This window comes from Paenibacillus sp. GM1FR (assembly GCF_002803315.1).
Lineage (GTDB): Bacteria > Bacillota > Bacilli > Paenibacillales > Paenibacillaceae > Paenibacillus > Paenibacillus amylolyticus.
On sequence record NZ_MKZL01000015.1, the window covers coordinates 1 to 57,671 of the forward strand.

General features: G+C 43.4%; 50 protein-coding genes and 1 pseudogene (1 of these 51 running past the window's edge). 33 read left to right on the forward strand and 18 right to left on the reverse strand.

Going from position 1 to position 57,671, the window contains the following annotated elements; all coding sequences use genetic code 11:
* Nucleotides 1–383: 383 nt before the first annotated feature.
* Nucleotides 384–1,877: an arabinosylfuranosidase ArfA gene (gene arfA, locus PAEAM_RS13195; protein ID WP_165789913.1), complete on the reverse strand. Its 1,494-nt coding sequence runs from the start codon at nt 1,875–1,877 to the stop codon at nt 384–386.
* A 223-nt stretch (nt 1,878–2,100) separates the two neighbouring features.
* Between arfA and PAEAM_RS13200 the strand changes: the two genes are divergently transcribed.
* Nucleotides 2,101–3,018, forward strand: a complete 918-nt coding sequence (locus PAEAM_RS13200; RefSeq protein ID WP_100527840.1) for an ArsR/SmtB family transcription factor — start codon at nt 2,101–2,103, stop codon at nt 3,016–3,018.
* Between the two features lie 131 nt (nt 3,019–3,149).
* Nucleotides 3,150–4,274: a phosphotransferase enzyme family protein gene (locus PAEAM_RS13205; RefSeq protein ID WP_243391347.1), complete on the forward strand. Its 1,125-nt coding sequence runs from the start codon at nt 3,150–3,152 to the stop codon at nt 4,272–4,274.
* 98 nt (nt 4,275–4,372) lie between these two features.
* Here PAEAM_RS13205 and PAEAM_RS13210 read toward each other — a convergent pair whose 3' ends face one another.
* A complete protein-coding gene (locus PAEAM_RS13210; protein ID WP_243391348.1) occupies nt 4,373–5,203 on the reverse strand; it encodes an AraC family transcriptional regulator in 831 nt (276 codons plus the stop codon).
* 197 nt (nt 5,204–5,400) lie between these two features.
* Between PAEAM_RS13210 and PAEAM_RS13215 the strand changes: the two genes are divergently transcribed.
* Nucleotides 5,401–6,807: a family 4 glycosyl hydrolase gene (locus PAEAM_RS13215; protein WP_100527842.1), complete on the forward strand. Its 1,407-nt coding sequence runs from the start codon at nt 5,401–5,403 to the stop codon at nt 6,805–6,807.
* An 87-nt stretch (nt 6,808–6,894) separates the two neighbouring features.
* On the opposite strand, the gene PAEAM_RS13220 is transcribed toward PAEAM_RS13215, so the two are convergent.
* Nucleotides 6,895–7,782 carry a LysR family transcriptional regulator gene (locus PAEAM_RS13220; RefSeq protein ID WP_100527843.1) on the reverse strand — a complete coding sequence of 296 codons (888 nt, stop codon included), beginning with the start codon at nt 7,780–7,782 and terminating at the stop codon, nt 6,895–6,897.
* 383 nt (nt 7,783–8,165) lie between these two features.
* On the opposite strand from PAEAM_RS13220, the gene PAEAM_RS13225 reads away from it, so the two are divergent.
* The 3 genes from PAEAM_RS13225 (at nt 8,166) to PAEAM_RS13235 (ending at nt 10,634) form a co-directional block, all read left to right on the forward strand.
* Nucleotides 8,166–8,912, forward strand: a complete 747-nt coding sequence (locus PAEAM_RS13225) for an acetoacetate decarboxylase (protein ID WP_100527844.1) — start codon at nt 8,166–8,168, stop codon at nt 8,910–8,912.
* Nucleotides 8,913–8,926: 14 nt separating this feature from the next.
* Nucleotides 8,927–9,958 carry a ketopantoate reductase family protein gene (locus tag PAEAM_RS13230; protein ID WP_100527845.1) on the forward strand — a complete coding sequence of 344 codons (1,032 nt, stop codon included), beginning with the start codon at nt 8,927–8,929 and terminating at the stop codon, nt 9,956–9,958.
* 307 nt (nt 9,959–10,265) lie between these two features.
* The gene (locus PAEAM_RS13235) at nt 10,266–10,634 is read left to right on the forward strand and encodes a hypothetical protein (protein ID WP_165789911.1); all 369 of its coding nucleotides are present in this window, start codon (nt 10,266–10,268) and stop codon (nt 10,632–10,634) included.
* 42 nt (nt 10,635–10,676) lie between these two features.
* Here the strand turns inward: PAEAM_RS13235 and PAEAM_RS13240 are convergent, their stop codons facing one another.
* Nucleotides 10,677–12,395, reverse strand: coding sequence for an AraC family transcriptional regulator (locus PAEAM_RS13240; RefSeq protein ID WP_100527847.1), 1,719 nt, complete (start codon nt 12,393–12,395; stop codon nt 10,677–10,679).
* A 171-nt stretch (nt 12,396–12,566) separates the two neighbouring features.
* Nucleotides 12,567–13,520: an ABC transporter substrate-binding protein gene (locus PAEAM_RS13245; RefSeq protein WP_340030358.1), complete on the reverse strand. Its 954-nt coding sequence runs from the start codon at nt 13,518–13,520 to the stop codon at nt 12,567–12,569.
* A 499-nt stretch (nt 13,521–14,019) separates the two neighbouring features.
* Between PAEAM_RS13245 and codB the strand changes: the two genes are divergently transcribed.
* Nucleotides 14,020–15,297: a cytosine permease gene (gene codB / locus PAEAM_RS13250; RefSeq protein WP_100527848.1), complete on the forward strand. Its 1,278-nt coding sequence runs from the start codon at nt 14,020–14,022 to the stop codon at nt 15,295–15,297.
* Entirely contained in the window at nt 15,266–16,534 is a 1,269-nt protein-coding gene (locus PAEAM_RS13255) for a cytosine deaminase (protein ID WP_076253096.1), read from the forward strand. Before codB ends, PAEAM_RS13255 begins: the two co-directional genes overlap by 32 nt.
* Nucleotides 16,535–16,618: 84 nt before the next feature.
* Here the strand turns inward: PAEAM_RS13255 and PAEAM_RS13260 are convergent, their stop codons facing one another.
* Nucleotides 16,619–17,743, reverse strand: coding sequence for a GerAB/ArcD/ProY family transporter (locus PAEAM_RS13260; protein WP_100527849.1), 1,125 nt, complete (start codon nt 17,741–17,743; stop codon nt 16,619–16,621).
* A gap of 130 nt (nt 17,744–17,873) precedes the next feature.
* Here PAEAM_RS13260 and PAEAM_RS13265 point away from each other — a divergent pair, with 130 nt between their 5' ends.
* The 3 genes and pseudogenes from PAEAM_RS13265 to PAEAM_RS13275 all read left to right on the forward strand — a co-directional run.
* Nucleotides 17,874–18,836 carry a helix-turn-helix transcriptional regulator gene (locus tag PAEAM_RS13265; RefSeq protein ID WP_100527850.1) on the forward strand — a complete coding sequence of 321 codons (963 nt, stop codon included), beginning with the start codon at nt 17,874–17,876 and terminating at the stop codon, nt 18,834–18,836.
* A gap of 85 nt (nt 18,837–18,921) precedes the next feature.
* Nucleotides 18,922–19,449, forward strand: coding sequence for a VOC family protein (locus tag PAEAM_RS13270; protein WP_100527851.1), 528 nt, complete (start codon nt 18,922–18,924; stop codon nt 19,447–19,449).
* Between the two features lie 168 nt (nt 19,450–19,617).
* Nucleotides 19,618–19,824: pseudogene (locus tag PAEAM_RS13275) on the forward strand (thioredoxin family protein); the annotation flags it as partial.
* On the opposite strand, the gene PAEAM_RS13280 reads toward PAEAM_RS13275, so the two are convergent.
* Nucleotides 19,816–20,445: a GNAT family N-acetyltransferase gene (locus PAEAM_RS13280; protein ID WP_100527853.1), complete on the reverse strand. Its 630-nt coding sequence runs from the start codon at nt 20,443–20,445 to the stop codon at nt 19,816–19,818. The pseudogene PAEAM_RS13275 and the gene PAEAM_RS13280 sit on opposite strands and share 9 nt — an antisense overlap.
* 206 nt (nt 20,446–20,651) lie before the next feature.
* Here PAEAM_RS13280 and PAEAM_RS13285 point away from each other — a divergent pair, with 206 nt between their 5' ends.
* From PAEAM_RS13285 to PAEAM_RS13315, 7 genes are all read left to right on the forward strand, one after another.
* Nucleotides 20,652–21,431 (forward strand): helix-turn-helix transcriptional regulator, encoded by a 780-nt coding sequence (locus PAEAM_RS13285; RefSeq protein ID WP_100527854.1) that lies wholly within the window; start codon nt 20,652–20,654, stop codon nt 21,429–21,431.
* Between the two features lie 311 nt (nt 21,432–21,742).
* Nucleotides 21,743–22,483, forward strand: coding sequence for a type I methionyl aminopeptidase (gene map, locus PAEAM_RS13290; RefSeq protein ID WP_100527855.1), 741 nt, complete (start codon nt 21,743–21,745; stop codon nt 22,481–22,483).
* A 164-nt stretch (nt 22,484–22,647) separates the two neighbouring features.
* The gene (locus tag PAEAM_RS13295) at nt 22,648–23,886 is read left to right on the forward strand and encodes a DUF418 domain-containing protein (protein ID WP_100527856.1); all 1,239 of its coding nucleotides are present in this window, start codon (nt 22,648–22,650) and stop codon (nt 23,884–23,886) included.
* 605 nt (nt 23,887–24,491) lie between these two features.
* Nucleotides 24,492–24,959: a DinB family protein gene (locus PAEAM_RS13300; protein WP_100527857.1), complete on the forward strand. Its 468-nt coding sequence runs from the start codon at nt 24,492–24,494 to the stop codon at nt 24,957–24,959.
* A gap of 110 nt (nt 24,960–25,069) precedes the next feature.
* A complete protein-coding gene (locus tag PAEAM_RS13305) occupies nt 25,070–25,936 on the forward strand; it encodes a DNA glycosylase AlkZ-like family protein (RefSeq protein ID WP_279303089.1) in 867 nt (288 codons plus the stop codon).
* A gap of 52 nt (nt 25,937–25,988) precedes the next feature.
* Nucleotides 25,989–26,261, forward strand: coding sequence for a DNA glycosylase AlkZ-like family protein (locus tag PAEAM_RS32485; protein WP_279303090.1), 273 nt, complete (start codon nt 25,989–25,991; stop codon nt 26,259–26,261).
* Between the two features lie 734 nt (nt 26,262–26,995).
* Entirely contained in the window at nt 26,996–27,367 is a 372-nt protein-coding gene (locus PAEAM_RS13315; RefSeq protein WP_076210695.1) for a DUF7674 family protein, read from the forward strand.
* Between the two features lie 395 nt (nt 27,368–27,762).
* On the opposite strand, the gene PAEAM_RS13320 is transcribed toward PAEAM_RS13315, so the two are convergent.
* Both PAEAM_RS13320 and licT read right to left on the reverse strand, forming a co-directional pair.
* Nucleotides 27,763–29,646 (reverse strand): beta-glucoside-specific PTS transporter subunit IIABC, encoded by a 1,884-nt coding sequence (locus PAEAM_RS13320; RefSeq protein WP_100527858.1) that lies wholly within the window; start codon nt 29,644–29,646, stop codon nt 27,763–27,765.
* Between the two features lie 227 nt (nt 29,647–29,873).
* Nucleotides 29,874–30,716, reverse strand: coding sequence for a BglG family transcription antiterminator LicT (licT, locus tag PAEAM_RS13325; protein ID WP_036671246.1), 843 nt, complete (start codon nt 30,714–30,716; stop codon nt 29,874–29,876).
* 272 nt (nt 30,717–30,988) lie between these two features.
* Here licT and PAEAM_RS13330 point away from each other — a divergent pair, with 272 nt between their 5' ends.
* Nucleotides 30,989–32,311, forward strand: coding sequence for a 6-phospho-beta-glucosidase (locus tag PAEAM_RS13330; RefSeq protein WP_076253107.1), 1,323 nt, complete (start codon nt 30,989–30,991; stop codon nt 32,309–32,311).
* Nucleotides 32,312–32,461: 150 nt separating this feature from the next.
* On the opposite strand, the gene PAEAM_RS13335 is transcribed toward PAEAM_RS13330, so the two are convergent.
* Both PAEAM_RS13335 and PAEAM_RS13340 read right to left on the reverse strand, forming a co-directional pair.
* Nucleotides 32,462–33,427: a LacI family DNA-binding transcriptional regulator gene (locus PAEAM_RS13335; protein WP_100527859.1), complete on the reverse strand. Its 966-nt coding sequence runs from the start codon at nt 33,425–33,427 to the stop codon at nt 32,462–32,464.
* Nucleotides 33,428–33,659: 232 nt separating this feature from the next.
* Nucleotides 33,660–34,103, reverse strand: a complete 444-nt coding sequence (locus PAEAM_RS13340; RefSeq protein WP_076253214.1) for a MarR family winged helix-turn-helix transcriptional regulator — start codon at nt 34,101–34,103, stop codon at nt 33,660–33,662.
* Nucleotides 34,104–34,219: 116 nt separating this feature from the next.
* Here PAEAM_RS13340 and PAEAM_RS13345 point away from each other — a divergent pair, with 116 nt between their 5' ends.
* The 4 genes from PAEAM_RS13345 (at nt 34,220) to PAEAM_RS13360 (ending at nt 37,307) form a co-directional block, all read left to right on the forward strand.
* On the forward strand, nt 34,220–34,972 hold the full coding sequence (locus PAEAM_RS13345; RefSeq protein ID WP_100527860.1) for an SDR family NAD(P)-dependent oxidoreductase: 753 nt from the start codon (nt 34,220–34,222) through the stop codon (nt 34,970–34,972).
* A 45-nt stretch (nt 34,973–35,017) separates the two neighbouring features.
* Nucleotides 35,018–35,848, forward strand: coding sequence for an SDR family oxidoreductase (locus tag PAEAM_RS13350; protein WP_100527861.1), 831 nt, complete (start codon nt 35,018–35,020; stop codon nt 35,846–35,848).
* 203 nt (nt 35,849–36,051) lie between these two features.
* The gene (locus tag PAEAM_RS13355) at nt 36,052–36,444 is read left to right on the forward strand and encodes an ArsR/SmtB family transcription factor (RefSeq protein ID WP_100527862.1); all 393 of its coding nucleotides are present in this window, start codon (nt 36,052–36,054) and stop codon (nt 36,442–36,444) included.
* On the forward strand, nt 36,441–37,307 hold the full coding sequence (locus PAEAM_RS13360) for an aldo/keto reductase (protein WP_100527863.1): 867 nt from the start codon (nt 36,441–36,443) through the stop codon (nt 37,305–37,307). The genes PAEAM_RS13355 and PAEAM_RS13360 overlap by 4 nt, the downstream gene beginning before the upstream one ends.
* On the opposite strand, the gene PAEAM_RS13365 is transcribed toward PAEAM_RS13360, so the two are convergent.
* Both PAEAM_RS13365 and PAEAM_RS13370 read right to left on the reverse strand, forming a co-directional pair.
* Nucleotides 37,301–38,650 carry a response regulator gene (locus PAEAM_RS13365; RefSeq protein ID WP_100527864.1) on the reverse strand — a complete coding sequence of 450 codons (1,350 nt, stop codon included), beginning with the start codon at nt 38,648–38,650 and terminating at the stop codon, nt 37,301–37,303. The genes PAEAM_RS13360 and PAEAM_RS13365 overlap by 7 nt on opposite strands.
* Nucleotides 38,650–40,278: a sensor histidine kinase gene (locus PAEAM_RS13370; RefSeq protein ID WP_243391349.1), complete on the reverse strand. Its 1,629-nt coding sequence runs from the start codon at nt 40,276–40,278 to the stop codon at nt 38,650–38,652. Before PAEAM_RS13370 ends, PAEAM_RS13365 begins: the two co-directional genes overlap by 1 nt.
* A 398-nt stretch (nt 40,279–40,676) precedes the next feature.
* Here PAEAM_RS13370 and PAEAM_RS13375 point away from each other — a divergent pair, with 398 nt between their 5' ends.
* The 5 genes from PAEAM_RS13375 (at nt 40,677) to PAEAM_RS13395 (ending at nt 47,055) form a co-directional block, all read left to right on the forward strand.
* Complete coding sequence (locus PAEAM_RS13375) at nt 40,677–41,561, forward strand: ABC transporter permease (protein WP_036616097.1); 885 nt, start codon at nt 40,677–40,679, stop codon at nt 41,559–41,561.
* Nucleotides 41,562–41,579: 18 nt separating this feature from the next.
* Nucleotides 41,580–42,449 (forward strand): carbohydrate ABC transporter permease, encoded by an 870-nt coding sequence (locus PAEAM_RS13380; RefSeq protein ID WP_100527866.1) that lies wholly within the window; start codon nt 41,580–41,582, stop codon nt 42,447–42,449.
* 161 nt (nt 42,450–42,610) lie between these two features.
* A complete protein-coding gene (locus PAEAM_RS13385; protein ID WP_100527867.1) occupies nt 42,611–44,296 on the forward strand; it encodes a type 2 periplasmic-binding domain-containing protein in 1,686 nt (561 codons plus the stop codon).
* A 71-nt stretch (nt 44,297–44,367) separates the two neighbouring features.
* Nucleotides 44,368–46,083 carry a discoidin domain-containing protein gene (locus tag PAEAM_RS13390; RefSeq protein ID WP_100527868.1) on the forward strand — a complete coding sequence of 572 codons (1,716 nt, stop codon included), beginning with the start codon at nt 44,368–44,370 and terminating at the stop codon, nt 46,081–46,083.
* Nucleotides 46,084–46,113: 30 nt separating this feature from the next.
* The gene (locus tag PAEAM_RS13395) at nt 46,114–47,055 is read left to right on the forward strand and encodes a family 43 glycosylhydrolase (protein ID WP_100527869.1); all 942 of its coding nucleotides are present in this window, start codon (nt 46,114–46,116) and stop codon (nt 47,053–47,055) included.
* A 78-nt stretch (nt 47,056–47,133) separates the two neighbouring features.
* On the opposite strand, the gene PAEAM_RS13400 is transcribed toward PAEAM_RS13395, so the two are convergent.
* From PAEAM_RS13400 to pdxR, 3 genes are all read right to left on the reverse strand, one after another.
* On the reverse strand, nt 47,134–47,661 hold the full coding sequence (locus PAEAM_RS13400; RefSeq protein WP_100527870.1) for a DinB family protein: 528 nt from the start codon (nt 47,659–47,661) through the stop codon (nt 47,134–47,136).
* A 151-nt stretch (nt 47,662–47,812) separates the two neighbouring features.
* On the reverse strand, nt 47,813–49,807 hold the full coding sequence (locus PAEAM_RS13405) for an ATP-dependent DNA helicase (RefSeq protein ID WP_243391350.1): 1,995 nt from the start codon (nt 49,805–49,807) through the stop codon (nt 47,813–47,815).
* Between the two features lie 86 nt (nt 49,808–49,893).
* Nucleotides 49,894–51,384 carry a MocR-like pyridoxine biosynthesis transcription factor PdxR gene (gene pdxR / locus PAEAM_RS13410; RefSeq protein WP_100527872.1) on the reverse strand — a complete coding sequence of 497 codons (1,491 nt, stop codon included), beginning with the start codon at nt 51,382–51,384 and terminating at the stop codon, nt 49,894–49,896.
* A 147-nt stretch (nt 51,385–51,531) separates the two neighbouring features.
* On the opposite strand from pdxR, the gene pdxS reads away from it, so the two are divergent.
* The 4 genes from pdxS (at nt 51,532) to PAEAM_RS13430 (ending at nt 55,735) form a co-directional block, all read left to right on the forward strand.
* Nucleotides 51,532–52,416: a pyridoxal 5'-phosphate synthase lyase subunit PdxS gene (gene pdxS, locus PAEAM_RS13415; RefSeq protein WP_200869424.1), complete on the forward strand. Its 885-nt coding sequence runs from the start codon at nt 51,532–51,534 to the stop codon at nt 52,414–52,416.
* A gap of 243 nt (nt 52,417–52,659) precedes the next feature.
* The gene (locus PAEAM_RS13420) at nt 52,660–53,730 is read left to right on the forward strand and encodes an ABC transporter substrate-binding protein (RefSeq protein ID WP_100527873.1); all 1,071 of its coding nucleotides are present in this window, start codon (nt 52,660–52,662) and stop codon (nt 53,728–53,730) included.
* A gap of 212 nt (nt 53,731–53,942) precedes the next feature.
* Complete coding sequence (locus tag PAEAM_RS13425; protein WP_100527874.1) at nt 53,943–54,602, forward strand: TetR/AcrR family transcriptional regulator; 660 nt, start codon at nt 53,943–53,945, stop codon at nt 54,600–54,602.
* On the forward strand, nt 54,599–55,735 hold the full coding sequence (locus PAEAM_RS13430) for an alpha/beta hydrolase (RefSeq protein ID WP_100527875.1): 1,137 nt from the start codon (nt 54,599–54,601) through the stop codon (nt 55,733–55,735). The genes PAEAM_RS13425 and PAEAM_RS13430 overlap by 4 nt, the downstream gene beginning before the upstream one ends.
* 131 nt (nt 55,736–55,866) lie before the next feature.
* Here the strand turns inward: PAEAM_RS13430 and PAEAM_RS13435 are convergent, their stop codons facing one another.
* Together PAEAM_RS13435 and PAEAM_RS13440 are read right to left on the reverse strand one after the other, a co-directional pair.
* Nucleotides 55,867–56,205, reverse strand: coding sequence for a cupin domain-containing protein (locus PAEAM_RS13435; protein WP_100527876.1), 339 nt, complete (start codon nt 56,203–56,205; stop codon nt 55,867–55,869).
* 79 nt (nt 56,206–56,284) lie between these two features.
* Nucleotides 56,285–57,112 (reverse strand): helix-turn-helix transcriptional regulator, encoded by an 828-nt coding sequence (locus PAEAM_RS13440; protein ID WP_100527877.1) that lies wholly within the window; start codon nt 57,110–57,112, stop codon nt 56,285–56,287.
* A 203-nt stretch (nt 57,113–57,315) separates the two neighbouring features.
* Between PAEAM_RS13440 and PAEAM_RS13445 the strand changes: the two genes are divergently transcribed.
* A protein-coding gene (locus PAEAM_RS13445) for a sensor histidine kinase (protein ID WP_100527878.1) crosses the window boundary here: on the forward strand, nt 57,316–57,671 show its beginning. Its footprint extends 1,114 nt past the window's final position; 356 of the gene's 1,470 nt are visible here — the first part of the coding sequence; its start codon is at nt 57,316–57,318; the stop codon falls past the right edge of the window.

Sequence of the window (57,671 nt, forward strand, 5' to 3'; positions counted from 1 at the left end):
TACATTGAGTTCTATTACAACCGCAAGCGAATGCATGGCGCGCTAGGGTATCTTTCCCCTGCTCGTTTTGCGATGAAATTTACGGACAAATCCGCAGCGTAGTGTCTACTTTTTTGACATAGGTCCACATAGCTTCTCCTGTGTTCGTTAGAATTAAAATTCGCCCGAAACGGGTTAAATAAGACTCCCTGTGTTCGTTAAATTCGTTCGTTGCGAGGAATAAAAAATGAGGTTTCAAATACGCGCCACACTTCTAACTTTGGAACTATGTAGTTGGGCCGTTTGCCATCATACAGCAAAAAGCACCGCGCGCAGGGAGCTACACGCGGTGCGAAAAACAATGCTGATGTTGCAGAGTAGGAGAAAACTCTATCCCGCTCTTATTAAGCCTGTTTGGTTTTGAGGCGAATCACGTTCCATGATGCTTTGTTCAAGACTGCTTGCACTTTACCTTGGTCAACCGTTGTATATCCGCCGTTGTGAGGAACAACGTTACGTGGGTTTTCTTTGGTATTGGTGGCTTTCAAGTCGTTGTTCTCCAATACGATATGCTCCACAAATGTGGTTTCGCCGAAGGAACGCAGATCCACATTCAGTTCCAACTTCTCATCCAGATGTCTGTTCACCGCAAAGATTGTGATCGTGCCGTTCTCTTCATCATGCACACTGATCGCTTCGAGATAAGGCACATCTGTAAAGTCTTTGGAATCATATTTAGGTGAAGTTGTGATGGATCGCAACACCGTACCACGACCGAAGTTGGATGCGTGCATGAACGGGAAATACGTCGTCTGGAACCAGATTGCTCCGTTATTTTCCGTCATGATTGGTGCAATGGTGTTAATCAACTGAGCAAGGCAAGCCATTTTTACACGGTCGGCGTGCTTGAGTATGGTAATCAGATAACAGCCCACAGCTAGTGCATCTTCATGTGTATACACATCTTCAAACTCTGGAGGCGCAATCTGCCACCGTTCTTCCATACGGCTTGTGCCGATGGATTTCCAGACATTCCATTCATCCAGAGACAGCATTAATTTCTTTTTGCTGCGTTTCTTGGCTTGTACAAAATCACAGATCGAAGCCACACTATCAATAAATTGATCCAGATCAAGCGATGTCGCCAGGAAGTCATACGTGTTGTCTTTATTGTTGTTGTAGTACTGATGCAGGGACAAGTAGTCCACATTTTCATAGGTGAGATCAAGCACGGTTGCTTCCCAATCTGCAAATGTACTCATGTCACGGCTGGAACTTCCGCAAGCCACAAGCTCAATTTCCGGGTCTACCCATTTCATCGCTTTAGCGGTCTCATTGGCAATACGGCCATATTCATATGCAGTCATTGCACCAATCTGCCAAGGGCCGTCCATTTCGTTGCCTAGACACCAGGTTTTGAATTTATGCGGGTCCTTGTAACCGTGAGAGATACGCAGATCACTCCAGTATGTGCCAGATGGGTGGTTGCAGTATTCGATCAGGTTTCTGGCCGCATCAATGCCGCGAGTACCCAGATTTACAGCCATCATGACTTCGGTTCCAACCAGTTTGGCCCAATCTGCAAATTCGTTTGTTCCTACCGCATTTGTTTCAATCGTCCACCAAGCGAGTTCAAGTCTGCGTTTACGCTCCGCTACCGGACCAACGCCGTCCTCCCAATTGTAACCGGATACGAAATTGCCGCCCGGATAACGAACGATGGGTACATTCAAAGCCTTGATCGCTTCAATAGCGTCCTGACGGAAACCTTGAGCATCTGCGGTGGGATGACCTGGATCATATATGCCGCCGTATACGGCCCGTCCCAGATGTTCTATAAATGAACCATAGACACGCGGATCTACTTCCGCAATCTGAAAGTCTTTATCGATAAGCATTTTGGATGTAAGCAATGGGAAAACCTCCATAGAATTAATTTTAGGTGTGTAATAAACTTTATTTCAAGATGAGTTCGCATAAAAGCAAAATCAACTCATTGATTTGTTATCTAATGTGTATCATAATGCTATTATGCTGAGCAAGTTTATTTCGCAGGGTTCGCTAAATAACGAATTCTAAATCAATAATTATGGATTCTATAGAGATAGGGAAGTGAAGTTCATGATGCTTGGCACGGATGCCACATCCTTGATCATATATGAGGCGCTCGCCAGCGAGGCCCGTTTAAATATCGTTCGCTTATTATTGCAAAACAGGGAGATGCATATCAATGCGCTTGCCAAAGAGCTGTATCTGAGCAAAGCCATCGTTAGTACACATGTGAGCAAATTGCAGAAAGCGGGCATCGTAGGCAGCCGCATGAAGCGTGAGAACGGTGGAACGTATAAATACTGCTTTATTCTGCAAGAATTTATGACTATCAATCTCTCCCCTGAACCAGTTGATGCTCCTTATCATGAAGTCTCTATTCCGGTTGGTCAGTATACGGATTACGAAGCCTGGCCCACCTGTGGCATTGCAACAACAACGCAGATGATTGGGCATTATGATACCCCGGCCTGCTTCATGGACCCGGATCGGGTCAATGCAGGTATTCTTTGGTTGGCACGAGGTTTTCTGGAATATAAGATTCCCAATTATCTGAATACAGAACAGCGTCTCCAGGAAATTGAAATTTCACTCGAACTCAGTTCGGAAGCACCCCAAGTTAATGAAAACTGGCCTTCCGACATCCGTTTTTCCCTTAATGGTCATCACCTCGGAACCTGGACAAGCCCAGGGGATTTTGGAGATCGGAAGGGCAAACATACACCGTTATGGTGGAAATTGGACGTCAACCAGTATGGTGTACTGAAGGTGCTACGTATTAACGGAGAAGGGACGTTTATGGATAGCCAGCGCATCTCAGATGTGCGTATCCATGATCTGGAGCTGGATTCATCCACTTACTGGACGTTTGGATTAAGACCGGAAGAAGGGGTGCCCGGTCGAGGTGGACTTACGTTGTTCGGGAAAGGGTTTGGCAACTACGATCAGGACATTTTGATACGGTACTATTACGAGGCTGCTGAGTTATAAATTTGGCTAGTAAAATGTGGAATATTAGGATAAGATGTAACCATCTGAACAAAAAGGAGCGTTTTTAAATGTCTAACAAGGTGATTTTGCTTTAGGTTCACAGAAGGATATTTGCGTTACAGAGATTCCTTTTGTGGACATTGCAGTGCGGGAAACCGTCCAAACAATGTTTACTGGAGGAGATTATTATCAATTTTAACGAAGCTGTTAACATCAGCAATACGCATGTATTGGCATTGGTATCCGAGTTGTTTGACCTGGAGGGTTACAACATTCAGCTTATTCCGCCTCATGAGGGTGGACGGAATGTCGTTTACACCTGTGAGCAAGATGGACGTGAATCGCTAATTCTCCGAGTGTCTTTTTTGCCTGACAGAAAGCGTGAAGATTACATTGCCGAACTGGAGTATGTCCGGTATTTATTTGAGCACGGTGCAAGTGTCTCGAATGTAGTCAGCTCGAAAAAGGGCGATCTGTTAGAAGAGGTCACTTATGGTGAGCATACGTTCTTTATCTGTATGTTTGTGAAGGCCACAGGGAAGTTGCTGGTAGAGAACCATTATCAGTACCGGGAAGGCATTCCACTTAGCGAATACTATTATAATAGCGGTAAAGTTCTGGGCAGGATGCATCAACTATCGAAAGGGTACACTCCCGTCCATCGCCGGCATCATTTGATTGACAATTACAGCGGTGAATATATCGATAATCTGGTACCTGAATCATTCCCTCTGCTTAAGGAGAAGATGGTTGAGCTTCTGAATATCTTACAAGGTTTGGATACAAACCAAGAGACATTCGGCATGATCCATTTTGATTATAATGACGGGAATTACTCGATTGATTTTGATACCGGTCAGATCACCGTGTATGATTTTGATAATTCATGCTTCGGTTGGTATATGTATGATCTGGCAGATCTATGGACACATGGCGTCGGCTGGATTCAATTTGAGCCGAATGAGGATAAACGCAAACAGTTCATGGATGACTATTTCCAAACCGCTCTCGCTGGATATACTTCCGAAACCAAGATCGAAGATTCGATGCTGGAGAAGCTGCCTTTATTTATTCAAGTCACTCTCTTGGAGAATATTCTAGGTCAATTTGAGGAAATGCAGCGTGCTGGCGAAGAACCGGAAGCTAACGAAGAACTGCTGTATCTCATTAAATGTCTGGAAGAGGATATACCGTATAAAGGATTTTTCCATGAGATGTATTCCACTGAAGCTCCTTTTGAGTATGAGGGACGCTGAAGGGACCTGTACGTAAACTAAACCCTGAATAACCAAGGATTCATCAAGTGGGGAGGCAGCCGGATCGACCGGTTGCCTCTTTGTTTGTCTGCGGTATGTTATTCAAATTTGGAAGGGGGCACGTTGTAGAATTTTTTGAATGCTTTGGAGAACGTAAAGGGATCGGGATAACCCAGAAATCCGGCAATTTGCTGGATCGTATATTTTTTCTCGTACAGATAGTCTCTGGCCCGGTTCATTTTGATCTGATTGATATACTGCCCCGGTGTAATACCGAGAATTTTTTTGAACAAAGAAATAAAATATTTCTCAGAGACGCCAGCAATATCTGCAAGTTCGTTAACTCGGATGGCACGATGCAGATTTGCATCCACGTATGGGAAGACATTCTGCAGAACTTCCAGACTTCCTTCGATCTTCCTCGGTTTTCGGTCTTTCAGAAACTCACCCTGATACAGCCCTTGCCTATGTAATTCCAAAATTTTGGCGATGACGAGAAGTAGAGAGGCTTTCAAATAAAGTGGACTGGCGGAAGCGCCGCTACTCTGCTTGAATCTTCGATAGGACGAGGTGAACAGTGTTGATTCCTCATGAATTAGATTGCCAAGTACGATGCCCTGGAGCTGAAACTCGCCGAGAATCCGCTTCTGCTCAGCGATGCTGAAATCAAAGTGCATGTATACGAATCGGCACAACTCTCCGGTCGTGGAAGCCGTGTAGGGCATATCCGGATAAAAAAACACGACGTCGCCCGGGTTCGCCATATGCTCGATTCCATCGATGGTAATTAGCACGGAGCCAGCTGTAATGAACCACAGATCATAATCGGAATGAGACTTGTACTCCGTCCAATTACTGTCGTGTGTTTGTTCCAAATAAGAGCTCATGCGAAGTGTGATATACTCCGAAAGTTCGTCGAGTATACTCATATTTACAGTTCCTGTATGCATCTAATCCAACTCATTCCTCTCTACTTTATGACATCCTTCATTTTTGACTATCATAACAAAGGATTTATCTCTTGTTAACTATCGTACGATATGACATGTTTTGAAAACTATCACACATTCCGATTCCAGCCCACTCACCTATAATGAACTTATATCGTTAAAAGGAGGGGTTATTAATGAATGCTACAAGTACTCAGCATCCAAAGGTAGTTGTTATTGGGGCGGGCAGCCTGTTTTTTGGTCGGCAGTCCATCTGGCAGATGGTACACTCCCCATATTTGAATCAGGGAACGCTGGCTTTGGTGGATACGGACGAGGAACGGCTCTCGAAAATGGTGAAATTAGCGGAAATGGTCGCCAAGGAGAACAACGCATCCCTAAAGATTGAGGGTTCAGTGGACCGAAGACAGGTACTACCGGGAGCCGACTTCGTTGTGCTCAGCTTTGCGGAAGAATCGGTGAAATATCGGGGCATTGACTGCCAGGTTTCTCTAAAGTATGGAATTCGTATGTGTTCCGGCGATACAATTGGCCCTGGTGGAATCTTTCGCGCGATGCGGGAACTACCGGTGATCATGGAGTGCGCCAAAGACATAGAGGAGCTGTGTCCAGATGCGTGGGTGATCAATTATATTAACCCGTCTACCGTTCATGGCATCGCATTACATCGATATGCTCCGAAGCTTAAATCGTTTGCGCTGTGCGATAGTCATCATATGCCGCATAAGAAAGCCTATTATGCCGTACGAGCCGGAATCATCAAAAATACAAGCCAGTTTACCGCAGGAATAGACCAGAAATTCGATTTTCGTATCGCAGGTGTCAATCATTTCACTTGGCTGCTCAGAGCCGAGTATGAAGGAATAAATGTGATGCCCACGATCGCAGAAGCCATGCGCAAGCTGGCAGGTGAGGAGAACAACGGCGGTGATCGCGGCGCAAAAGCTCTTTTTAACGATGCGATTACCTATGAACTGTATGATATTTTCGGAATCATTCCCACTTGTACGGCGCATACAAAGGAATACGTTCGGTATTGGCAAGGTCTTGGCAAAACTGCGGACACGATTCCCCCATTATCGATCTGGGAGACAGAGGACAGATATCAGCGTCACGATGAGATGTGGCAGCAGGTGGATGACTTTCTTGCAGGGAACATCCCGATTGCCGATTATATGAGCACCTTCGGACCAGATCATGCGACCGACATCATTGAGAATATGGTAGGGAACTTGGGCAAAAAATTCTTCATCAATACGCTCAATCAAGGCGCGGTAACCAATATGAATAACGATTCATTCCTGGAACTACTGTGCGATGTAGATATGGATGGGGCGAAACCACTCCATGTAGGCGAGATGCCGCGTGGGATAAGAGGGATGCAAGAACTTGTACTGGATACGCATGAGCTTACGGTTGAAGCTGTTCTGGAACAGAGCTACGAGAAGCTGAGAAGGGCGATGCTCACCGACCCGCTCGTGAATTCCATCAGTGACGCGGACAAGATCATCCATGAATTGTTGGAACTGGAGCGTAAGATGATTCCGGATGTTTGGTATAAGGATAGACTGCAGTATAGCTAAGAACGATAACGAACAAAGACCACGTCGGTCCCTTCCATGGGACTAACGTGGTCTTTGTTTTTATCGTTTGTCATGTATCAAGAAATCCTACTCCACTTTAAACAAGCCAGCATGGTCTTCATAGTACGAAGTAATAAAATCACGGAATTCTCTTACAGCAGGAGATAACCATTTTTGTTTGACCCAGGAGAGGCTAATTGGATATCTCGCTGAATCATCAGCAATTTTTACATAACGTAACCCCAGTGCTCTACACACGGAGATCGGAAGTAATGCAACACCCTGATTAAGCCTGATAATTTCAAGCAGGGTATGAGAATCGACCTCAAATGCATGATTGGGCAGAAAACCTGCTTTTTCACAGAGCATGGTGGTAAATCGGCTGTACTCCTTATTATCGGCAAGGGAAATAAAGGGCTCGTTTGCAACAACACTTAGTGAGACGCTTGTCTCTCCGCCGTATGCATGATTCGTGGGTACAACCAGAACAATGTCCTCCTCAACAAGAACAACACTCTCAATCTCCTCATCCTGAATCGGATGTCCCGTAATGCCCAGATGCATGTCGCCTTTCTTCAAACCTGTAATAATTTCACTGCGTGTCCCAATACCCTGATGAAGCTTAGTTTCGGGGGAACCGTTGATATAGTCACTAATGAGACCTGTGAGGAACCGAGTATTCGTAATCGAGATCCTGATCGTATTGGATATTTGCTGTTCCTCCGCTTTAATCTCCATCTCTGCATTTTCAATTTCAATAAAAATCCGGTTTACATGCTTCAATAAAATCTCACCTGAGGAATTCAATTGAATGTTTCTTCCTCTCCTGTGGAATAAGGGGGTACCCAGTTCATCCTCAAGTCTTTTAATCGTTAAGCTTAGGGAAGGTTGAGCAATATTCAATTGTGCAGCTGCTTTGGAGATATGTTCAGTATAGGCAACGGTTTGAAAGTATTTGAGCTGAAGCAATTCCATTCATTCGCACTCCTTATTTATTCTGATAAATATATATAGTACTTATTATGTATTATATTAAATTTAAATATTGATGTAGAATTTTTTTATGAGATACAGATCAAATTTTAAATAACAAAAATGACTATATAAGTTGAACTACTCATTTACACAATAACGGAGAGGACAGAAAAAACCTGAAAAAGCGAAGCGTTCGCCTACAAGCTTTCTGAAAGAAAGCTGCATCGGAAGCATAAGCTATCAACGGATTTTCACCTTTAGAAAAGGGAATCGAAAAATCTGGGGATAACAGCGATTGGAAGGTTGTTCTGTCATCGTAGTGTCAGTGTAAATAATCTTTAGTTCAACTTATATAGAACCAAAACATAAGGTAGGTGTCTTTGATGAAAATCGATGTGAATAACATAGCTAAAAATCTGAATACACCCCTAACAGCTCCGGCATATCCAATGCCACCGTACAAATTCGTGAATCGTGAATATTTGAATATTATTTACCGGACCGATGAAAAAGCGTTGCGGGCAGCCGTACCAGAACCTCTCGAAATTACTGAACCACTGGTTAAATTCGAAGTGATGTGGATGCCAGATGTTTCTGGACTGGGTGCATATACAGAAGCTGGACAAGTTATCCCTGTACAATTCAATGGGGAGGAAGGCGATTATGTGCATTCGATGTACGTAGACAATTTCCCCGCGATTGCGAGTGGTCGAGAGCTCACCGCCTATCCGAAAAAGCTGGGTGCGCCCAAGCTGTATACCGATTCAGATACACTTGTCGGCACACTAGATTATGGAACGCTGCGTGTAGCCACGGCAACGATGGGATATAAACATGTGGAGATGGATAAAGAGTTCGCCAAACGTGAAATATGCCGACCTAATTTTATGATTAAGATTGCTACCGACTATACCGGGAATTTAAGAATATGTGATCTGATCCGTACTCAAATTACGGACATCGAAGTGAAGGAAGCTTGGACAGGACCTGCCCGACTTCAACTGTTCGAACATGCGTTGGCACCTCTTGCAGATCTGCCTGTGTTGGAAGTGGTGTCAGCTTCTCATATCCTTACCAACCTAACCTTAAACGCTGCACAACCTGTATATAGCTACCTGGAAGAAAAATAAGGAGGAAAAATAAAATGAGAATTGCAATTGTAGGCGCGGGATCTTTGGGAACCATCGTAGGTGCATACCTTGCGGATGGTGGACTGGACGTTGAGTTAATTGATGCATATCAAGAACATGTAGATGCTTTAAATCAGACCGGTGCTAAAGTGACGGGTACCACAGAGTTTCAGGCCAAAGTAAAAGCCATTACTCCTGATCAGAAATCAGGACAATATGACCTCGTGTTACTTTTAACCAAACAACTCTACAACGATTCCATCCTTCAGGAATTAATTCCATTCTTGAATGAAGACAGTATGGTGTGTTCCTTGCAGAACGGGATTCCGGAAGAAAAAGTGGCGTCCATCGTGGGTGAAAAACGTGTTATTGCAGGCTCCGTTGAATTCGGCGCTACGTTCATTGAACCAGGTGTATCAAGTCTGACTACCGAGTACACTCAATTTAAGCAGTATGCTTTTCAGATTGGCGAATTAAATGGTGAAATCACCGAACGAATTCAACGTGTGAAATCGGTGTTGGACCTTGTGGGTGGAACTCATATTTCCGATAACCTGGTTGGAACCAAATGGTCCAAATTGCTGATCAACAATGCATTCAGTGGTTTGTCCGCTGCATTGAATGGGGAATACGGAGACATTATTGATCATGAAGCCGGCATTGTGAGTGCAGCTCATATTGCGGACGAGACGATTAAAGTTGCTCGCGCCAATGGGGTTACCTTGGTTAAAATGAATGGATTCGACATCGCTTCACTCGAACTGAACAGCAAAGAAGATATCCCTGAACGGGTGAAAACATTACGTTACGTGATGGAGCCCTCCAGACTGCTCAAAGCAAGCATGCTTCAAGATCTGGAGAAAAACCGCAAAACGGAGATTGATTACATTAACGGAGTTGTTTCAAGCAGGGCAGAAGGTACGGGAATTGCGACACCTTATAATGATTTAGTTGTAAAACTGGTCAAATCTGCTGAAGAAACTCAAACCGTTCCTGATTTTGACACGAACATAAAAGCTTTTGAAAAACTATTAAGTGCACAATAATAAATTCAATTATTTCAACTGAAAGTCGCTAATATAGCGGCTTTTTTGTTGTATCAGTAAATCTAGTCAGGCTTGATTTTGCGACAGATAGAATATTCTTCGTGATTTTTGTTTCCTAAGATTATACAAAAAGGGGAATTAAATTTGATATAATATAGACTTGCTGGTTATTTTTCTATTAGAAGGAGATTCATTATGAGGTACTCTTGGTGGGAATTCGGGTTTTATTTGGTTGTATGGGACATACATTATTTATGTTCTTGCAAACAGACTTGATGATGAGGTAGAACTAGTTATGGAGCAGATTATGCAGAAATATAAGCGAAGAACAACACAAGCACAGTTCAAGGCAGCTTACGGATTATATCGCAAGGATATGTTTGCCATTCGGCAAGCTGTACCTCATATCGGCTTATCGGACTACCGTACATATTACGAAACCATTCTACTCTTGGAAGACGGGAAAAGTGAAGATGCGCGTGAAAGACTTCAATCCATTAAAAAACAGTGGATGCGATCAACATTGCTCGCGGGTATTGAAATCAAAGCAGAAAACCGCGATACCGCTATTCAGCACGCGCATGAAGCACTTAACTCTTCCAGAGGTGTTAATCGTTATGTCTTGTATAAGGAATACGAAAGAGTATTACCAGAGGTTGTTGGACACATATCGTAAGATGGTGAAAATGTTTTGAAAAAATAAACCGTGCTTCACGGTTTATTTTTTTTCATTTACTAGCAGAGGTGTGAGTCCATCCTTAGCAAAAATAGAGGGTAGAATCGTCAATAACCTCTCACGGGTAAGGGGATCATCGTAGTTCCAGCCAGCTTCTACTATATGTACTTTACTGGGTAACAACATGCCAACCAAACTTTGGAGCGGAGAAGGTATATTTACATTCATCTCCTCCTGAGGTACCATCACGAAGTTTCGGTCTCCACCGTATTGTGTGATTTTATTGTGATCAATTTGTATCCAAGGTCTGCCATTAATGATCAGTTGATTTACGGATACAGTGGGTCGAAAGCCAAGTGATTCATACACGGTAGCGGCAAATCCCGTCTGTCCCATAACATATATGTTCTTGCCCAGCACCAGATAGACAGTTGCTCGTTCTCCTACAATATAATCATCCGCCAATTGTCGCCGTATCCTCCTGACACTCTCCTCATAGCGGTCGATCCACTGTTCAGCCGTTCTGCTTCGACCAAAAAGATCCGCAATATAACGAAGACGCTCAAAAGTGCTGGTTGGTTCGCGATAAACGATGGTAGGGGCAATAGCATCCAATCGAGGTAACTGCTGCTCACTATAGTTGCCTAGCAGGATAAGATCAGGCTTCAGTAGGGAGACTTGTTCCGGTGCTCCTTGCAGGCCAATATCCGGGATGTGATGCAGTTTGTTTCGATATATGACTTGTGATTTCATTGTAGTTATACCCGCACCGACTGGACGGATACCGATAGCAAGCAACTCACCAAGGGTATTGGTACCTGTGGCCACGATTCGTATAGCCACATCAGGGAGGGAAATCTGCCTGCCGAGGGAATCGGTGATCGTTCTTTGCCTGGTACGTCTTAGTATATTGGCGTATTCCCGGGGAGGGTGTCCTGTGAGCTGATGAAAGCGTCGACTGAAATAATACTCATCCTTAAAACCGACTTGTCGGGATATTTCACGTAAGGTCTCGGTAGAACTGGACAGTAGTCTTTTAGCGTGTTGGACCCTAAGCTCTGTTAGGTAGTCCGTCGGCTTCTTGCCAGTAATCACTTTAAACAATTTGCTATATTGCCATCGAACCATGCCGGCCATTTCCGCCAAAAGCTCTACGGTCAGATCTTCGTTGTAGTGCTGCTCCATATAGCTGAGTGTACGCTGTACCGCTTGATCATTTTGCACTGGCGGAGCAGCGCTTTCTAGCTGAGCCATCAGGCTAAGTATCAGTTGCAGCCGGGCCTGAGTAACTGCTGATTTTGAATGATGCGTAGGCGTAAATTTCTTCTCCTGCAACCGATTTTGCTTGTTGGATTGCAAAGGCAGCGGAGAAATCCAGTCTTCACTTGCCAACGCAAGTTTTATAGTAGAAAGAGACAGCCTGTAAGGAAATCCCAGAATAAGAGGAGGGCAAGCCGGAAGCAGAGTCAACTGATCCACTTGAAAAGAAAGAAAGGTCAACCGGGCTACATGCGCTTGCTCTTTTATCGTTTTGAGAATGTAGGATTGCTGAGTAGGGAGCAGAATACAACTGCCTTGGCTCAGATCTTGGGAGATGTTGTTTGTTAACAGCCGAATTCCATGATCCAGAGCAATAAGCAATGTATATTCATTGGCAGCCTTGCTCTTGGTTGATGGATTATGATGATTGGTTTCCTGCAGTGGTGTGAGCTGAAGCAGATCATGCTGCTGCAGTTGGATGTATAGGGAAGCCATTTGCATTCTGGAGCACTCCGATCTAGTGATAATAATTCTCAATTACTAGTTTACCACATTTTACACGTTAGAGAATGTTTCGTTGCAGACCTTATTACACGATGCTGAAGTTTACAGAATCCAAAAATCCTCCATAACCAAAGAGGTTGGAGGATTTTTGACGTTATCTATGCGATATTATTGATTCATCCATTTCGGTAGTTCATCAAGCAATTGCTCCAGTGCCAGTAGGTTGTCGGTATTCCAATCGGCTGATGCTTTGTAAACGTGTCCTTGCTGAACGGCCGGCAATGTTTTCCATAGTGTGCTCTGTAACAACCGATCAGATTCAGCTCGACTTTCGTCATTATCCAGCGTTAGGACAAAGAGATGATCTCCTGCATAGTCCGGCATTAGTTCTTCCGAAAGTTCGACGAATGTTAGCTCCTTGTCGATAATGTTTTGCTGAATTGCTGGTGGAATTGCAAATCCGTGCTCTTGATACAAGACTACACCCAATGAACGATTGCCCATCACATAGAGCTGTTTACCCAACTGCAAGAAGATGGTCGCTGTCTCGCCCTCTGCCACATTCAGCTTGTCCCACATCGCTTCCGCTTTTGTATCAAATCTGCTGATCCATTGCTCTGCCTCATCCTGTTTGCCAAAAATGTTGCCAAGTTCGCGTACGCGTTCCGTAAATGGTAACGCCGAGTTGAACGGAATGGTAGGCGCAATCTTCGAAAAAGCGGTGTTTCGGTCAGCATCTTGGTTATAACCATTCAAAATCAAGTCAGGCTGCAAGGCTGTTATTGCCTCCAAATCACCAGGATTTCCGACATCATCAATACCTTCTAATCGGTCTACAATATAGCTTTCGGAAGCATGAATCAGATTGGCTCCAACGACGGAAATATCCATGGCCAGGAGATCTCCAAGTGTTGAACCAAGATAGATCACCCGTTGCGGCTGAGTGGGTATTTCAATCACTTCGCCTGTTTGGGTTGTATAGCTTTTTGTCGTTTGTTCGTTGATCTTCACAGCTTCTTGTGAAGGGGCGCTTTCCGAACGGCTGCATGCTGCAAGGACGGATAGAAGAAGGAAGCATGCTCCCCATATGAATAGGTGTTTCTTAATTGTACTGTTCATCATTGTTTCCCCCTGAGTTCTCTTTTTTCTCATTGATAACCATTATCAATTACAACGTAATTATAGGTGCCTTTTCAGCGGCTTACAATGAAAAAAACGCAGTGAATTTATTTGTACAAATGTCAATGCGTGCATCTATTTGTTCGTTGCTTTGTTTTCAATCCGCAGGTGTGTTGTCATCGGAGTATGCGTGATCAAAAACAGCTTGCTGTATAAGGAATTAATAACCTTTGGATAATAATGACATTGACAACTGCAGGTTTTTCCAAAATAATAGTATGTAATTGAATACTGGTACCTTTAATTCAGTCCAGAGAGGCTGGCAAGGGCAGCGGATTTCATAATCACGCGAGAATCAGGGCTTATCTCGACATGGGATGCTCTGTGTCTTCGCGCGGATTATGATGCAAAAAGAGGCTACTTGTCAGTGTATAACTTGACGAGTAGCCTCTTTTTTCTGCTTTTTTTGGTATCAGATACACTTTACGTTGGGGGTATTCTGATGAGCAAACAAGATCAAGAGTTTTCATGGCAAGCTGTGCCGAAATCGCAAAGAAACCACTTTTGGAAGACGTTATCCGTCATGCTCGGTTTCACATTTTTCTCAGCAAGCATGCTGGCAGGAGGCACGTTGGGCGTAAGCTTGACGTTCATGGAGTTTATTGGCATCGTGCTTGCAGGCAATCTGGTACTCGGTATCTACACAGGGGCACTGGCACATATCGCCGCCAAAACGGGCCTGTCCACACATCTGCTCGCTAAATATGCGTTCGGCGCAAAAGGGTCGTATCTGCCTTCATTCCTGCTAGGCTTCACACAAGTCGGATGGTTCGGAGTAGGCGTAGCCATGTTCGCGATTCCAGTCGCCAAAGCCATGGATTGGAACGTGTACCTGTTGATTATCGTGTTCGGACTTGCCATGACAGCATCAGCCATTTTCGGCATGAAGTCACTCGTTATTCTTGGATATATCGCAGTTCCTGCGATTGCCATTCTCGGTGGTTACTCCATGTTCGAAGGTGCAGGTTCGCTGGGTGGTCTGCAAGGGTTGCTTGATTACACGCCGACTCAGTCGCTTACCGCGGCGGCAGCATTAACGATCTGTATCGGATCATTCATAAGCGGCGGAACGCTGACACCCGATTTTGCCCGGTTTTCCCGAACATCGAAACAGGCAGTTACCGCAACAGTGATTGCATTCTTCCTGGGTAACTCACTCATGTTTCTGTTTGGTGCAGTTGGTGCAATGGCCTATAATTTGGCCGATATCTCGGAGGTCATGTTCCTGCAAGGATTGATCATCCCGGCAATCATCGTTCTAGGCTTGAATATCTGGACAACCAACGATAATGCACTGTACGCTTCGGGTCTTGGTTTTGCGAACATCACCAAAATCTCAAAGAAATTCTTCGTCGTCGTAAACGGTATCGTGGGTACCGTATTCGCCATGTGGATGTACAACAACTTCGTCAGTTTTCTGAACGTACTGGGCGCGGCGGTACCATCGATCGGGGCTATTATTATCGCAGATTACTTCATTGTGAAACGTAGAAACTATAAGCCATTTGCCGACATGTCATTCAAAAATGTAAACTGGGTAGCGATGGTGGCTTGGGCGATCGGCGTGGCATTTGCCCAACTGGCTCCTGGCGTAACACCATTGAACGCACTGCTTGGTACAGCAGTGGCCTATATCGTCTTGATGCTGATTGTTCCTGCGAAAGAATCTAAAGAAATGGGGAAAATAAATGATTATACAGAACGCAAAATTGCGGGGTAAAGAAGGACTATGGAATATCGTTGTGAAAGACGGAAAGTTTGAACGAATTACACAATCGCTGGAAGTGACCGAGAATGAAGAGATCCTGGATGTTAACGGATCGCTTGTGCTGCCACCGTTTATTGAGCCGCATATTCATCTCGATACAACGCTCACCGCAGGCGAGCCGGAATGGAATCTAAGCGGAACGCTGTTCGAAGGCATCCAACGCTGGTCAGAGCGCAAGGCTTTCTTAACACATGAGGATGTTAAAACACGTTCCAAAACGGCACTCAAGTGGCAATTGGCACAGGGTATCCAGCATGTACGGACTCATGTGGACGTTACCGATCCAAGCTTGATCGCAGTTAAAGCGATGCTTGAAGTCAAAGAAGAAATGGCTCCATATATGGACATTCAGCTTGTTGCTTTCCCACAAGAAGGCATTCACTCTTATCCAAACGGGGCAGAATTGCTGGAAGAGTCACTGAAAATGGGCGTTGACGTGGTCGGCGGCATTCCACACTTCGAATTCACACGGGAATACGGCGTTGATTCAATGAAAGTTGCCTTTGATCTGGCCGAAAAATACGACCGTCTGATCGATATCCATTGTGATGAAATCGATGACGAGCAATCCCGTTTTGTTGAAGTCGTTGCCAAGGAAGCTTACGAACGTGGACTGGGTTCACGCACAACGGCAAGCCACACAACAGCGATGGGGTCATATAATGACGCTTATACGTACAAATTGTTCCGTTTGCTGAAGATGGCTGATCTGAACTTTGTCTCCAATCCGCTGGTTAACATTCACCTGCAAGGACGCTTCGACACGTATCCAAAAAGAAGAGGGCTGACGCGTGTCAAAGAGTTGCAGGAAGCAGGTCTAAATGTGTGCTTTGGTCACGATGACATCTTCGATCCGTGGTATCCGCTCGGTACAGGCAACATGCTGCAAGTACTGCACATGGGGATTCATGCTTCGCAGTTGCTTGGTTACGACCAGATCGTGAATTCGATCGACCTCATTACGAAAAACAGCGCAAGAACGTTACACATTGAGGATGTATACGGTATTGAAGAAGGTAAACCTGCTAACTTCATCGTACTTGAAGCAGAGAACGAATATGAGGCTGTTCGCAAACAAGCCGGCGTACTTTATTCCTACAGAGGCGGCCGTAAAATTGCGGAATCGAAGCCGCGGGACACATCCATCATTTTTGAAGGCGGTACAGAAAAGGTTACTTTTAATAAATAATGAAGAAAATATACTCCCATTAAAGTCGCTATTTTAGCGGCTTTTTTCTTTTTTTACTGTCTACATACAATAAGAACCAAACATTCAGCTTGTCTTAAGTGCTTCACTAGAAGCCTGCTTCCCGCCTTTTTTACGAACAAAACTAATGATCAACAGTAGCAGTGGTAACAAGCCAAATAAAAAAATGGACATATTGCCAAGAAAATCACCCAAAGCTAACGTTTCCTCCAAGTTTTTAGGCAAGTAAGCAATTACGTACAAGACTGGCAACATCGCGAATTGTATGCTCGTAATATTTTTGAGACGAAACAAATCTCGGATCCCGATTGCTGCAAAATAGTGTTTAAAAGCATAGGTTGCAAAGATCTGCATCAGCCAAAACACAATGAACAGCGATTCATAACGCTCAAAAAGAAACCCCTCAATTTCAAAACTTCGAACCATGTCGAACGTTGGCCACATTCGTGTTTGAATTCCTGGCAAAGATAAGTTTCCTACAACGGTAACAATCGTGACCAAATAGATGATCGTACAACTAAGTATGCTGTATATAGCAGCTTTATTGCTTGCTTTCACGTCTACCATGTAAGCTGTGATGATGAGTAAAACTTCATATCCAGAATAGGAGAGACACGAAGGTTTAAGACCTTTCAACACAGGCATGAATCCATCGCCCAGGAGTGGTCTGAGGTTATTAATTTCAAACATCTTGCTGCTTAAAAGGAAAACCAGGGCTAACAACACAAGCGTAACGGGCAACACGATTGAAAAGACCCGGATGATGACCTTAAGACCACCCGTTAACATATAAATACCAATCCACAAACTGACCATAATGGTGACCCAAGTAGGCGTGCGCTCAAGGATGTACATACTTGTAATTTCGGCCATGACTCTAACTTCGAATGAACAAAGAACAACAAAATACACGATAATTAAAAGTCCCAATAGATAAGCAATCCACTGACCTGTGATTTCGGGTATAAATTCGAATACCGTTTTACCGGGGAATCTACGACACAAGGTTACAAGGAGGATGCTGATTGTGGTTACAATTAATCCTGATAAAATGACAGAAATCCATACATCTGGTGTCCCTACTGCTTTACTAATTGTGCGAGGGAGTGTTAGAATTCCAGCTCCGAGTATTGAATTGATAACTACAATAATGACCTCGGAGGTATTAATATTAGTTGTGGATTTGTTCATTGGCCTTCGCTCCAAACCGGAGAATATATTTCTAGGTAGTATCGCCCAACGAAGTTGTTTTATGTAAAATATGCTGTACTGATATAATGTAGAGATATCCAATAATGAACTGAAGATGAGGATGCAGGTTATGCCAAAGAACGATAATATGTTAGCCATTCTATGGATGCTGAATTCAGGCACCAAAGTAACTGCAAAACAGATGTCCGAAAAGTTAGAAATCAATATAAGAACCGTATATCGATATATTGATGCATTATGTGCCAGTGGAGTACCGATCATTTCCGATACGGGTCACAACGGCGGGTATAGCTTGCTGAATCAGCATATCAAGGCACCTTTGTTATTTGATATTGATGAAAAAAAGGCACTTCTCCAAGCTGCTGTGTTTGCAAAAGAAGCTGGATACCCTTTAAGTGAGGCATTGGACAATGCCACATCCAAATTGAAAATGTATACAAATCAGGATCAGGAAAACACACTTCGCCGTCATTTAGACGGGTTTAACGTTATCAATCGCATGGGAGATCCATCCGTTCAGACGATCTTGGCGGAATTGGAGCAAGCCGTGGCTAATGATTGCTCTGTCGAAATTGATTATCGCAGAAGCCGTGAGGAACAACCCAAGAATAGAGTAATAGACCCATATGGAATGGTTTACTGGAATAATAAATGGTATACCATTGCGTTTTGCCACTTGAGGAATGAATTCCGCAGTTTTCGGGCAGATCGTATTCTGCAAATCAAGCTTACTCCGCTCCGCTTTAAGCGTTCGGAATCTTTTTCAGCTCGTGAATTTTTCCTGCAAAATTTATTACCTGATGTAGGAGGGAAAGAGGGGTTAATTTCCTTGGTTATCAAAGGCCGATCAGAGGCATTGGATGACTTGGGGCTGCATTGGTTTATGGGACATTATCTGAAAGAGCGGACTTCTAATCAAGCCATCTTTTTATTTGATGAAAAATCAATTGATACATACGTCCCCTATTTTCTCCTCTCCTATGGGAAATCCATTCAAGTCATCGAACCACAGCGTGTGAAGGACAGACTTGTTGCTGTTGTATCCGAGTTAATGGAATACTATCAACTTTAACAACTTCACTGACAGTAGATGTCAGTGAAGTTGTTTTATAATGTTGACAATCTCGGATTACTGAAAAGGAAGGCGGAGTAAACATATGAGTGAACAGACAAAACACAAGGCAGTATCAGGAAAATATACAAACAAGGGTACACCTAACGGCGTTACATCGATTACCCCATTTATAACAGTGAAAGACCCTTCTGAAGCAATAGAGTTCTACAAAGTTGTTTTCAATGCAAGGGTGAAAGATATCACTGAGCATCCAGATGGAAATCGTAATAAGATTATTGTTCATGCCGAATTAGATTTTGGAAATGGTTTTTTACAGCTGGGGGCTGCAAACCCGGCATATCAATTGGCTTTGCCCCCAGATCAAGATCATGCATGTTATTCTTTAGGGATTTATGTCATTAATGTGGATGAAACCATTGCAACCGCCGTATCCAGAGGGGCGAAAGTAAGAGAAGAAATTATTAACTTTGCGTCTGGTGATCGATTCGGAAGTATACTAGACCCTTTTGGCGTACGGTGGTCTATTCTGACTCGGATTGAAGATTTATCGGAAGAAGAAAGTAGTCGAAGAGTCGCTGAATGGGCCAAAAGCGTCTCCATGAACAGCTAGTTCAGAGCGCATCCTAAACATGGATGCGCTCGTTTTCTACTGTCCGTAATCCTATTCGTCTGTATCGGTCGAAGTATCCTCATTGAGCTTCTTATAATCTATTCCCCATGTTTCCATCACACTAATGAAAGGAGGGAACATGTTTAAGCTAAGGAAAACACGGAAGATGTTAAAGTTGTTATTGTTAAAGTTAACTTGGATGACAGTGTGGAAATCCCGTCACGTTTTCAGATTATGAGCATTCCTGCAACCATTTTATTCAAAGATGGTAAGCCTGTCGAGCAAGAAATCGGTATGTTGTCATCAGAGCGTTTAAAAGAAATGGTTGCTGTTATTAACGTGGACACAAGATCCGTTTGGCCTCCTTTATTCTGATTTTATTGATGAATGGGTGCTCGATAAGCATTTTTGCATAAATATCACTTTTTTGAAGCCTGCCTTGGCAGTAAACGGGCCCGATTTCAGTTCTTTTTTTAGCATATAACCGAACCGCTCATATAATTTTTGTGCTGAAGGATTCGTATCGACGACCTCTAGATTGATTATAGTAATTTGCTTATTTCTTGCGACTTGCTCCAACTTACTTAATAGCAATTTACCTATGCCATGACCACGTGCTTCTTCAGATACGGCAATAGGGTCAATATGCAATACATGTTCGTGATACAAATGAAATTTCAAATAAAACGCATAAAATAAAAATCGCCAAGTCGCTACCACTGGGGAGTACACGTTCCGAAAAGCTGCATAATTGGCAGGTGTGAACGCTTTTTTTCCTATATTGTAACCGAGAAATCCAACTACTTCTTCATTTCTTAATGCGTAAATGCCCTGTTCAAATTGAATAGACTGAGCTAATAGTGTTACTGCTTGTTTTTTCATTTTCGCATAAAACCAAAGATGTGTTACTTTCAATGGAAAAGCTTCGTAAAATAAATGAGCAACTTGTTCTTGTTGTTGTGCATTAAGCTGCTGTGTGATTTGAATTTGGTTCATTCATATCTCCCCAATCCTTCATTATCAATCAAGTTCACCGTCTATGGCAGACCGATGAAAACAATGTCGTCCTCCAAATAAATATCGATGCTGCATTTGCAAAGGAATATTACCCTGATTTATCCTATGTCTGGTTTGCGCATGAATTTAGCCCTGGAGCATATCTAGGTTTAGAACGAGCAGAAGGAATCATTGAGGCCATATGCATGTTAATAACTCCAATTGTAACTAAGAGTGAGATGCCATTTTTAACGTTAAAGAATACAGTCGAACAGTTATTGGACCTGCTTATTATGAATTTTGATGCGAAAAGAATGTTCGAAGGGAACCCAACCAAGCTACAACGAATAGGAAGAATATATGATTACTTATTCAATAATAGGGGGTTTATTAACAAGGCATCTTTGAATGAGATCGCCAAGCACACAGAGGAATATTTAAATTTGGATTATTTATCATCACAATTCAAGTTATTAATAGGAGATACGCTGCAAAACTTGCTTCATTACTTGCGCATTGAGCATGCAATCAAACAATTATTGACTACAGATCGAAGTCTGATAGAAATATCAATTGAGAGTGGTTTTTCTTCACCCAGATATTTTTATCAACGATTTAATAAGATTTTCTCGGAAGGACCGAAAGCATTTCGTGAACAACATAAAAAGAAACAGGAGATGAAAGATCACTGTAGGGAAATCATCGATCCAGCATTAGTTTTTGCAAGACATCGTAGATTATTTGAAATTCCTGAGACGATAAACAGCGAACTAAATAAATGGATTCACATCGATATATTTGGACATGATGAACAAAATTCAACTTCTCCATATTTGATCAAGCTATCTGAATTAGTAAAAGGCGATTCACATGCGTATCTCAAGAAGATCCTTCAGGAAAATAACGTAAGCCCCAACAACATTTTTTTTCGATTTGAAGAAACTTTGGATAATGTAAACCGTGACGATTTTCAAGTTTTGACATGACTGCTCAACCAATTCAGGGAAAACGATATCTTGCCTGTATTTATCGTCAGGACTAGTAGTAACGCTATTCTAGAACAGATAACCACCATACAAGAACTACTTCAAAACTATACCCTCACTTATGGCGCAGAATATATGAAGGGATGGAGAATTGAACTTCAATAATACGAAGGTACAAGAGAATAACCACACTCATAATGTTGATAAAAAAGTTGCGAAGCTTTGCTGCTTTGGATATGATTATCTAATGTGCAATCAAAGATAACACTTATGTAATCAATTAATGATAAAAGATAGTGAGGTAAGAAAAAATGATCGCAAGAACAGAAGAAGATTTTAATGGCTTGAAGGAAATTGGCAAAATTGTGGCTTCTATTCGAGATGAATTGGTTCAAAGAACCATCCCAGGCATAACGACTAAAGAACTTGATGATTTGGCAGGAGAGCTTTTTGAGAAAGCTGGCGCAGTTTCTGCTCCAAAAAGTGAATATAATTTCCCGGGATTTACTTGTATTAGTGTTAATGAAGAAGTGGCACATGGTATTCCGGGAGATCGGGTTATTCAAGAAGGGGACATCGTCAATATTGATGTGTCTGGCTCCAAGAACAGTTATTTTGCAGATACGGGACTCTCGTTTGTCGTAGGCGAAGGTGAAGAAGTGTTAACGAAAATATGCGACGTTGTTAAACTGGCATTTGAAGCAGGTCTTAAAAAAGCAAAACCGGGTTCCAAAAAAAGCGGGATCGGAAAAGCCGTATTCCAAACTGCTAGACAACATGAATTAACGGTTATCAAAAACCTTACAGGACATGGTGTTGGACGTGGAATACACGAAGCACCTGACCACATCTACAATTATAATGATCCATCGGATGATGAATTGTTAAAAGAAGGCATGGTTATCGCATTCGAGCCATTTATCTCAACTTTAGAAGAAGAAGTAGACCAAACAGGAGACGGCTGGACCTTTGTTACTAAAAACAGCTATGTAGCTCAAATAGAACATACCATTATTCTTACTAAAAATGGTCCGATTATTGTCACTCTTTAAGGTGTTCAAACTGAAAGTCGCTAAATTTAGCGACTTTTTTTGTTTTATTGGTACGTCAAAATAAATCAAAATATAAACGTTCGCTTATTAATTTATGTTGAAATTATGGAAGGATTTAACGTATATTTAGATCTGATCTTTATGTTATAGACAGAGGTGATTGATTGAGCACATCAAAAAAGCGCGTTCAAGTCATTGATGGACTGCGTGGATTCAGTTTGGTCGGCATTGTGCTGGCGAATATGCTGGCTTTCCAATATGGAATGTATGGCCAGAGCAAACCCCAACTGTTCGGGATTGGCGGAGCAGATCAGGCTTTCCTCTCATTCCTGCTGATCACTGTGGTGGGAAGTTTTATGCCGATTTTTGCATTTATGTTTGGCTTTGGAATGGTTAAGCTCTCGGAAAGCCTAAAATCACGAGATTTACGACCAAAGTGTCATCTGGCACGCCGTTTTCTACTACTGTTTGGAATCGGATTACTGCACATCATCTATCTGTGGGAAGGGGATATCCTTACATTTTATGGTGTACTCGGTTTCTTCTTGCTCATGTTCCTTAATCGGAAGCCCAAAACGCTGCTCATATGGGCGGTACTGCTACTCATGGGAGCGGGCATACTTGGTCTCCCGGCATCTAATCCGATGAACCCGCTGGCGATTGAGTCCATTCATATGGAGAACTACATCATTCAAAGTCAGGATGTATACGGCAACGGCACATACGCGGAAATCAGGAATTTCAGTAATAACGGCGATCCATTCGGCGGGGATTTGGAACTGTCATTTGCCCTGATAGCCCTGATGTTAGCACCACTCATGACGGTGCCGATGTTCCTGCTCGGCATGCACGCTGCCAGAATAGGCACGTTTAGCGATCCCCAAACGATGCGAGCTATATATCTTCGCCGGGCATCATTATTGATTCCGGTAGGTTTGATACTCAAAGCATACGGTGTATTGGCGCCACAATTGGGTGCGGAAGGTTGGCTCGGAATCGGAATCGGGGGGACGCTTGGAGGAGCGTTGCTTGCACTCGGATACATATACGCATTTGCGCTATTGTATGCGGGAAACCGCCGTTTCAGCCTGATGGGCAGGTTCGAGGCGGTCGGCCGTCTCTCGTTGACGAATTATCTGATGCAGAGCGTAATCTGTACAACAATTTTCTATGGATATGGCCTGGGACTGTTTGGAAGTGCTGGCGTGTTCATAGGAGCAATTATTGCGCTTGCTGTCTACGGTATTCAATTGTGGCTCAGTCCGCTATATCTTAAGAAATTTAGCAATGGACCTGTCGAGTATATCCTACGGATTTGGACTTATCTGTCCTGGAAAGGGCAGCCAAGAAAGAAGAAAAGATCGAATTTAACTACGAATGAAAACGCGCCTGGTGTTCAGTGAAATTAATCGCTATCGCGAAACGCACAAAGAAGCCCGTTCTGATAAAGAAAAGGCTTCTTTTTTTGTAAGATACTAATTTGTAACAGATAAGATACGCCAGTCGGATCCATCCTTTTTCATAAAGTACAGCTTATCTGTTTCGTCTGCTACTAAGAGGAATCACTGAAATATACATTTTGTTGCTTCGCAAAAACCTCAATAATACCATCTGGAAGCAAGTTAAACCACGGATCATCGATGTATTGAAACTTGTTAATTCCCGCGCAGCAGTGATTTCTTCTTTACTGGAATAGGTGACAAATTGCGGTTCAGGTAACTCCTGGCTTGAAGTATTAGGTAAGGGCTTCAAGTCGAAAATTAAAGTGCTGCCAGTATAGGAACTTTCAATTGTAATAAGTATATCAAAATGTATATTTAGATAATAAGAGTCTCAAATAGCTCGATGTTCTGTATACAAAAATAAATTCGGTACTTATTTTATTAATAGGGACGCCAGTTAAGTTTAGCCGCATTTTTTAACGAGAACATATGTTTGTTTTTTCCTTTTCTTTTGAGTAAATATTTTGTATGATACAAGAGACGTGAATGATAGAGGAGGAGTTTGAATGTATCGACAAGTGGATGATTTTTTAAAGGAATGGGCAGTGGCTGTGAAAGGGACATTGCAAGTATTACAAGCCGTAACAAATGACAAATTAGGACAAAGTATTTCTGAAGGGCATAGTACACTTGGTTGGTTAGGCTGGCATTTAGTAGAAACAACAGGTTATTTTAGTCATTTAGCAGGTTTAACTGTACCAATGATTGGTCAAGATGAGCCAGTTCCAGCGACAGCAAGAGAAATTGTAGCAGCTTACGAAAAAGTAGCAGAGGCGGTCAAGGAAGAGGTAGCCAAGCTATCAAATAAGGACTTGCTAACAGAAACAGGCTTAGAAAGTCTTGCAACAAAAGGTTCATTATTACGTTTCTTAATTGACCACCAAACACATCACCGCGGCCAAATGACGGTGCTATTACGTCAAGCAGGCTTACCAGTACCACCCGTGATGGGTCCAACAAAAGAAATGCAATAACGAATAGATGTCTTCCTTGGTAGTGGCTCCTCAAAGTTAGAGTCTTTAATAGGCGGCTGATTGGTTGGTTTGAGTTCGGTATTGCATTTAAATTAGAGGTAGGTGCAAACATGATCCAATTAACAAACCGCCAGGCACGGCAATTTCTATTGCTGAAGCATGGACTCTTGGGCGAATATAAATTTAGTGAAAAGCAGGGTGTATTGGACTTTGCTCGGCAGGTCAGTTGCATTCAATACGACCCCATCGATGTTTGTGGAAAAAACGCCGAATTGGTGCTACAGTCGCGAATCAAGGGATTTACCAAGGGAATGCTTACCGAGTTGCTGTATGAGGATAGAAGCCTTGTCGATTATCCCGACAAGAACCTAGCCATTATCTCTGTCGAGGACTGGCCGTATTTTGAGCGATACAGGCAAGCCGCAAGGCAACATGCCGAACGTTATCCCGAAATGGAAGCGTTGACTACCCAAGTACGGGCTCATATCCAAAAGCACGGTGCACTAAGTTCGGATGATTTAAAATTGGATGGGGATTTCTCATGGCAATCGGCCATCCACTGGAGCGGTGGAAACAATTCATCTCGATCGGTGTTGGAACAGATGTATTCGACGGGTGAGTTGATTATCCATCATAAAAAAGGAACGCGTAAATATTACGATATGGCCAAGAAGTACATACAACCAAATCTGCTGAATGCATCAGAGCCGCTGGAGGATGAGCTTGAGCATCATAAGTGGCGGGTACTGCGTCGAATCGGCTCTGTTGGTCTCTTATGGAATCGTGCGTCAGATGCATGGCTGAATATATGGGGGCTGAAAGCAGCACAGCGCACCGAGGTTTTTCGCCAGCTATTACACGAATATCGCATTGTTGCTGTTGCTGTGGAACAAATGAAGGATATGCTGTACTGCCTCGCGGAGGATTTACCGCTTATTGAAGCCGTTCTGAGAAATCAGGAGCAGAAATTGCTGTGAGCTTATTGCCCCGCTGGATAATTTCATATGGGACAGAAAACTGATCAACACATTGTTTGGCTTCGATTACACCTGGGAGATTTACACGCCTGCAATCAAACGAAAATTCGGCTATTATGTGCTGCCTCTATTATATGGAGAAAGCTTCATTGGACGGGCCGAGATAATCGTGGAGCGAAAAACTGGAACGCTCGTTCTTAAAAATATCTGGTACGAGAACGGTGTGAAGCAAACAATGCAATTGCGAACAGCCTTGAACAGTTGTTTCCAAAAGTTTGCGGTATTCAACGGGTGTAAGACGATTTCGGCAGAGTCTATAAACTGATATTTGCCTGTATTTGTATATAGGTAATGAATTTGGATACCGTTCTGAATCGACATCCTCACCAACCATAAATTAAAAGAGGTCATTCCGCTAACGGATAGCGTTAGTTTAACAAACAGGCCGCAATTAGTACATTTATCACCCATAAAAGAACTCTCCAGACTAGGAGGGTTCTTGCATTTTTATCCATATGTTTGTGGGTGGTGTCAGTTACGCTGGTATTGCTTCTAAGAGTAGGTGGTTTGTTCTAGCACGAAGAATGACCATAATTAATTTTGTATGCTTATATTACCTTTATTTGTTATACTCACTGAAGAATAAGAAATACCCCTAATGTTTCCTGTTACAATTTGTAGTTTTATAGATTCAACATATCAACCCTAATACATAAGCTAACTAATATAGTGCGGGCAGTGGTAAGGTAATGCGAAATGAAATATGAAGCGTATACATTCAACTGTTTCCACTCAAGCTTGAAAGGATCATTATTGTGCTAAAAATAATTAATTTTCTTCTTTTCTTGCTGATCATTTGGGTAGTCATCTTTTATCCTTTTCGTTTTGCTTGGTTTGAAGGTTTGAAACAAATTCCTGCAGATCTTCATGGTGTTTATTTACTTTTCTTGTTCTTTGGATATCTGATCTGTTCATCGGCTATGGGACTTATGGTAGGCAAGATGTTTTTTAAACGAAAAGAACAGTGAGTGTGTAGGTAGGAAGTAGGGAGCTTGGAGAATGGACAAAGGTATTTTAATCAATCAATTCTTAGAACTTTTTCCTGAATTCCACGATTGTTATATAGAACATTTGGATTTATATCAAGAGTTTCTAGGACATGTGTTTTTTGGTGATGAAGTGGCTACTTATGTTGAAGGATTGCTTCGTGAAAATGATGATACAGAACAAATTGAGAAGTTTTTCAATTTTTTTGAATGGATGGCAACTCAAACGAGCCTTTATATTGTACAAGTGTTATCTACTACAATCTTGTATGATCTAGGCGGGCATACAGATATTTTCCAAAAAGCTCAATGTTATATGAAGTTACATACTAAAAGACTTTCTCAAGAAATAGAAGATTTACACTCAGGAAAATATTTTTCATAGAATACTCTGCTGGAGATCAGGTATTCAAGAGTTTATATCGTTGGTTTTATAATATCATTCAAAGTCGCTAAAGCAGCGGCTTTTTTTGTTTATTCATGTAATTGCCTATCTCAAAGGTTGAGGGGAAAGAACTTATTCCAATGATCAATTAGATAATTATGCATCACTTTTGCTTTCGATACGCCACCATTCGCATCAACCAGTGGGGTGGAAGCAATGAAGGAGTTTGCTACATAATAGCCTTACGCTGATAAATAAACGGAAAGTGCTATCCAGAGAAGAACCACTCCTTTGCCGGAGTGGCTTCTTTGGATCATACGGAATAAGTGAATTTAGTAGACAGTTATATAACCCGAAAATAGTTCGATTACCGACAGGTAATCCATCTCCAATCGTTAGACTACCGCCGACATTAGATAATCGCCGTGCTTCACTTCCTGCTCGGTAGTTTTTAACACGTCCAAGTAGTTGGCAGAGTTGGTGACGATGACTGAGGTGGCAGTGATGTAACCCGCTGTCCGGATTTGCTCCGCGTCAAACTCTACAAGCAGTTGCCCGCAAGAAACCCGATCGCCCTCTTTAACTTTTTTCTCAAAAAATTGTCCTTTTAGCTTTACCGTATTCACTCCAATATGGATCAGAAGCTCCATGCCACTGTCCGTGGTCAGACCGAGCGCATGACCGGTAGGGAATACGGTGGTTACGACACCATTGATTGGCGATACCAAAATTCCATCAGTGGGTTCAATGACAAGCCCCTGTCCCATGGCACCTGAAGAGAAGGCGGGATCGGGCAAATCTTCAAGTAGCTGAACACTGCCTTTAAGCGGACTCACAATGATTTCCTTGTTTAACCGAGATTCACTTGGCTCAATCGCTTGTTTTTCCTGTCCAGAAGTTTCAATCTGCGGCTCCTCAACAGTAGCCTCAAGATCCTTGAATCCAAGCAGCAACGTGAGTAGAAAAGCCAGGACAAAAGATACGGAAACACCGATCACAACCGAGGCGAACCCCGTTGTCACGTAAGTAGGAAAAGCGAGCAGGCTGGGAAGTGAGTAAGCGACTGCCCGACCACCCCCGACTCCGATAATTGCGCCCCCGATCGCTGCGGAAATACATGCGTAAATGAACGGTTTTTTCAATCGTAAAGTAACTCCGTAAATGCCTGGTTCCGTAATTCCGAAAATCGCAGTAATCGTAGCAGATCCGGAAAGGGTTTTAAGCTGTGAATTGCGGGTTTTCAGCATAACGGCGAGCAAAGCACCGGCTTGAGCCAGCACGGCTGCGGTCAACATCGGGCGCATTAAATCATAGCCTATTGTCGCCAGATTATTAAGTGTAATTGGAAGAAAAGCCCAGTGGAGTCCAAAGATAACAATGACCTGCCAGAAACCACCAGTGACTGCTCCTGCCAACATTGGGCTGAATTGCATGAGTGAGGTAAAACCGCTAGCTAACCCCTGACTAACACTGTTGCCGATCGGTCCAAAAGCAAGAATGGTAAGCGGGACGACAATTAGAAGCGACAGCATCGGCACAAGAATATTGCGGATAGACTGGTGAATAATCGAGTTGAACCATTTTTCTATATGAGATTGAACCCACACCGCCAGAAGGATTGGAAACACGGTGGAAGTGTACATCACAAGCACAATGGGGATGCCTAAGAAATCATAAGTTTGACCGCTATTAAACGCAGCGGAAATGGTCGGAAAGACCAGGGCTCCTGCAATAGCCAAGGATACGTTCATATTAGCTTTGAATTTCCTTGCGGCAGTAACTGCCAAAAATATGGGCAAAAAGGTGAATACACTGCTTGATGCCGCGTTTAAAATTAGATAAGTTCCTGAGGTGTCATCTAGCCAGCCGAGCGCCACAGACAAAACAACCAGACCTTTGAGCAATCCAGCTCCAGCTAGCGCACTGAGCAGCGGGGAAAAAACACTGGAAATAAGATCTACGGTTTTTCCGAATATTCCTGTTTTTTCTGCATTCTCTTTAGTATCCGTTTTGCTGCCGCCATCTTGAAGGTTGGTGTGCTCCATGATTCCTTCATAAACTTTGGACACGTTGTTGCCGATGACGACTTGAAATTGACCGCCGCTTTTCACAACGGTGATGACTCCAGCTGTATTTTTCAACGCCTGTTCATTCGCTTTTGTATGATCTTTCAGGGTGAATCTAAGCCTGGTTGCACAGTGATATACATCATTCACATTAGATTCACCTCCAACAAGTTCAATAACACGTATGGACAGTTCTTTGTCTTTATTACTCATAGCATATTGCCTCCTTCATGATGGGTAATTGATCTCAGGTTGTGAGCTGTTCGTTCCTGATGTGCCGGCTTACATCGTTTCACTTCCAAAAAGCAGCAAAACCTGAACTCGTGGCAAAATAAAAAGAAAAATCATTTTGCCATCAGTCCAGGTTTTGCCTGCTTTACCAGTCACAATCCTTTATCCTAATGTGTTGTATATGAAGTTTTAGCTTGAAAGAAATAGGGCTATAAAGTGCTTCGTTCAGTAAGCCGCTGGATATGAATGGTTAAGTAAACGAATTCATCTTTGTTTAAGGACTGTACATACGTTTTTTCTAAGTACTCGTTGATCTTGCAAGTGCAAGAAAAGGCTCTGACATAAGTCTTTTTCACCTGCTGATATAAAAAATCTTCGCCGCTTTGGTGAATCTCGTGGCGCAATAAGCGCATGGCGAAATATTGAAGGTGTGTTAAGAAACGCGAATAATTTAAGCTCGATTCATCAAGAACGGTGCCGTAATGGTACGTGACGATTTTCAAAATCTCGTTGACAATTTCAGTCATCTTTATCGTCAATTTCATTTCCGTGCCGTCAAGTCGGGCATTGACGACATGTAAGGCGATAAACCCAGCCTCATCTTCCCCGAGCGAAACTCCAATCATGTCGCTGATTAACTGCAAAGCATCCAATCCGATACTGAATTCCGTTTTATAGAAACGTTTAATTTCGAACAACATGGCATTTTTAATCTCCATACCTTTGTTCTTACGTTGGATGGCAAAACTAATATGGTCGGTTAACGACAGATAAATATTGTCGCTGAGTTCAGTACCAAGGACATGGTTGGCGTGTTTTACGATCTCGTTCACAACTTCGAAATGAACGGCGGGTAATTCATGTATCAGTTCAGCCATTTTTACAGCAAATGCATGCTCGGCTAAATGGAAGATTTTATCGATCTTGTGTTCATCGACCTCATCACCTGCACTTTTTTGGAAGGAGATGCCTTTACCCATAACGATGACTTCCTTCCCCTTTGTATTGCGGGTCAGCAGAAGGTTATTGTTTAATACTTTTTCAATAATCATGTGCATCGGCTCCTTGTTTTCTGCAATATGCATAAAAAAAACCTAAGATAGTTCAAACGCCGCCAATTGGTTAACGGCATTCAAACTTTCTTAGGTATTGCCCGAATCAACGGTCACAATCCTTATTTGAGGTAACTATAGCACAAGTGATAAAGCGGTTTCAAGTTACAAATTAATCCCATTTAATTCCATTAAAAAAGTTCTTGACATGTAATGCATTACACAAGATAGAGTCCAAATTGAGAACACAATAGAACAAGGAGGACTTCAAAATGAAAAAGGGATTAAAAATTGTGACGATTGGCGGCGGATCGAGTTACACCCCAGAATTGATCGAAGGTTTTATCAAACGGCATCATGAACTTCCAATACGTGAATTGTGGCTTGTAGATATTGAAGCAGGAAGAGAGAAACTTGAAATTGTAGGAGCCATGGCTAAACGGATGGTAAAAGCGGCGGGAATCGACTGTGATATTCACTTGACGCTTAATCGAAGAGAAGCGTTGGCCGATGCCGATTTTGTCACCACCCAATTCCGGGTCGGCCTTTTGGAAGCTCGTATTAAGGACGAAACGATTCCGATTAGCCATGGGATGATTGGTCAGGAAACCAACGGAGCAGGTGGGATGTTCAAAGCATTCCGTACCATTCCGGTCGTTCTTGGAATTGTTGAGGACATGAAGGAACTTTGCCCAGATGCTTGGTTAATCAATTTCACGAACCCTGCGGGAATGGTAACGGAAGCTGTGCTCCAATATGGTAAATGGGAGAAGGTCATTGGTTTGTGCAATGTTCCGATTATTTCCTCCAAGAATGAAGCTGCTGTTCTGGAAAAAAATGAAGAGGAACTGTTCTTCAAATTTGCCGGTATTAATCACCTTCACTGGCACAAAATTTATGACCGAGATGGTAAAGAGCTAACTAAACAGGCCATCGAAAAGCTCTACGGTCCTGATGCCGAGCCAGAAAAAATGGTAGAAAATATAAAAAGTATGCGTTTCTTGTATGAGCAAATTCTCCAACTGGGTATGCTGCCTTGTCCTTATCACCGGTACTATTACATGACCGACAGCATGCTTGAAGAGGAAGTAGAAGCGGTCAATGGCGAAGGAACTCGCGGGCAGGTTGTGAAACGCCTGGAGGAAAGTTTGTTTGAACTTTATAAAGATCCTAACCTGAATTACAAGCCTAAGGAATTGGAAAAACGCGGAGGTGCTTATTACAGCGACGCAGCTTGTGAAGTTATTAATTCCGTATATAACAACAAGGGAACGCATATGGTAGTCAACACACAGAACCGCGGAGCAATTAGCGATCTACCATATAACAGTGCCATCGAAGTTACAAGTATCATTACAGCCCATGGTGCAGAGCCTGTTCACTTTGGCGCATTCCCGTCCGCACAAAAAGGGCTATTGCAGGTGATGAAGGCAATGGAGGAACTGACGATCGAAGCAGCGGTCACAGGAGATTATGCAACCGCTCTACAAGCATTCACACTTAATCCGCTCGTTACCAGCGGTGACATTGCTAAGGTAGTTTTAGATGAAATGTTGGAAGCGCATAAAGAACATCTTCCGCAATTTCACAAATAATTTATTTAGAGATTGAAGTCATTCAGGCCTGTCCCTCATATAGGGACAGGCCTGAATGTTGTTCGTTCATGAAGTTTAACGGGATGGAAGAGAAAAGAACTCATGATCTCAAATGGGCTCTTTTCTTCGTTTAAAAGGATGGATGTTGTTTTATGTAGATTTTCGTTCAATCAGTCTAAACTGAAGAGGATGAAGATTGGATGCCGAATTTTCCAGCATACTCATAATAATATTAAAGGCATTCTCTGCTTGTTTATCCACGGGGTAATGGATCGTTGTCAGATCCAGCAGGTGAGCGCTGTCTGTATTATCAAATCCCATGATTCCCACATCATCCGGAACCGAAAACCCCGAGCGTTGAATCTCCGTTAAAATACCTGCTGCTACCTCATCAGTCGAACAGGAAATGGCATCCGGCTTGTCCGTTTGTTCTATCCACCATCGCGCTATTTCCTCACCATCATGAATGGTGACTTTATTATGAAATTGCGGAAAGCCAGTGTTCTTCAACCCATGCTTCTGTACAAAATCCTCATAAGCTCTTATTCGCTCCAAGGTATTCTGTCCTTTGGACGAATACACGTTCAAAATTTTACGATAACCTCTGGCATACAGATATTCGAGACCCAGCGTATAACCTTGATATTGGTCCATAAATACGGACGGTATGGTGTCGCTGGTAAGACGCTGCCATGTTACAATTGGCCCATATTTCGTAAAGGATTCGATGATATCCCACTCAATCGTCCGTACCAGACAAAGAAGGGCATCCACCTGTTTACTGCGTAACATTTCAAGCGCTACAAGCTCCTTATCACGATCTCCGTCTGTCATAAAAAGCATAATGTTGAATCCGTATTTTTGGGATATCATGTGGAATGAACGGACAAGTGACATCAAAAGGGGATTGTAAGTAACACCCATAACACCGATGACTTTTGTCGCTCCATTTTTTAAGGACTTTGCATTTGAATTAGGGACATAATCCAATTGCTCAATGATGTTCAAGACTTTTTCTCTTGTTAAATCGCTTACATAAGGATGTCGATTAATTACCCTTGAAACGGTTGCTGTAGAAACGCCTGCAAGACGTGCAATCTCTTGAATATTTGCCATCTGATCCACCTCATCATAAGGATAGCACGATTTTAATTGTTTACAAGGTAGAGGCCATCATCTCGATATGTGACCAGATAATGGCATGTTAGATGTTGAGAACAAAAACTTAAATCCTCACAAAGTGACACGTATTTTTCATATACCTTCTACGTTGGTTGACAAACCAAAACCACGTTTGTTAGAAGCTCACCTTTAACAAACGTGGTCGAGACGGCGGCTAGATAAGACGCTAAGAGCTTGAGTTTGTCCTTTCCGCCAGTTTAGTAATCAACTCGATATCTTGTTCGGTTAATTGTTCAAAAAAATGTTTGCGTATTGCCTTGGAGAGGTAAGGACGGGCATCATCTAACATTGATTTTCCAGAAGAAGTGATACTGACTTGTACTCCACGATCGTTGTCTAATGGTTTCTTCATCACGAGTCCACGTTTTTCCATACGCTTCAGATGATGAGATAATCGACTTTTATCCCAGTCCATAGAGTCGGCTAATTCCTGTTGGCGAAGGCTACCATCCCCAAAAAGGACTAATCGGTCCAATACTCCAAAATCACCCTCCGACAATCCTGAGTGATCGGCCATATCTTTGACGATACGACCGAAGATGGTCTGAAAGGAACCTTTCCACATATGCCATATTCGCATTTCTTCTTCGTTAAGTTCATTTTTATCCATAGGAGCATAATAACATGGTTGACGCGTCAACTTCAATGTGCTAAATTTGATCCAAGGTTGACGCGTCAACTTAGTTCATATGGACCCACCAATCACAAAAAAAGGAGATTATAACTATGCAAGATAAACCTGTCGCTCTGGTCACCGGGGCTAATAAAGGTATCGGCCTTCAAATTGCGAAGAATCTCACGAAACAAGGATTCACCGTGCTCGTTGGATCTCGCAGCCTCGAGAATGGAGAAACTGCCTCAAAAAGCATCGGTTCAGATTCACACGCTCTCCAGCTCGACGTTACAGATGAAAACTCCATCGCTGCTGCTGCTGAACGTATTCGGAACGAATTTGGTCGTCTCGATGTACTCGTGAACAATGCGGGGATCTCGCACGCAGGCAGATCGGGTGAATCATTTCCGAACGGTGGCGCAGCGAGTGGTCTTTTGACCGTTGCTTCGCTTGAAGATATTCGTACAGTTTATGAGACTAATGTTTTTGGAGTTATTGCTGTTACGCAGGCGATGTTGCCACTTTTGCGGGAGGCCCCGGCAGCACGTATCGTCAACATAGGCAGTACCGGCGGCTCCCTTAGCTGGAACTCTATTCCCGAAAACTCGCATCGTGCGATGTTTGGTGCCTATTCGGCATCAAAATCAGCTGTTCATGCGGTGACACTTGCCTTTGCATTTGCGCTTGAATCAACAAACATCAAGGTCAATGCGGCATGTCCAGGCTTCACATCGACTGCGCTTAATAATTTTGCTGGTACTCGTAGTGTTGAACAAGGGGCTCGTGAAGCGGTCCGGCTGGCGATGATTGGAGCGGATGGCCCAACAGGAACATTCTCAGATGAGGATGGACCCATTGCTTGGTGATCATAGTTATACAATGAGGGTGAGTAACTTAAGGAGGATTTCATGATGCGCGTTTTCGTAACAGGAGCAACAGGCTACATCGGTTCCGCTGTCACCAGCGAACTTATTGAAAGGGGGCATCAGGTCATCGGTCTCGTGCGTTCAGACAGTAGTGCTGCGAAACTAAAAGAGTCCGGGGCCGAAGTACACCGCGGTGACATCAACGATCTTGACAGCCTCCGTAGTGGTGCAGCTGCTGCGGATGGCGTCATTCATCTGGCATTCCATCACGACTTTTCGAACTTCGCTGGAGCACTCACAACAGATCTGCATGCCGTAGAAGCGATGGGGGCGGCACTTGAAGGATCTGGCAAGCCGTTTGTAATCACCACACATGTGAATGGAGTGGCAACGGAGAACATAGTGTTAGCGCTGGCAGGGCGTGGAGTGCGTACATCGATTGTAGAGCTTTGTCCATCGGTACACGGTGAGGGTGACACAGGATTTGTTCCGAGCCTGATCAATATTGCCAAGATTAAGGGCTTCTCAGCCTATGTGGGAGAGGGGAACAACCGCTGGCCGGCTGTGCATCGCCTTGATGCCGCGCATCTATATTGTCTGGCGTTAGAAAAGGCACCCGCTGGTTCACGACTAGATGGGGTCGCAGATGAAGGAGTGCCATTTTGCGACATCGCGAGTGCTATTGGTGAGCAGCTGAATGTACCTGTAGTCAGCATTTCACGCGAAGAGGCAGATGCCCATTTTGGCTTTCTCAGCACACTCGCAGCGCTCGATATCCCGAGATCAAGCGTTGCAACACAGGAACTTATGGGATGGCGGCCAGTGCAACCTTCACTGATTCCCGACCTTAAACAGTCTCATTACTTCAACAACTGATTGGAATTTTCACGCCTTTTTTTAAAAAATAACAACTATTTATAGAAGCCACTCCATTCATCAGGGGTGGCTTCTTCTTTTGCTAATGTATTCTTAAGACATGGGAAAAATAGGTTCTTGAATTTCTTTCCCGATATACAGCCGAATCCGAGATTGTGATAGGCTGTATCTACAAAAGTATTACACATTCTAAATGGAAGGGGATGATTTATCTGGATCAGGAACTTGCGACCACGATTGCTATCGAATTTAAGAACAATCAGAAGGTGTTGAATGCGATCGGAGACGAGACTCGGCAAGCCATCCTCATAGCCTTGATTCAAGGGCCGCAAAAACCCGGTATGCGCGTAGGAGAGATCAGGATGAAAACTCACCTTTCCCGACCGACCGTATCACATCATCTGAAAATATTGAAAGAATCACAGATTATAAGTGTTCGTAAAGAAGGAACTCTCAACTATTACAGACTAGACTCCGGTAGCAAGTTGAAATTGTTGAAAAACCTGGTGAACGAGATAGAAAAGTTGCTAACGCAATGTGAAGAACAAGCATCGGAACAACAATTAGAAAAAACGGGGAGGGGGAGTTGCGAATGAATCAGACAGTCGCAGCGGCAAACGGAGTGGACATTCCTCAACTCGGGTTCGGCCTATATAAGATCAAAGACGGGGGGACCTTCGAAAGGACTGTCGAGGAGGCTATTCGAATGGGTTATCGCCATTTCGATACGGCCAAAATTTACGGAAATGAAGCGGTGTTAGGTCGGGTCATCCAAAACAGCGGCATTCCCAGGGAGGAGTTCTTCATTACCTCCAAGGTATGGACGACAGACCTGGGGTACCGTGCGACGAAAAAGGCGTTCGAGAAGACTTGCCAGAAGCTGAATGTGACATATCTGGATATGTATTTGATTCATTTTGCAGGTCCTCAATACGTGAATGCCTGGAAGGCGATGGAAGAGTTATACGACGCAGGTAAAATCAAAGTTATAGGTGTAGCCAATTTCGAGATCCGGCATCTGGAGCATCTAAAGAAACATTCCCGGATTTCGCCGATGGTAAATCAGATCGAGACCCATCCGGAATTTCCGCAACACGAATTGCATGATTATATGGTTCGACATCGGATTCTGCATGAGGCTTGGGGACCGTTGGGGCAGGGAAGCAAAGCGCTGCTGGAGCATCCGGAGCTGGTGGCAATTGCCCTTTGCCATCAGAAGTCGGTTGCGCAAGTCATTTTGCGCTGGCATCTGCAACGCGGAATTATTGTCATCCCCAAATCAACGAATCCTCAACGGATAAAAGAGAACAAAGAAACATTCGACTTTGAGTTGAATGAGAGGGAAATGGAACAAATACGACGGTTGGACACGGGTAAGAGATATTCCGTAAGTCCAAATGGCTACATGGTCAACCCGATTTATATCAATTTGCTGAAGTTATTTATTCGTTCTCATTGATGGATCATATTTCTGCGGTACTGATAGGGCGTAACTCCGTATTCGACTTTGAACAACTGGATAAAATATTGATTTTTTCGGTAACCAACCATCTGCGCTATATCGGCTACACGGAGTTCCGAATCTTGAAGCAATTGAGAAGCCTTCTCCAACCTCTTCCTGGAAATGTAGTTTGATACATTTTCTCCTGTCTCCTGTTTAAACAGTTTGGAAAAGTAGACGGGATGGAGATGTGCAACTTTCCCCAGTTCGTCCAGGCTAAGGCCATGTGACAGATGGTCTTCGATATACGTTTGTACTTTGTCAACGATGGTTTGAATGGACATCTGTTTGTTGTTTCTGATCCGACTGACCCGATCCATGAGAGTTGAGGATAGTTCATCAGGATAACGTAACTGGTTGAATATCCACTCCACGGTTTCAGAGGGATCGCGATCCTTATCCGTCAGATATACATATAGAATGGTCTCCATGAGAAAGATTGTTTTTTGCTTATGGAGATGGATTTGATCATATTTTTTAATGATATTTCCCGCCGACTCCCAATCACCGCATGACGGAGAATGGTTGAATATGCCATTGAAGTCTTCTAAGTGTACGTCTTCATTAAGAAAGAACCTGTAGAACATCTGCCGGGTCACGTTTCGATCAGTCAATGAAAAGGGAGGAGACGCGATCGATTGCTCCAGTTTGATGGTCAGTTCTGCAGCAGCTTCTTCCGGAACCAGACCGTACAGTCCCGTTCCCGCAGTCCACACGAGACGATCCAATTTGTCTCCGACAGCGTGTTTTATAACATCCTCATGTTCCTGTGTAAAACCCTCCAGCTTGAAGCAGCACATACGACGACGCCCTAAAAATTCAGTATAAGCATCACATTGCTTCCTTAATGTCTCGTTTTGACCAAGCAGCGAAAGCAGATACGCCAATCCATCGAAGTTCTCCCATGCAACCGATTGAGCGGGCCGTGTCTTTGTAATATTGTTGATGGCTTTGGACATGGCTTTCTCCACATCATCTTTGTCGACAGGTTTGAGCAAGTAGTCGAGCGCACCTAAACGGATTCCTTGTTGCGCATATTCGAACTCGGAGTAGCCGGAAAGGATGATCACTTTGGTTGGCAAGTTATGTTGGTGGATATGTTGAAGCAGATCAATACCGGAAACTTCAGGCATTCGGATGTCAGTAATCAGAATATCGATGTGGTTTTGAGTCAACATATCTCGGGCTTCAATCGAATTGGTCATCGTCTCGATCTGATCAATGCCAAAGGTGTTCCAATCGAGCAAGTGCTTCATATACTCAACGACATAATGCCCATCATCCACAATTAATAATCGCATTAGTTATCTCCTTTCACCACGGGAATGCTGATGAGCAGCAGGACGGACAAGCCGCCCCAATCATTAGTAGTAAAATGTAACCCGCTACGTTCGCCGTACGTATTTTTCAGACGTTGATTTACATTCCAGAGCCCTACGCCTTTAATTCCTTCAGGCGGGGTATCACTCTCAAGCCGGGCCTCCAGGCTACGGATATCATCCAGTGAAAGACCTTTGCCATCATCGGAGACCTTGATCGTTATCGCAACCTCCGTCTGTTTTACTTCAATCGTCACCCGATGGGCACCTTGTTGTCCTTCAATGCCATGTTGAATCGCATTTTCAACCACTGGCTGGATGATCAGCGGCATGAGGGGAAGGGAGGACAGTTCCGGCGGCAGATTAATGCTGTACTCCATTTTTTTGCTAAGAGCCATAATGATCAGGAAATGTTCCGCAAACTGAAGCTCGCTTTCCAGCGTGACTTCATGCCGGTCCAACTTCATTAAATAACGATAATATTCAGCTAGATGTTTGCTCATGCGCATGACAGAATCAGGTGAAAATTGAGCCACCGACATGATGAAAAACAAACTGTTGTACAAAAAATGAGGATTGATCTGAGCCTGGAGTTGTTGAAGTTCGGCACTTCGTCTTAGTTCCGTTTCAGTCTTCAAGGATACAAACAGATCCTGGATCTCGGTAACCATATGATTAAAACTTCTGAACAGGCTGTAAAACTCTCTATCCGTATTTTCGGTTATACGTGTATTATGATTGCCTTGTTCGACCTGTGAAAACTTCCGCTCCAACAAACGAATATTACGGTAATAGTTTCGGTAAAACGTAAAGATCACAACCAGGCCAAGTGTGAAAACGGCTAAAATGCTGGCAAAAAAAACTTTACGGTTGCGGTCAATCGGTTGCAGAAAATCATTCGTCTGTGTATATGTAATCAGGTAGGCGTCGATTGATTCAATATATCGGGAAAGAACATAGTAATCGTCCGACTTGGTGTGATAATCATATTTCAAAGTGATCTCCGGCTGTGGAGAAAGCATATCAGTAACCGCTTTCAATAAATCGTTGTCGACTTCTTTCTCACTCCATAACTGATGGGAATTAAACCAAAAAAAAGCGTTTGAGCTGTCGTTATTCACAGCCTTTTTCAGCAGACTTTTCAAATAATCGGTATTCAGCTTTACACCAACGACGTACTGAGTCGGTTCATTTTGTCCTGATTTCTGGATGTAAGGGTAGAGGGCAAAATAATACAAGCTATTGCCGACGATTTGCCATCCCCGTTGATGAACATCCTTGAACGGAAGTCTCGCCTCCGGCGTACTGTTGGTGGACAGAAACGTTTCTTCAGACTTCCAGTAAATGCCGATCGATTCAATCGATCGACTGGAGAGGAGTGTTTGCCGCAAGCCATCAACGATATCGTTTTTCTTCATTTGGGAATCATAATTGCTCAGCTCCATAACATGCCTCTGATAAAATCGGACATCACTGTCTGCCGCATACTGAACCCCGTACATGTTAGCTTCGTATATAATCCCGTCCAGAATGCCTTTCACATAATCAAGCTGGTTTTTGGAAGCGCCAATCAGATTTTCTTCAAGTGTCTTGGAGCTCAACCGATTCATCACGAAAAACAAACTTAACGTCAGCAGCAGAAAAAAAACAAAGAAATAGATGAATCGCTTCATATACATTTTTTTGATCATATATGTTTCCTTTCATATCGTTAAACGCAGAAGTTTAAAATCCATATCGAATTAACTTTAATATAAGCCAAACCTTCAAAAAGCGGAAGGGTAGCAACGGCGATAAATGAAAGCGGTTTTAAAGTGCTTCAGGGTGGGGTGATGATCTTGAAATTTTGGCATTTTGGAGTGAAAGCGCTTTTGTTAAGCTTAACTGCAAGGATCGCTTTCGAAGAACCATCATAGAGGAGGTATGCAACATTAACGAGATTGTGCCCGCCAGATCCGCGAAAAAAACAAAAACAAAGCTTTCCCAGCGGACTTCATTCAAAAAGGAAATTAAGAAAAGCTGGCCTTTGTACGTACTGTGTATTCCCGCATTTGTGTTTGTCTGCATCTTTTCTTATGGCCCGATGGTGGGTTTGCTCATGGCATTTCAGGACTACAAACCATGGCTGGGCATCACAGGTTCACGGTGGATCGGGTTAGATAATTTCGAACGAATTTTCCAGTACAAAGAAGCCACACAAGCGATCGTGAATACGTTAATTATCGCCGTTTCTAAAATTATCGTTGGTATTATCGTTCCAATCGTCATGGCTATCCTGCTGAGTGAGATCCGAAATATGGGCATTAAGAAAAGTGTACAGACACTGGTGTATCTGCCGCATTTCTTGTCCTGGGTTACTGTGGCAGGGTTGATGATTGACATTCTGGGATTAGACGGAGGAATCAATCACATCTTGACACGTATTTTCGGGAACGATCCCATTTACTTCTTGGGAGATCCTGATCTGTTTCGATTCACGGTTGTGATCAGCGATGTGTGGAAGAGTTTTGGCTTTGGCATGATTGTTTATCTGGCGACCATTGCGGGAATTAATCCTTCTTATTACGAAGCGGCCGAGATTGATGGTGCCACACGCCGGCAGCAAATTCGATACGTCACCTTGCCTAGCATGTTGCCTATGATTATCGTCATTTCTACGCTGAGTCTGGGCAATATTCTGGACGCGGGCTTTGATCAGGTCTTCAATCTGTACAATCCGCTTGTCTACAGTACGGGAGATATCATTGACACCTATGTCTACCGTTCATCCTTGTTAAACGGGCAATACGGCTTCGGGACCGCTGTAGGACTGTTCAAATCGGGGATTAGCTTGATCTTGATCGTTGTCTCTTACAGGCTCGCCTATAAATACGCCAATTACAAAATATTCTAACAAGGAGGGAGAGGGATCATGTACCATAAAACGACAGGTTATAGAGTATTCTCCTATTTTAATTACGCGTTCATGATACTGGCTGGTCTGGCGTGTTTCCTACCACTGCTTCATTTGTTGGCGCAATCTCTAAGCAGCAAAGCGGCCATTAGCGGTAATATGGTTTCATTTTGGCCGGTGGGGTTCAACGTGGATGCCTATGTAAAAACGTTCAACAATTCTAATTTCAACGGTGCCATGCTGACATCCATCACTCGAACCATATTGGGTACAACCATCAGCATGTTTATCCTTACCTGTGCAGGATATGCCTTGTCCAAGGAATTCCGAGGACGCAATGTGCTCATGTGGTTTTTTATCTTTACCATGCTCTTCTCGGGGGGATTGATACCTTCTTACATATTGATCACAGCCCTTGGATTAAAGGATACCATCTGGGCGCTTGTGTTACCGGGCGCTTTCGGTGCTTATAATTTGATTCTTCTCGTCAATTTTTTCAAAACGATTCCCAAAGCCCTGGAAGAAGCAGCTTTCATTGACGGAGCGTCCTTTTTCGTAATTCTCAGCAAAATATATTTACCATTATCTCTGCCTGGCATCGCGACCGTATCCTTGTTCATTATGGTGGGGCACTGGAACTCCTGGTTTGACGGGATATTGTACATGTCGGATGCAAGTAAGTATCCGTTGGCTTCGTTCTTACAGACGGTCGTTGTGCAGAGCAATATGCAAAATATGGCGATGAGCCAGTCCGAGGTGGCAGCCATGTCTGAACAGAGCATCAAGGCAGCGCAAATTTTTGTGAGCACGCTACCGATCATTTTGGTCTATCCTTTTTTACAACGATATTTCGTGAAGGGAATTGTACTAGGAGCCGTCAAAGAATAATTAGGATGACGAAAAATTGGATCACTATATATGTTCAACTAAAATTTACACGATAACAGCGATCGGAAGGTTGTTCTGTCATCGGAGTGCCAGTGTAAATAGGCAATTAGTTGAACTTATATAGAAAACAAATTGAGTATGAGTGAAGGGGGCATGTTTCCATGAAGAAAAGAACCGATTTATGGAAAATGGTAAGTATGGTTATGCTGTCGGCTGTTCTTGTGGCTGGCTGTAGCAAAGGGGAGAGTGCTTCCGAGACCGCACCGGCATCGGTGCTTAAAGACGGAAAATATGATCCACCGTTTACAATCACCATCGCCAAACAACAGGATGAAAATGCTGGAAAGTACATCAACGGTGAGACGTTGAATGACAATGTATTGACTCGCTGGGGCGAACAAAACCTGGGTATCAAAATCCAAACCACCCTGCTGGGAGGTGATGCTTCACAATATAATACCAAGCTGCGGCTGGCGTTGACGGGTTCCGAGAAACTACCAGACGTTCTGCCTGTCTATGATACCATGCTGGTCAATGATCTGATCGAGTCGGGGCAGGTCAAGGAGATTACAGAAGACATCTCAACCTACATGCCTGACCGGATAAAAGAAATATACAAACAATACCCAACCACCTTCAATCCAGTGGTTAGGGAGGGTAAGGTCTACGGAATGGCGATCGCGCCGAATTTGACGGAAGGCGAAGTCATGTTGATCCGCCAGGACTGGTTGGACAGATTGAATTTGAAAGCGCCAACAACGATTGATGAGTTTGAACAAGTCATCACGGCGTTCACTAATGAGGACCCGGATGGGAACGGCAAGAAAGACACATACGGCTTTACTTTTTCAGGTAAAGATTCCTACAATACGGGCTGGGTCAGCGATCCGGTCATGATATTCAGCGCATACACGGGCAAACATCTTCCAAGGCAATGGCATAACGACAACGGCAAACTCACCTATGGATCTGTGGCTTCTGGCAACAAAGAGGCACTTGCCAAGTTACGCGATTGGTATGCAGAAGGGTACTTGAACAAAGAATTGGCCACCCAAGGGGCCTGGGATGCTCTGTCCGATTTTACGGAGGGGAAAGCTGGTATCATCATTGGTCGTCCTTGGCTGTACGACAGTGTGAAGGATGTAGAGAAAAATGTGGATGGTGCAAAAATTAGTGCTTATCCGACCATTCAAGGTGTGAACGGTGATAAGACCTATCAATCCGCCCAATTGAACGATGGTGTGTTCATGTTTAACAAGGATTTTCAGAACATGGAAGCCTTCTTCTTGTACTACGATAAAATGTACGATGCGGCGTTCAGCACCGGGGATTTCAAGTACGGGTACGCTCAAGGATACGATTACGATATCGTTAACGATGAAGTCACTTTTGATCCAACGAAATTCAATACACCATTAGAGGCTGTACAAGGCGTTGGAAAAATGGCATTTACCAAAAATACACCGAGTGTTGATGGTCCCGGCCAATCCTACTACGATCTGGCGAATGGAGTTAAAGCCGACACGGGTGTCCTCATTCAGAGCGCCTCGAAGGATCAAACAACACAGGATGGATATCGGATTTCGTATGAAAACAGAGATGTTTTACTGCCAAATGAGTTTAACGGTCCACCAACGCCAACGATGCAAAATGTGTGGGAACAGTTGACGACCATGGAACAAGAGACGTTCACCAAAATCATATATGGCAATGAGCCACTTGAAGCATTTGATACCTTTGTGAAACAGTGGCATGAAAAAGGCGGAGACACCGTGATCGAAGAAGTTAACGAATGGTACAACCAAGCCAGCGAGACAGATGTAATGACACTAATGAATTTGAAATAAAGTCTAGTTTCACCTGGATCAGCCTTCCCGCAACAGGAAGGTTGGTCTTCTAAAAAAGGAGATGATGAGACATGATCAAAGGTAAATCGTGGATGGCTATCGTCATTGCATTGATGTTGTTAACAGTTCATTTAACGTCCTCAGCTCAAACCGTTCACGCTGCTGGTGAAGAGACCAAGATCGCTGCAACACTGTTTGTATTGAAGAACGAATCCGAAGTATCCAATGCCAAAATTCATTGGGCTCCTGTCCAGGGAGCGACTGCATACGAGTTGTATAGATCCGAGAACGATGAACCCTATCAGTTATTACAGACCTTAACCGGTACAACGACGGATGATTATGACCTCAACATAGGTAGTTCGTACAAATATCAAGTGAAGGCATATGGCGGAACTTCCTTGTTAACCTCCGCTGTCTCGCCAGAATATACCCCTTACAGCCTTCCAGAGAACCTCACAACTTTTGATAATACAACGCAATCAACGCTTATGCTCCCCAATGAACTTAAAGTTGGAGACACCTACTATAGATTCAATTTCGCGCAAAAGTCATCAGGCGGTTTTGGCGAAATGATTCAACAGACATCAACAGATGACATCTCCTACGGTAACGACAAAGTGGTCCTGTCCTACACGGATCATCCCGATCTGGCCAACTCTAAATTTGAAGGGATCAATATCCTCTACCATGCGCCCACGAACAAATTTGTTTTTTGGGCTCACTATGAGAACAGTACAGACTACACACTTGCCAGAGTATCGGTGGCTTCGGCCACGCCTGGAGAAGACTTTACCTTTCACAAAAGCTTTCGACCGGAAGGGAACCAATCCCGGGATATCTCCATTTTCAAAGATGATGATGATTCGGCGTATCTGATCTCTACGGCCAATAATAATTCGGACACCATCTTATATAAGTTAACCCCCGATTGGTTGGATGTGGATCATCAAGTTTCTGTTATTTATCAAAATCAACACAGGGAACTACCCAAGATGATCAAAAAAGATGGCATTTATTATTTGTTCTCTTCCCAAGCGGCAGGTTGGTATCCGAGTATACCCTTGTATTCATCAGCAACAAGCATAGACGGAGATTGGTCTGAATTGCGGACGATTGGCAACACGTCAACCTTCTCGGCGCAGTCGGGTTCCGTCATGCGGGTGAAGCCAGATACGGGCAACAACGTGGTTATGGTTGCGTATCGCTGGATGTTCGGCTGGGCAGGTACGCAAAATGGAACAACAGAGGAACGACTGCTTCCCGTTTGGTTCTCTGATGGTTACGCATTTTATGATTATTTTGATCAAGTCCTTTATAACACAAGCGATGATGTTGTCGTTCCCGTTCAGAATGGAAAACTGCTGTCACAAGGTAAACCGGCAACAGCCCAAACGGTTACTGGAACAAATCCGGCAAGTTATGCTAATGATGGAAACTATCAAACCGAATGGGTAGGCACAGGCAGTTCCTGGCCACATTGGTGGAAGGTCGACCTCGGCTCTGTTCAGCAATTGAATAATGTGCAAATCTCTTGGTGGATGCAAAAAGGCTCCGAAGGTTTTTACAAATACAAAATCGAGACCAGTACGGATAATGTAAACTGGACCGTGGCATTGGATCGAACCAATAATACATCTTACGGTTTCACATCAGATACGCTATCGAGCACTGCTGCCAGGTATGTACGAATTAATATGCAAAATGCGGCACTTCATAACAATCCCAACAATTGGTACACGCCAAGACTATGGGAAGTGAAGGTATTTGGATCGGACACCAATTAATGTTGTTCTTAAAAGAAGAGAGGTAACGGTGTGAATAATCAATTAACCAATGGTGGCATCTGGAATGATTCAAGCGGTCAGCCGATCCATGCCCATGGTGGACATATGTTATTCCATGACGATTATTATTACTGGTATGGCGAAGATCGGAGGGACGATATATATGTTAGTTGTTATCGTTCCAAAGATCTATTCAACTGGGAGTTTCGAAACCATATCTTGACCACCTCTACACCAGCTGCACCCATTCGAGTTCGGACAAATCTGGCATTAGTGAACGATAAAGGTGGAAAAGTAAATCTCGAACGGCCTAAAGTGCTTTTCAACGCGGTGACCAAAAAGTTTGTACTCTGGGCTCACTATGAGAATGGTAACAATTACAACGATGCCGCATGCGCCATTGCCACATCGGATTCTCCGGATAGTCATTTCGTGTATCATGGCAGCTTTAATCCGTACGGGTATATGTCGCGTGACTGCACGCTCTTTCAGGATGATGACGGGACAGCGTATTTTATTTCAGCTGCCAGAGACAATGCGGACCTGCACATCTATCGTCTGCAGGAGGATTGCCTTAATGTCGAAAGTCTTGTCGGAAAGCTGTGGCAGGGGGAGTATCGGGAGGCGCCAGCTGTCTTCAAGCGGAACGGGAAGTATTATATGGTGACCTCATTTTGCACAGGTTGGGCTCCCAATCAAGGGAAACACGCGATGGCTAATACGATGGATGGACCATGGGGGATGCTAAGCGATTTTGGCGATGAAACGACGTACCAAACGCAACCAGCATTTGTGCTGAAGCGATCAGAAGAGGAGTACCTGTACTTTTCGGATCGCTGGAACGGATCGGATTATTTTCAATCTAGCTATGTGGTACTGCCCATTGAATTCAATGGGGACATTCCGATTCTGAATGATTATTCCACGTTATCTTTGCGAGAAGACGCACATCTGATTCATTTTGAACGATAATTTGAACGATAAAACGACTGATGAGAAAAGACTTTGATCCTACTGAGATTGCAGGTTCAAAGTCTTTTTGAATGAATTTTATAATTTCAAATCCAACGAATAACGATCGCGAAGTACTGATAAATGGTGGAGCTCATGCCCAGCCATAACAAATGCAATCGATCGAGCTGAAGCAGTGTTATCACTGACGATCCCTCTACAGAGCCATGCTTCCGGGGTGAGGCGACGAAGCATAAGAATGGTTGAGCGGCGTGTGACGGCATATTCTTCGCTCAAATCGGCCAGGGTATACGCATTAAAAGGGTGGGTCTGCATAAGCACGTCCTGATCGTAGCCGGGATGATTCGCTTGGTCACCTCTGGCGATGCGAAGCAATCGGCTACTCATGATGCGTTCGTTATCCAAAAGGTGACCGATGACCTCTTTCACGCTCCATTTGCCTTCGGCGTACCGATAATTTGCTTGCTCCTCTGTCAATGAAGTGAGCAAAGTTGGTACGATGTTGGCTTGCAGCTCTAAGCGTTCGATGATGTTCCCTTCAGGAACAAGCTGGATGTACCCTTCATAATAAGCTGCATATTCCTCTGTAGTTGGTCTTTCAACCATGGTAATACCTCCTTTGGGATTCGTAGATCTGGAATATATTGTAGCATAAATCTTACTTCCAGCATTAAAATTGGCCCTTCCGATTGATGTGTGGAAGGGCTTCTTCATGTGATTTGATTTGAACAGTTTATAGCGTTTGGGTGTACCACTTCTAATCCGTACGTCGTATCCTTTTATTTTGAACAAATCTCTCTAAAACCTCAAAATCCTCCGTCACTTTTTTGAAAGGCAACGTGTCCAACACCTGTTCCCGGTAACTCTTTTTAGCCGTTGCGCTGAGACGGGAGTCAAGTATGCTGAGTATGCCAAGGTCCGTTTCACTGCGGATCAAGCGTCCAGTTCCTTGCCGTAATCGAAGAAGCATGTCCGGTACAAACACCTCCATGAACGGATTCTCTGTTACAGATGCCTTATATTCATAAACAGGATCCGATGGAACAGGGAAGGGCAGCCGGAAAATAATGACCTGTGACAGGTCAGACCCCTCGATATTCACACCTTCCCAGAATACACCAGTACCCAGGAGGACACCTTTGCTTTTCCTGAAATCAGCGATGACACTGTCCTGTGATGATCCCTCTTTTTGAACATGGACTGCCCATGTGTATTCATTAGCCTTTGAGATCAACTTTTTGTGAATGTACTTCATGTCCTCTTTTGCTGAAAAAAGGACGATTGTTCTTCCTTGAGTTAGATTACAGAGTTGAACCAATTCCTTATAAGCTGCTTCAAGATAGATTTCCCGCTGGTCATGTTGGTAATAGGGAACTTTGTTCGAAATATACATCATGGCATGGTTGGTGTAGTCAAAAGGGGAGGGTTGGCGCTCTAGGAAATCTCCCTTATAACCGAGGGAGTCCGTCATATAAGAATATTGTTCCTCCAGCGTATCCCCGCCTTGGCACAGCGTTGCTGATGTTAGGATTACAGGTACCTTGCCATTAAATAAAGCGTATTTCAGAAATTGGCTTATATCTTTGGAACAGATGCTGATCGTGGCTACTCCCAGGGGACTGCTTGCCCATAAGAGATAGTTGTCCTCTATTTCAGATAAGACACGAATGAGGGTAATAAGCCCGTTGATGGCTTCAAAAGCGTCATCGATCTCCCGCTCGTGGCGTGAGGTCAAAATGGAAAGTCGCAGACTGAGATCTTTTAAATCGTTTAAGACTTGGTTTAACGGTATTCCTTTGATTTCCGACACTTTGATTCGGTCGTTATCCTGCTTGGCATGGTGGAGCAGATCCGCGTTTACCTGTTTGAAGACGCGCTCAGCGCAGTTTTTGATGAACTTGGATTGTGAGAAGAGACTTTTATCCCCGGACTGCTTCGTTAGAAGCTGCACCGTGTTATCCAGAATGCGGCAGATTCCCCGATAAGTGAACTCGAGTGTTCTGGCATCCCGAACTTTTGCTTCCAGATTATGCGCTTCATCAATGACGATCAGAGCAGGCTGTTCTGAGATGATGCTCTTGGTTCCTTCTTTTTTCTTCATCAAATCTCGTATGAGCAAGTCCTGGTTTACGATAATAAGATCAATCTCGTGAGCTTTTGCATTTAATTTCGCTCTCATATCGTAAAACAAACATGCAGTTTTGTGATGACAACGTTCAAATTTGCAATCATTCACGGAAACGTGGGACCATTCGGCATCACTAACTCCAGCTTTGATATCGGCTCTTTCATCAATTTCATAATCTAATATGCGCTGTGCGAGGGTAGATACGGAGGAGTTTGCATCATCAAGATTGATCCATTCCGCTGCTCTACTTCGGCAGGCATACTGCCCCATGCCTTTTCCCACCACGGAGCGAACCGTTGAGAATCCCAACCGGCTACCAATAATCCTTAAATCTTTATGTATCTGTTCCGAGAGCTGAATGGAGGATGTCGCTATAATGACTGGTTTCTGAGACATTTGATTCGTGAGCAGACTTGGGATCAGGTACGCAAAAGACTTACCGATTCCGACACCAGCTTCAATCATGGCATTATGCCCATGGATATAAGCATCGGCGATATCGAGAGACATTTCTTGCTGTCCAATTCGCTCTCTAAACCCAATTCGGGGGAACCGGTCATATATTCGGAAGATGGCGTTAACCAAAGAACGTTCGATTTCCTTGTCCGGTTCCTGTTTATTCATTTTATAAAGTTCATTTAACCAATTCATAACGATCGCCTCTCTTCCGAATGATGATCTTCTTGTACTTACTTTGGAGACGATTTACCTCACAATGCAGTTGTAACGGCATTTTTCAATCTGGATACGCCTTCCTGTAATTGTTCATCTGACAAATGTGCAAAAGACAAATAGATACCATACTTCGTACCAACAGACGTTGAACTGCTGACTTCTGAGTATACCACACCTTGTGACCGAGCTGATTCCCGAAAGGCCTCATAAGTGGTCACATTACCTCGCCACCAACCAAACACGTGTAGACCCGCTTCATTCTCCACCCAATCAAACCATGTAGAGAGCTGCTTGTTCAAAAGTTTGAGTAACAGATGGAATTTCCGACTGTATAATCGATTCATTCTGCGCAGATGACGTTCATATTGACCGCTTGTCATGAATGCAGCTAATGCCCGTTGTTCGATCAGGTTGACGGGTCTTGGCTCGTATAATGCTTGTGCCTTTCTAAAGGTGTCAGCCAAGGTAGGGGGAAGAACCACATAACCAAGTCGTACTTCTAAAGGCAAGGTTTTGGTAAAGCTACCCAGGTAGATTACACGTCCTGCTTTATCGAGTGTTTTCAGTGGTTCAACATGCATTCCGCGATATCGGAATTCACTATCATAATCATCCTCAACAATCATGGCATCATTTCGCTGTGCCCAGTCCAGCAAGGTTTGTCTGCGTTCCAGACTGAGCATTTCACCAGTAGGAAATTGTCGTGACGGCGTGACAAACAACATACGTGCTTCCCAGTCCTGGGGCACAACGCCCTGACCATCGAGATTAGCTTCAATCAACTTTGCACCCGCAGCCAATATGGCTTTAGAAATCCCGACATAACAAGGACTTTCTGTCACGACATAATCCCCAGGATCTGCAAGTAATTGAGTGAGTAGAGCTATAGCTTGCATGGAGCCTGCAGTTACTGCAATATGATCCGGATCAACTTGAATGCCCCGCATCCTACGCAGATAGGCAGCAATGGCTTCTCTCAATTTTGGATCCCCGGTTGAACTAACCATGGCAGAGGTTGTTTTCAGGTGATGCTCACGCTGCCTTATCTCTGCATACAATCGATTATTCCATTCATCGTAAGGAAACTTGGAGAAATCAGGTTGATATTTGCTAAAGTCGATCACTTCGTCGCTATTCATTCTGGAATCATGTGTATGAGCATTGGCTGGTGTATTTCTTTGAATCGACTGCTGTTCAAACTGCTGAATACGATTCCCCCAGGCGGATAAGTGATGGGTACAAGCTTTCTCGGTGGACGCATTATTGTTCAAATCCAACTGGTAAGCAACAAAGGTTCCTCTTCCATGCTCTGAATGAATGTAACCTTGTGCAGTCAACGTATCATAGACCTGATTCACGGTTCCTCTGGAAATGTGATACGTCGCGGCTAACTCTCGAGTAGAGGGTAACTTCTCGCCATGTATAAGATTACCTTCATGAATTGCATCACGAATGGCATGATAGAGAGCCTTCATCTTCGTATATTTTCGGTTCAAATATGAACTGTAAGCTACATGAAATTGCATAGGACCTCCAGATTTATAAATGAAGTGGTACAATAAAAACCAAAAATATTGGATCTTTTTATATGACCATTCTCATTCTATACTAAATCATAGATTAGAGCGATGCCTTTATTGAAAATCACCCAAAAGTTAATTAGGAGGACTACAATCATGCAAACAGGTACAGATCGTGTAAAAAGAGGAATGGCTGAAATGCAAAAAGGTGGCGTCATCATGGACGTTATGAATGCAGAGCAAGCTAAAATCGCTGAGGCGGCAGGGGCAACAGCTGTTATGGCTCTTGAACGGGTACCTTCCGATATTCGCGCTGCTGGCGGTGTAGCTCGTATGGCAGATCCAACCATCGTTGAAGAGGTTATGAAGGTTGTATCTATCCCAGTTATGGCCAAAGCACGTATCGGTCATTACATAGAAGCCAAAGTGCTTGAATCCCTAGGTGTGGACTATCTCGATGAAAGTGAAGTTCTTACTCCTGCAGACGAAGTGTTCCATATCGATAAACATGAGTTTACTGTACCATTTGTATGTGGAGCCAAAGATTTGGGAGAAGCTCTTCGCCGTATTGGTGAGGGTGCATCGATGATTCGTACAAAAGGTGAGCCTGGAACGGGCAACATTGTTGAGGCAGTTCGTCATATGCGTCTAATTAACAGCCAGCTCCGTAAAGTGCAAAACATGTCCAAAGACGAGCTGTACGCTGAAGCCAAAAATCTAGGTGTAGCTTATGAGTTGCTGCGCGAAGTTCATGAAAACGGAAAACTTCCTGTCGTTAACTTTGCAGCAGGCGGTGTAGCTACTCCGGCGGACGCAGCATTAATGATGCACCTGGGAGCAGACGGTGTGTTTGTAGGATCAGGTATTTTCAAATCCGATAGCCCTGAGAAATTCGCTCGTGCAATCGTTGAAGCTACAACACATTACACCGATTACAAACTGATTGCTGAAGTATCCAAAAACTTGGGCGCCCCGATGAAAGGGATCGAAATTTCTAAATTGGCTCCAGAAGAGCGCATGTCCAACCGCGGTTGGTAAGAGCAGATAGAACAACTGGAGTATGAATAGTGTCAAGCAAAGCCGATCATAAATTGGATCGGCTTTTTTGTTATTGTTGACGAAAGCACAAGAAAAAAACGGAGAGGAGAATGTCCTTTTTTTCATCAATTGAGAATGATTATAATTATCATTTACGAGATTCGACATTTGCTGTATACTGACAATAACTATTTTACATAATGCATAAATAGAAAATTAAGGATTCAAAAGGGAGAGAATTAAATGTCTACACGCTTTAAAAAAGGAATGTTATTTTGTTTTATTGCTGCACTTGTTGTTGTACTTGCAGCCTGCTCCAATAGTAGTGATGGTAGCGATCAGGCAAACAATAACTCGCAGCAAGCAGCGAAAAATGTTGCAACAGATGAGAAGACATCGGATGCAGACGCTTCAGGTGCTGCTCAAACAACGTATCCATTAACCGTTTCAAATTATACAACAGAGAACGGCACGTGGGTGAAGAAGGATCAAACGTTTGACAAGGCACCTGAACGAGTAGTTGCCAATACCCAAGGTGCAGCCGAGCTGATGATTCGCCTTGGTTTGACAGACAAACTTGTAGGTGTGGCTGCGTTGTTTGGTAGTGTACCTGACGATATTGCTGATGAGTTTAAACAAATTCCTGTGCTTGCTGAAGGCTATGTAGGTAAGGAAGTGACCATAGGGGCTACGCCTGACCTGGTTGTAGGGCGTGGTGGATTGTTTGAGGATGCGGATTGGGGTGTTGGTACAGTAAGCAGCTTGAATGATATGGGGATTAAAACATATGTACAAAGCACCAGTGTTCCTGATGCATCGTTAGATAGTCTTTATCAGGACATTACTGAATTAGGTGAGATATTCAACGTACAAGCCAATGCAGCGGCATATATTGAGACGCTTAAAGCACGCGAGAATGCCTTGTCGGCCCGAGCTAGCGCTGAGACGATCAATTATGCATCATTTTCGGATAATGGTTATGGAACCATTGGCATTTACAACGGAAATGGTGATACGTTTATTGAAAGTGCAATGTCATTAATCAATATGCATAATATGCTGATTAATGAAACTGGCACACTCAGTCTGGAGAAGTTAATCGAGATTAATCCGGATGCAATGATTATTTCGAGGTATGCAGGTGGTATTGATCCTGAGCAGACGATTGAAAAGCTGCTTGCCAACAAACAGGTACAAAACATTAACGCAGTTAAAAACAAAAAAATCTACATTATTGATTTCAACAACTTCTGGGGTTACGGGGATTCCATCTTTACAGGTGTTGAAGGACTCGCTGATGATCTCGAGTTGTAATGAAGCCAAGGACAAAAACATAGTACCATTAAAAGTCGCTATTTTAGCGGCTTTTTTTGTTATCAGGGACCAAATTCCTGTCTAAAGCTGTTCCCGGTCAGCCTGAATGATAGCGAGAATGGAGTGAACACTCTATTTTAATACGATTTGACTTGTGAATGTATTATCGGTATAGTGTGAATCAGTTCACACTTCAAATTAAGGAGTAATCTATGCCAAAAAATACTTTCTTTCGTTTAGACGAAGCAAGGCGCGAGGAAATATCGAATAGCGCTATGCATCTTTTTGTTGATAATCTTTACGAGGATATAACTATGAAGATGGTTTTGGATAGTTTGTCCATGCACCCCGGAACATTTTATCGGTATTTTGAAGACAAAGATGACCTTTATTGTCACTTAATACGTAATGTGACCCAGAAAAGAGCTGCATACTTCAGTAACAGTAATGAAGATTCCCTTTACAGCTATTTCCTTACTGGCTTATTTGGTAACGTTAATGGCATGGTGACCGAGCCACTGAATGAGTTGGAAATCAAACTGACTAAAACATTTTCATATATTCCTGAGGACATTTTGCTGAAAGTATATGTGAATGTGTTAAAGGGCGAGTCATTCCCCATGATCAAGGACATTTTACGCCGAATGAGGGTTGATGGATATCTCCGACCGGATGTTGACGACGACCTGATTTCTTTTATGTTTGAGTCAATGCAGCTTAATTTAATCTTGTTTTTTAGGGAATTCGATATTAAGGACTCTAAGCTGCAACATAAGATCAGCAAGTACTTTGCTGAATTTATGGGCCATGGGCTGCTTGAAGATCATAAATATTCTGAAATGGTTAGCGATCTCAAGGGGGAAAGAAAATGAAAACCTATAATGCATTTCCAGAACCAATTGGCGGCTATACTGTCGGTCGAACCCAGATGGATTTGGAGTACACGGCATCAGATTACTCCAAAAGAGAACTGACCGCTTTTGTGTACTATCCGTCTGACAGTAGCGAAGGTAAGACTACATCAACGTACATGTTTCCTGAAGTCTACGAGATGTTTAATGAGCAGCCACTTGTCACCGCGTTGAAGGATGTTTTCTCTATAGATATCAAGACCCAGTGTTACGACGACCTTGCTCTTTCCGGGAAGGAGAAGCGCTATCCAGTGTTATTCTATGTGTGCGGCGGGGGCGGATCTCCAGAATGGGGGACAGTGCTCTGTACAGACTTGGCAAGCATGGGGTATGTTGTGGTAAGCATCGGCCATCAGAATAGCACGATGTATAAACGTAAAGATGGGCGCCTGTTTAATGTATCAAAGGACTTTTCGGATGTCATTACAGCCTTTGGTGAAGATCCGGAGATGCTGGCGTTAGCTGGTAAGATGGAGATGCGGCCTGACGATGAAACTGCCATTGAGATGTGCCGTAACGTGCTTGCACTGCCGATACTTTCCAAGATAACAGAGTATAGTGAATCACAGGCAGAAGACGTAAGGTATGTAGCCGATTATCTTTACAAACTGGACTCTGGAGAGCTGAATTCCATCTTTAAGGGCAGATTGTTGCTTGACATCGGCATGGGTATAGTCGGACATTCCTATGGAGGGCCTACGACGGCGATGGTTTGCCGTGATGATGACCGGTTCACCTGCGGGATTGGTTTGGATAGCAGTGCGTTTGGACTTCTTGACAGCAATCTTAAGAAACCTTTCTTGTTCCTGTTTTGTGAACCTAACTATAATATGAATGCGATTATTGGCGCTAACAATAGCATGGAAACCTATTATTTCTCAGTTGATCGTGTTGCACATTTGGATTACTGTGACATCGTGTTTACCAGTGTTAATGAGGAACTCAGAGGTGAACGGGATGCTATGGAGATGCGAAATATTGTTACAGACTATGCGAAGAACTTTTTTGATCATTACATACTGCAGAAGGCAGCAAGTGTGGAAATTCTGGCATACGATGGTGTGGAATTGATCAGGAAGACCAGCAACAAGTGACATAACCGAGAGTTTGCTGATTAATGTATGTCGAAGAGCTAGCCGTACAGACGCAGAGCCGATAACCCCTATTACGCGGTTATCGGCTCTCTGATATTGCAAATTGACATCCTGGTTCCAATAACTGACGCTTATTCGGCCTTAGTCCCGCCAGTGTTTACTTCGCTTCCAGGCTCCATCAACATGATATGACATTCCTTTTCGGCGGAAGGTTTGATCTCGACTCCCTTAGGGACAATATACATCTCGCCCTTGTAAATCTTCACTTGCCCATCACGAAAATCAATTATCATTTCCCCTTCGAGCACAAAAAATAACTTGTCAGTCTCCTCATGAACATGCCACTCAAAATCTCCAGCAATCTTAACGATCTTAAATTGATAGTCATTCATTTCACCAATGAGTTTCGGAGACCAAAGATCGTTTAATTTCGAAAATTCCTCATTCAATTTAATAGCTTGATAGTGCATCGTCATTCCTCCTGTGTATTAATCCTATATGTTCAGTATACTGATCTAAGCACTGGTATAACATGGATGCCTATTGAAATCAGGATGGATTATTGATGAACTTCAGACGATACTCCGTAGGAGAAATACCATATTGTTTCTTAAACACTCTGCTAAAATAAAAGGGGTCAGCAATGCCAACGGTCTCGGCAATCTGTTGTACAGACGCATCACTTGCCAATAACATTTGTTGTGCCATGTTTATACGATATTTCAATACATATTCTGCTGGACCCATACCTGCATGTCTTCTAAACACGTAGGAAAGTCGATTTCGATTAACATTATTTTGTTCTGCAAGCGATGCGACAGTCAGATTTTGAGCATAGTATTCTTGGATATAGGTAGAGACCCGTTCGAATAAAACATCTGATTCACAACTATTTTGCCTATGATCAACACATATTAAGGTCTCATTCAGTACATCGCGAAACAGCATTTCGGTCTGAAACTTTGAAATACCTCCGCGCTGAATATACACATGCCAAAGACGCGTGATTAATTCGATCAGACGTGGAGACTGACCCGTTGATAATTCAAAATGCTGATGGGAAAAGCTTGTCTCTTCGAGGTCCGAACTACATATCCGGTATAAAACGAGGATATATTCCCAGTCCGTTCTATGAAACACGGTTTGATCCAGTTTCATTTTCGCGCCCCCATGTACAACTTTTCCTGGTGAAAAAATATAGGGCGTACCATCAAATTGAAATTGTATTTTCCCTGTGAGAGGAAATACAAATCCAGGAAAAGAATCGGTATAGTCAGCCTGGGGAACCCCTGGATTTCTAGCATATCGATATACTCCTTCAACTTGAAAAGGAATGTGTGCAAAATGGGCTGCTAACTGATTAACGTCTACTTTCACATTACGTACCTCATTTCAAAAGTGTTTGCCGGTCATTCTAAGATAAATCGTTGTGCACCTTACTCCAACATTATTGATAACGATTATCACTGTCAACATATATAATGAAAAAGAAAGCTCTTTTTTACATATGGGCAATAGAATCCATCTTGTGTTAACATGTGCACTAACTAATCCAATTGTTTGCTTGAGAAGGGGAACCCATGTCAATCCGAATAAAAATGCTGCTGTCCTTCACGGGCATGCTTGTTATAAGTCTACTGTTCATCCTGCTTACGGCAAGTCTGTATACGATTGCGGCTACAGGAGATCTACAGAGTTTCCGCGATATTTACAAGGTACATTATCAGATCAACCCCCTGACTGAACAGGGAGAATCGATCTTTCAAGAGATGAAGTTTCTGGCCAAAAATGACCCGGATGACCTGCAGAACAAGGTTTTGCTGCGTGAATATGATATGAAGCTTCGAGCTGAGAAGTCAGGGCTCTACATCAGACGAGAGAATAGTCAGATCTTCGAATCACTGACCTTCAACCAGCCAGAACTGAAGCAAGCACT

Bases quoted from the DNA above. Each gene is read 5' to 3' on its own strand.
- PAEAM_RS13305 (WP_279303089.1), top strand. From the start codon at position 25,070: ATGATCCAATTAACAAACCGCCAGGCACGGCAATTTCTATTGCTGAAG.
- PAEAM_RS13265 (WP_100527850.1), top strand. From the start codon at position 17,874: ATGCCAAAGAACGATAATATGTTAGCCATTCTATGGATGCTGAATTCA.
- PAEAM_RS13405 (WP_243391350.1), bottom strand. From the start codon at position 49,807: ATGAATAAACAGGAACCGGACAAGGAAATCGAACGTTCTTTGGTTAAC.
- map (WP_100527855.1), top strand. From the start codon at position 21,743: ATGATCGCAAGAACAGAAGAAGATTTTAATGGCTTGAAGGAAATTGGC.
- PAEAM_RS13320 (WP_100527858.1), bottom strand. From the start codon at position 29,646: ATGAGTAATAAAGACAAAGAACTGTCCATACGTGTTATTGAACTTGTT.
- PAEAM_RS13390 (WP_100527868.1), top strand. From the start codon at position 44,368: ATGATCAAAGGTAAATCGTGGATGGCTATCGTCATTGCATTGATGTTG.
- PAEAM_RS13210 (WP_243391348.1), bottom strand. From the start codon at position 5,203: ATGAGTATACTCGACGAACTTTCGGAGTATATCACACTTCGCATGAGC.
- PAEAM_RS13420 (WP_100527873.1), top strand. From the start codon at position 52,660: ATGTCTACACGCTTTAAAAAAGGAATGTTATTTTGTTTTATTGCTGCA.
- PAEAM_RS13330 (WP_076253107.1), top strand. From the start codon at position 30,989: ATGAAAAAGGGATTAAAAATTGTGACGATTGGCGGCGGATCGAGTTAC.
- PAEAM_RS13360 (WP_100527863.1), top strand. From the start codon at position 36,441: ATGAATCAGACAGTCGCAGCGGCAAACGGAGTGGACATTCCTCAACTC.
- PAEAM_RS13435 (WP_100527876.1), bottom strand. From the start codon at position 56,205: ATGCACTATCAAGCTATTAAATTGAATGAGGAATTTTCGAAATTAAAC.
- PAEAM_RS13370 (WP_243391349.1), bottom strand. From the start codon at position 40,278: ATGAATCGGTTGAGCTCCAAGACACTTGAAGAAAATCTGATTGGCGCT.
- PAEAM_RS13400 (WP_100527870.1), bottom strand. From the start codon at position 47,661: ATGGTTGAAAGACCAACTACAGAGGAATATGCAGCTTATTATGAAGGG.
- PAEAM_RS13240 (WP_100527847.1), bottom strand. From the start codon at position 12,395: ATGCAAATGGCTTCCCTATACATCCAACTGCAGCAGCATGATCTGCTT.
- PAEAM_RS13215 (WP_100527842.1), top strand. From the start codon at position 5,401: ATGAATGCTACAAGTACTCAGCATCCAAAGGTAGTTGTTATTGGGGCG.
- PAEAM_RS13285 (WP_100527854.1), top strand. From the start codon at position 20,652: ATGTTAATAACTCCAATTGTAACTAAGAGTGAGATGCCATTTTTAACG.
- PAEAM_RS13220 (WP_100527843.1), bottom strand. From the start codon at position 7,782: ATGGAATTGCTTCAGCTCAAATACTTTCAAACCGTTGCCTATACTGAA.
- PAEAM_RS13345 (WP_100527860.1), top strand. From the start codon at position 34,220: ATGCAAGATAAACCTGTCGCTCTGGTCACCGGGGCTAATAAAGGTATC.
- PAEAM_RS13300 (WP_100527857.1), top strand. From the start codon at position 24,492: ATGTATCGACAAGTGGATGATTTTTTAAAGGAATGGGCAGTGGCTGTG.
- arfA (WP_165789913.1), bottom strand. From the start codon at position 1,877: ATGCTTATCGATAAAGACTTTCAGATTGCGGAAGTAGATCCGCGTGTC.
- PAEAM_RS13200 (WP_100527840.1), top strand. From the start codon at position 2,101: ATGATGCTTGGCACGGATGCCACATCCTTGATCATATATGAGGCGCTC.
- PAEAM_RS13235 (WP_165789911.1), top strand. From the start codon at position 10,266: ATGCAGAAATATAAGCGAAGAACAACACAAGCACAGTTCAAGGCAGCT.
- PAEAM_RS13365 (WP_100527864.1), bottom strand. From the start codon at position 38,650: ATGCGATTATTAATTGTGGATGATGGGCATTATGTCGTTGAGTATATG.
- PAEAM_RS13335 (WP_100527859.1), bottom strand. From the start codon at position 33,427: ATGGCAAATATTCAAGAGATTGCACGTCTTGCAGGCGTTTCTACAGCA.
- PAEAM_RS13385 (WP_100527867.1), top strand. From the start codon at position 42,611: ATGAAGAAAAGAACCGATTTATGGAAAATGGTAAGTATGGTTATGCTG.
- PAEAM_RS13425 (WP_100527874.1), top strand. From the start codon at position 53,943: ATGCCAAAAAATACTTTCTTTCGTTTAGACGAAGCAAGGCGCGAGGAA.
- PAEAM_RS13270 (WP_100527851.1), top strand. From the start codon at position 18,922: ATGAGTGAACAGACAAAACACAAGGCAGTATCAGGAAAATATACAAAC.
- PAEAM_RS13380 (WP_100527866.1), top strand. From the start codon at position 41,580: ATGTACCATAAAACGACAGGTTATAGAGTATTCTCCTATTTTAATTAC.
- PAEAM_RS13225 (WP_100527844.1), top strand. From the start codon at position 8,166: ATGAAAATCGATGTGAATAACATAGCTAAAAATCTGAATACACCCCTA.
- codB (WP_100527848.1), top strand. From the start codon at position 14,020: ATGAGCAAACAAGATCAAGAGTTTTCATGGCAAGCTGTGCCGAAATCG.
- PAEAM_RS13245 (WP_340030358.1), bottom strand. From the start codon at position 13,520: ATGATGAACAGTACAATTAAGAAACACCTATTCATATGGGGAGCATGC.
- pdxR (WP_100527872.1), bottom strand. From the start codon at position 51,384: ATGCAATTTCATGTAGCTTACAGTTCATATTTGAACCGAAAATATACG.
- PAEAM_RS13340 (WP_076253214.1), bottom strand. From the start codon at position 34,103: ATGGATAAAAATGAACTTAACGAAGAAGAAATGCGAATATGGCATATG.
- licT (WP_036671246.1), bottom strand. From the start codon at position 30,716: ATGATTATTGAAAAAGTATTAAACAATAACCTTCTGCTGACCCGCAAT.
- PAEAM_RS13430 (WP_100527875.1), top strand. From the start codon at position 54,599: ATGAAAACCTATAATGCATTTCCAGAACCAATTGGCGGCTATACTGTC.
- PAEAM_RS13355 (WP_100527862.1), top strand. From the start codon at position 36,052: ATGATTTATCTGGATCAGGAACTTGCGACCACGATTGCTATCGAATTT.
- PAEAM_RS13260 (WP_100527849.1), bottom strand. From the start codon at position 17,743: ATGAACAAATCCACAACTAATATTAATACCTCCGAGGTCATTATTGTA.
- PAEAM_RS13230 (WP_100527845.1), top strand. From the start codon at position 8,927: ATGAGAATTGCAATTGTAGGCGCGGGATCTTTGGGAACCATCGTAGGT.
- PAEAM_RS13255 (WP_076253096.1), top strand. From the start codon at position 15,266: ATGATTATACAGAACGCAAAATTGCGGGGTAAAGAAGGACTATGGAAT.
- PAEAM_RS13350 (WP_100527861.1), top strand. From the start codon at position 35,018: ATGCGCGTTTTCGTAACAGGAGCAACAGGCTACATCGGTTCCGCTGTC.
- PAEAM_RS13315 (WP_076210695.1), top strand. From the start codon at position 26,996: ATGGACAAAGGTATTTTAATCAATCAATTCTTAGAACTTTTTCCTGAA.
- PAEAM_RS13280 (WP_100527853.1), bottom strand. From the start codon at position 20,445: ATGAACCAAATTCAAATCACACAGCAGCTTAATGCACAACAACAAGAA.